The organism is Streptomyces fragilis (assembly GCF_003112515.1).
Taxonomy (GTDB): domain Bacteria; phylum Actinomycetota; class Actinomycetes; order Streptomycetales; family Streptomycetaceae; genus Streptomyces; species Streptomyces fragilis.
In genome coordinates this window covers 57672-111498 of the sequence record NZ_BEVZ01000011.1, presented here as the reverse complement: position 1 = coordinate 111498, position 53827 = coordinate 57672, and the positions used below count along the sequence as shown (strand labels likewise).

General features: G+C 74.3%; 46 protein-coding genes and 1 riboswitch (1 of these 47 running past the window's edge). Of the genes, 15 read left to right on the top strand and 31 right to left on the bottom strand.

Annotated elements, in window-relative coordinates:
* Positions 1 to 314 precede the first annotated feature (314 nt).
* Positions 315 to 767, top strand: coding sequence for a PTS sugar transporter subunit IIA (locus Sfr03f_RS28750; protein ID WP_108957139.1), 453 nt, complete (start codon positions 315 to 317; stop codon positions 765 to 767).
* Between the two features lie 120 nt (positions 768 to 887).
* Positions 888 to 2564: a phosphoenolpyruvate--protein phosphotransferase gene (ptsP, locus tag Sfr03f_RS28745; protein ID WP_108957138.1), complete on the top strand. Its 1677-nt coding sequence runs from the start codon at positions 888 to 890 to the stop codon at positions 2562 to 2564.
* A 131-nt stretch (positions 2565 to 2695) separates the two neighbouring features.
* Here ptsP and Sfr03f_RS28740 read toward each other — a convergent pair whose 3' ends face one another.
* The 7 genes from Sfr03f_RS28740 to Sfr03f_RS28710 form a co-directional block, all read right to left on the bottom strand.
* Positions 2696 to 3640, bottom strand: coding sequence for a DUF8829 domain-containing protein (locus Sfr03f_RS28740; protein ID WP_245967817.1), 945 nt, complete (start codon positions 3638 to 3640; stop codon positions 2696 to 2698).
* A 125-nt stretch (positions 3641 to 3765) separates the two neighbouring features.
* Complete coding sequence (locus Sfr03f_RS28735; RefSeq protein WP_108957137.1) at positions 3766 to 5733, bottom strand: acetoacetate--CoA ligase; 1968 nt, start codon at positions 5731 to 5733, stop codon at positions 3766 to 3768.
* Positions 5734 to 5869: 136 nt separating this feature from the next.
* Positions 5870 to 6406 carry an NUDIX domain-containing protein gene (locus Sfr03f_RS28730; protein WP_108957136.1) on the bottom strand — a complete coding sequence of 179 codons (537 nt, stop codon included), beginning with the start codon at positions 6404 to 6406 and terminating at the stop codon, positions 5870 to 5872.
* A 123-nt stretch (positions 6407 to 6529) separates the two neighbouring features.
* The gene (locus tag Sfr03f_RS28725; RefSeq protein ID WP_108957135.1) at positions 6530 to 7339 is read right to left on the bottom strand and encodes a M15 family metallopeptidase; all 810 of its coding nucleotides are present in this window, start codon (positions 7337 to 7339) and stop codon (positions 6530 to 6532) included.
* A gap of 205 nt (positions 7340 to 7544) precedes the next feature.
* Positions 7545 to 7958 (bottom strand): DUF742 domain-containing protein, encoded by a 414-nt coding sequence (locus Sfr03f_RS28720; RefSeq protein WP_108957134.1) that lies wholly within the window; start codon positions 7956 to 7958, stop codon positions 7545 to 7547.
* A 9-nt stretch (positions 7959 to 7967) separates the two neighbouring features.
* Positions 7968 to 8405, bottom strand: coding sequence for a roadblock/LC7 domain-containing protein (locus tag Sfr03f_RS28715; RefSeq protein ID WP_108957133.1), 438 nt, complete (start codon positions 8403 to 8405; stop codon positions 7968 to 7970).
* Positions 8402 to 10918 carry a nitrate- and nitrite sensing domain-containing protein gene (locus Sfr03f_RS28710; protein ID WP_108957132.1) on the bottom strand — a complete coding sequence of 839 codons (2517 nt, stop codon included), beginning with the start codon at positions 10916 to 10918 and terminating at the stop codon, positions 8402 to 8404. The genes Sfr03f_RS28715 and Sfr03f_RS28710 overlap by 4 nt, the downstream gene beginning before the upstream one ends.
* Before the next feature lie 268 nt (positions 10919 to 11186).
* On the opposite strand from Sfr03f_RS28710, the gene Sfr03f_RS28705 reads away from it, so the two are divergent.
* A complete protein-coding gene (locus tag Sfr03f_RS28705; protein WP_170145176.1) occupies positions 11187 to 11600 on the top strand; it encodes a hypothetical protein in 414 nt (137 codons plus the stop codon).
* A gap of 66 nt (positions 11601 to 11666) precedes the next feature.
* On the opposite strand, the gene Sfr03f_RS28700 is transcribed toward Sfr03f_RS28705, so the two are convergent.
* The 5 genes from Sfr03f_RS28700 to Sfr03f_RS28680 form a co-directional block, all read right to left on the bottom strand.
* The gene (locus tag Sfr03f_RS28700) at positions 11667 to 16409 is read right to left on the bottom strand and encodes a hypothetical protein (RefSeq protein ID WP_108957131.1); all 4743 of its coding nucleotides are present in this window, start codon (positions 16407 to 16409) and stop codon (positions 11667 to 11669) included.
* Between the two features lie 81 nt (positions 16410 to 16490).
* Positions 16491 to 17381, bottom strand: a complete 891-nt coding sequence (locus tag Sfr03f_RS28695; RefSeq protein WP_108957130.1) for a hypothetical protein — start codon at positions 17379 to 17381, stop codon at positions 16491 to 16493.
* 103 nt (positions 17382 to 17484) lie between these two features.
* Positions 17485 to 19002 carry a hypothetical protein gene (locus Sfr03f_RS28690; protein ID WP_108957145.1) on the bottom strand — a complete coding sequence of 506 codons (1518 nt, stop codon included), beginning with the start codon at positions 19000 to 19002 and terminating at the stop codon, positions 17485 to 17487.
* A gap of 174 nt (positions 19003 to 19176) precedes the next feature.
* On the bottom strand, positions 19177 to 20595 hold the full coding sequence (locus tag Sfr03f_RS28685; protein ID WP_108957129.1) for a hypothetical protein: 1419 nt from the start codon (positions 20593 to 20595) through the stop codon (positions 19177 to 19179).
* Positions 20596 to 20931: 336 nt separating this feature from the next.
* On the bottom strand, positions 20932 to 21324 hold the full coding sequence (locus Sfr03f_RS28680; RefSeq protein WP_108957128.1) for an ankyrin repeat domain-containing protein: 393 nt from the start codon (positions 21322 to 21324) through the stop codon (positions 20932 to 20934).
* A 452-nt stretch (positions 21325 to 21776) separates the two neighbouring features.
* Here Sfr03f_RS28680 and Sfr03f_RS28675 point away from each other — a divergent pair, with 452 nt between their 5' ends.
* Both Sfr03f_RS28675 and Sfr03f_RS28670 read left to right on the top strand, forming a co-directional pair.
* A complete protein-coding gene (locus Sfr03f_RS28675) occupies positions 21777 to 21971 on the top strand; it encodes a hypothetical protein (RefSeq protein ID WP_108957127.1) in 195 nt (64 codons plus the stop codon).
* Between the two features lie 82 nt (positions 21972 to 22053).
* Positions 22054 to 23748, top strand: coding sequence for a hypothetical protein (locus tag Sfr03f_RS28670; RefSeq protein ID WP_108957126.1), 1695 nt, complete (start codon positions 22054 to 22056; stop codon positions 23746 to 23748).
* A 64-nt stretch (positions 23749 to 23812) separates the two neighbouring features.
* Here the strand turns inward: Sfr03f_RS28670 and Sfr03f_RS28665 are convergent, their stop codons facing one another.
* Positions 23813 to 25312, bottom strand: coding sequence for an SCO1417 family PLP biosynthesis transcription factor (locus tag Sfr03f_RS28665; RefSeq protein WP_108957125.1), 1500 nt, complete (start codon positions 25310 to 25312; stop codon positions 23813 to 23815).
* A gap of 97 nt (positions 25313 to 25409) precedes the next feature.
* Between Sfr03f_RS28665 and yczE the strand changes: the two genes are divergently transcribed.
* The 4 genes from yczE to Sfr03f_RS28645 all read left to right on the top strand — a co-directional run bounded on the left by yczE (position 25410) and on the right by Sfr03f_RS28645 (position 28892).
* Positions 25410 to 26099 carry a membrane protein YczE gene (yczE, locus tag Sfr03f_RS28660; RefSeq protein WP_290429982.1) on the top strand — a complete coding sequence of 230 codons (690 nt, stop codon included), beginning with the start codon at positions 25410 to 25412 and terminating at the stop codon, positions 26097 to 26099.
* Positions 26096 to 26866 (top strand): glycerophosphodiester phosphodiesterase family protein, encoded by a 771-nt coding sequence (locus Sfr03f_RS28655; protein WP_108957124.1) that lies wholly within the window; start codon positions 26096 to 26098, stop codon positions 26864 to 26866. Before yczE ends, Sfr03f_RS28655 begins: the two co-directional genes overlap by 4 nt.
* Before the next feature lie 36 nt (positions 26867 to 26902).
* Entirely contained in the window at positions 26903 to 28249 is a 1347-nt protein-coding gene (locus Sfr03f_RS28650) for an MFS transporter (RefSeq protein WP_108957123.1), read from the top strand.
* 265 nt (positions 28250 to 28514) lie between these two features.
* Positions 28515 to 28892: an RNA polymerase-binding protein RbpA gene (locus Sfr03f_RS28645; RefSeq protein WP_108957122.1), complete on the top strand. Its 378-nt coding sequence runs from the start codon at positions 28515 to 28517 to the stop codon at positions 28890 to 28892.
* A 108-nt stretch (positions 28893 to 29000) separates the two neighbouring features.
* On the opposite strand, the gene fxsA is transcribed toward Sfr03f_RS28645, so the two are convergent.
* The 4 genes from fxsA to Sfr03f_RS28625 form a co-directional block, all read right to left on the bottom strand.
* Positions 29001 to 29636 (bottom strand): FxsA family membrane protein, encoded by a 636-nt coding sequence (fxsA, locus tag Sfr03f_RS28640; RefSeq protein WP_108957121.1) that lies wholly within the window; start codon positions 29634 to 29636, stop codon positions 29001 to 29003.
* A 26-nt stretch (positions 29637 to 29662) separates the two neighbouring features.
* Entirely contained in the window at positions 29663 to 30457 is a 795-nt protein-coding gene (locus Sfr03f_RS28635; RefSeq protein ID WP_108957120.1) for a polyprenol monophosphomannose synthase, read from the bottom strand.
* Positions 30458 to 31026: 569 nt separating this feature from the next.
* Positions 31027 to 32646: an amidohydrolase gene (locus Sfr03f_RS28630; protein ID WP_108957119.1), complete on the bottom strand. Its 1620-nt coding sequence runs from the start codon at positions 32644 to 32646 to the stop codon at positions 31027 to 31029.
* A gap of 62 nt (positions 32647 to 32708) precedes the next feature.
* A complete protein-coding gene (locus Sfr03f_RS28625) occupies positions 32709 to 33149 on the bottom strand; it encodes an Lrp/AsnC family transcriptional regulator (RefSeq protein WP_108957118.1) in 441 nt (146 codons plus the stop codon).
* 231 nt (positions 33150 to 33380) lie between these two features.
* Here Sfr03f_RS28625 and Sfr03f_RS28620 point away from each other — a divergent pair, with 231 nt between their 5' ends.
* On the top strand, positions 33381 to 33824 hold the full coding sequence (locus tag Sfr03f_RS28620) for a hypothetical protein (RefSeq protein WP_108957117.1): 444 nt from the start codon (positions 33381 to 33383) through the stop codon (positions 33822 to 33824).
* A gap of 424 nt (positions 33825 to 34248) precedes the next feature.
* Here the strand turns inward: Sfr03f_RS28620 and Sfr03f_RS28610 are convergent, their stop codons facing one another.
* The 3 genes from Sfr03f_RS28610 to Sfr03f_RS28600 form a co-directional block, all read right to left on the bottom strand.
* Positions 34249 to 35430, bottom strand: a complete 1182-nt coding sequence (locus tag Sfr03f_RS28610) for an acyl-CoA dehydrogenase family protein (RefSeq protein ID WP_108957116.1) — start codon at positions 35428 to 35430, stop codon at positions 34249 to 34251.
* Between the two features lie 354 nt (positions 35431 to 35784).
* Positions 35785 to 35928, bottom strand: a complete 144-nt coding sequence (locus tag Sfr03f_RS28605; RefSeq protein ID WP_108957115.1) for an SCO1431 family membrane protein — start codon at positions 35926 to 35928, stop codon at positions 35785 to 35787.
* 158 nt (positions 35929 to 36086) lie between these two features.
* Entirely contained in the window at positions 36087 to 37451 is a 1365-nt protein-coding gene (locus Sfr03f_RS28600) for a C39 family peptidase (protein WP_108957114.1), read from the bottom strand.
* Positions 37452 to 37699: 248 nt separating this feature from the next.
* On the opposite strand from Sfr03f_RS28600, the gene Sfr03f_RS28595 reads away from it, so the two are divergent.
* Both Sfr03f_RS28595 and Sfr03f_RS28590 read left to right on the top strand, forming a co-directional pair.
* The gene (locus tag Sfr03f_RS28595; RefSeq protein WP_245967814.1) at positions 37700 to 38347 is read left to right on the top strand and encodes a uridine kinase family protein; all 648 of its coding nucleotides are present in this window, start codon (positions 37700 to 37702) and stop codon (positions 38345 to 38347) included.
* A gap of 391 nt (positions 38348 to 38738) precedes the next feature.
* Entirely contained in the window at positions 38739 to 40610 is a 1872-nt protein-coding gene (locus tag Sfr03f_RS28590) for an AAA family ATPase (RefSeq protein WP_245967813.1), read from the top strand.
* Between the two features lie 106 nt (positions 40611 to 40716).
* Here Sfr03f_RS28590 and Sfr03f_RS28585 read toward each other — a convergent pair whose 3' ends face one another.
* The 9 genes from Sfr03f_RS28585 to Sfr03f_RS28545 all read right to left on the bottom strand — a co-directional run bounded on the left by Sfr03f_RS28585 (position 40717) and on the right by Sfr03f_RS28545 (position 48463).
* A complete protein-coding gene (locus Sfr03f_RS28585; RefSeq protein WP_108957112.1) occupies positions 40717 to 41745 on the bottom strand; it encodes a hemolysin family protein in 1029 nt (342 codons plus the stop codon).
* Complete coding sequence (locus Sfr03f_RS28580) at positions 41742 to 43175, bottom strand: hemolysin family protein (RefSeq protein WP_108957111.1); 1434 nt, start codon at positions 43173 to 43175, stop codon at positions 41742 to 41744. The genes Sfr03f_RS28585 and Sfr03f_RS28580 overlap by 4 nt, the downstream gene beginning before the upstream one ends.
* A gap of 408 nt (positions 43176 to 43583) precedes the next feature.
* Positions 43584 to 44033, bottom strand: coding sequence for a PH domain-containing protein (locus Sfr03f_RS28575; RefSeq protein WP_108957110.1), 450 nt, complete (start codon positions 44031 to 44033; stop codon positions 43584 to 43586).
* 69 nt (positions 44034 to 44102) lie between these two features.
* Positions 44103 to 44951, bottom strand: a complete 849-nt coding sequence (gene hisG / locus Sfr03f_RS28570; protein ID WP_108957109.1) for an ATP phosphoribosyltransferase — start codon at positions 44949 to 44951, stop codon at positions 44103 to 44105.
* Between the two features lie 108 nt (positions 44952 to 45059).
* Positions 45060 to 45332, bottom strand: a complete 273-nt coding sequence (locus tag Sfr03f_RS28565) for a phosphoribosyl-ATP diphosphatase (RefSeq protein WP_108957108.1) — start codon at positions 45330 to 45332, stop codon at positions 45060 to 45062.
* 33 nt (positions 45333 to 45365) lie between these two features.
* Positions 45366 to 45851, bottom strand: a complete 486-nt coding sequence (ribH, locus tag Sfr03f_RS28560; RefSeq protein WP_108957107.1) for a 6,7-dimethyl-8-ribityllumazine synthase — start codon at positions 45849 to 45851, stop codon at positions 45366 to 45368.
* Between the two features lie 52 nt (positions 45852 to 45903).
* A complete protein-coding gene (locus Sfr03f_RS28555) occupies positions 45904 to 47217 on the bottom strand; it encodes a bifunctional 3,4-dihydroxy-2-butanone-4-phosphate synthase/GTP cyclohydrolase II (protein WP_108957106.1) in 1314 nt (437 codons plus the stop codon).
* On the bottom strand, positions 47214 to 47858 hold the full coding sequence (locus Sfr03f_RS28550) for a nicotinamide mononucleotide transporter family protein (protein WP_108957105.1): 645 nt from the start codon (positions 47856 to 47858) through the stop codon (positions 47214 to 47216). The genes Sfr03f_RS28555 and Sfr03f_RS28550 overlap by 4 nt, the downstream gene beginning before the upstream one ends.
* A complete protein-coding gene (locus Sfr03f_RS28545) occupies positions 47855 to 48463 on the bottom strand; it encodes a riboflavin synthase (protein ID WP_108957104.1) in 609 nt (202 codons plus the stop codon). Before Sfr03f_RS28545 ends, Sfr03f_RS28550 begins: the two co-directional genes overlap by 4 nt.
* A gap of 230 nt (positions 48464 to 48693) precedes the next feature.
* A riboswitch (FMN riboswitch) is annotated at positions 48694 to 48824 on the bottom strand.
* A 147-nt stretch (positions 48825 to 48971) separates the two neighbouring features.
* On the opposite strand from Sfr03f_RS28545, the gene Sfr03f_RS28540 reads away from it, so the two are divergent.
* Positions 48972 to 50225: an MFS transporter gene (locus Sfr03f_RS28540; RefSeq protein ID WP_108957103.1), complete on the top strand. Its 1254-nt coding sequence runs from the start codon at positions 48972 to 48974 to the stop codon at positions 50223 to 50225.
* Positions 50226 to 50326: 101 nt separating this feature from the next.
* Entirely contained in the window at positions 50327 to 51748 is a 1422-nt protein-coding gene (locus Sfr03f_RS28535) for a uracil-xanthine permease family protein (RefSeq protein ID WP_108957102.1), read from the top strand.
* On the opposite strand, the gene Sfr03f_RS28530 is transcribed toward Sfr03f_RS28535, so the two are convergent.
* Positions 51730 to 52818, bottom strand: coding sequence for a glycoside hydrolase family 6 protein (locus Sfr03f_RS28530; protein ID WP_108957143.1), 1089 nt, complete (start codon positions 52816 to 52818; stop codon positions 51730 to 51732). The two genes, Sfr03f_RS28535 and Sfr03f_RS28530, sit on opposite strands and share 19 nt — an antisense overlap.
* 206 nt (positions 52819 to 53024) lie before the next feature.
* Between Sfr03f_RS28530 and Sfr03f_RS28525 the strand changes: the two genes are divergently transcribed.
* Positions 53025 to 53726 carry a DUF5995 family protein gene (locus tag Sfr03f_RS28525; RefSeq protein ID WP_108957101.1) on the top strand — a complete coding sequence of 234 codons (702 nt, stop codon included), beginning with the start codon at positions 53025 to 53027 and terminating at the stop codon, positions 53724 to 53726.
* A 59-nt stretch (positions 53727 to 53785) separates the two neighbouring features.
* Here Sfr03f_RS28525 and Sfr03f_RS28520 read toward each other — a convergent pair whose 3' ends face one another.
* Positions 53786 to 53827 carry the 3' portion of a flavin monoamine oxidase family protein gene (locus tag Sfr03f_RS28520; protein WP_108957100.1) on the bottom strand. The gene runs 1656 nt beyond the window's last position, so only the last 42 of its 1698 coding nucleotides appear in the window; its start codon lies off the right edge, out of view — the gene reads right to left on this strand; its stop codon occupies positions 53786 to 53788.

Sequence of the window (53827 nt, the reverse complement as noted above, 5' to 3'; positions counted from 1 at the left end):
AACTCTATCAGTCTTTTTCTCTTCTTCGATCGCCGTCCCCGGCACATGCCGGAGGGCCGATCTTGGAGGAAGATCTGAAGGAGTTGGGGTGCTGTCCGGGATGCGTTGGTGCGATCTCTCGCAGTCGCTCGTTCCGAACAGGTGTAATACTCTACACACCTCCCGCGCCCTGAGGCAAATCGCTCAGTGGGACCCTCTTCAGGCACCGGACGGGGTCAAGGTGCGTATCCCGGGCATCCCGCGGCATACCCTGCCATCCTGCGCGGCGCCCGACCACGGGCTGTGACTGTCGTCGGCTCTGGAGGCCTCTTCTGATGCTCACCGTGACATCGCCCCTCGCGGGCCGGGTCGTCTCTCTGGAGAACGTGTCCGATCCTGTCTTCGCCGAGGCCATGGTGGGCCCCGGCCTGGCGGTGATGCCCACGGCGGAGACGGCGGTCGCGGTCGCACCCCTCGACGGGACGCTCGTGTCCTTGCACCCGCACGCGTTCGTCGTCGTCTCGGACGACGGGCGGGGGGTGCTCGTGCACCTCGGTGTCGACACCGTGCAGCTGAACGGTCAGGGCTTCGAGCTCCTCCTGCGGAAGGGGGACGCCGTGCGGCGCGGGGACGGCGTCGTGCGCTGGGATCCGAAGGCCGTGGAGGCGTCCGGGAGGTCGACGGTGTGCCCGGTTGTGGCCCTGGAGGCCATGGTCGACGCGCTGACCGGCTTCCCCGACGAGGACGGCACCGTGGCCTCGGGTGATCGGCTCTTCCACTGGGAGTGACGCCGGGCCTCCGCCCGGCCCCGCCCCTCGTGACCCCGTGGGCCGCGGGCAGCCACACTGGCATGCAGAGATCAACCGGGCGTCACCAGCGGGTGCGCTCTCGCACGAGTGGACGGTGAGATGGAGACGACGCTGCGAGGCGTAGGGGTCAGCCACGGGGTGGCGATCGGGGAGATCCGGCACATGGGGACGGCGGTACTGGAGCCGCCCGCCCGGCAGATTCCCGGCTCGGAGGCCCCGCGGGAGCAGCGGCGGGCGCGCCAGGCCCTGCAGGCGGTGGCTGCCGATCTCACCGCCCGGGGATTCCTGGCCGGCGGCGACGCGCAGGCGGTGCTGGAGGCCCAGGCCCTGATGGTTCGGGATCCCGAGCTGCTGGCGGACGTGGAGCGGCGGGTGGCCGTCGGGAGCACCGCGGAGCGCGCCGTGTACGACGCCTGTGCGGCCTACCGTGACCTGTTGCTGGGCGCGGGTGAGTACCTGGCGGGCCGGGTCGCCGACCTGGAGGACGTGCGCAACCGGATCGTGGCGCGTCTGCTCGGGGTGCCGATGCCCGGCGTCCCCGACAGCGACGAGCCGTACGTCCTGGTCGCGCGGGACCTGGCTCCGGCGGACACCGCCCTCCTGGACACCGCTCTGGTCCTCGGCATCGTCACGGAGGAAGGCGGGCCGACCAGCCACAGCGCGATCCTGGCCCGTGCCCTCGGGGTGCCGGCGGTGGTCGGGGTGCCCGGTGCCGCGGAGCTGCCGGAGAGCACGGTCCTGGCGGTGGACGGGAGCACCGGTGAGGTGATCGTCGACCCGTCCGCCGCCCGGCAGGACGGGCTGCGCGCCCTGGCCGAGCAGCGGAAGGCGGAGCTGGCCGCCGCGAAGGACCCGGGCCGCACCTCCGACGGACACCTGGTGCCACTGCTGGCCAACATCGGCGGCCCCGCGGACGTCGAGGCCGCGCTGGAGGCCGGGGCGGAGGGCGTGGGACTGCTGAGGACCGAGTTCTTCGCCCTGAGCACCACCGGCAGCGAGGAGGCTCCCTCCGAGAGCAGCCAGGTGGAGGCCTACCGCGAGGTGCTCTCCGCCTTTCCCGGTCGGCGTGTGGTGGTGCGCGTCCTCGACGCCGGCGCCGACAAGCCCCTCGGTTTCCTCTCCCCCGCCGACGAGCCCAACCCGGCGCTCGGCATGCGGGGCGTCCGGACGCTGCTGCAGCACCCGGAGGTGCTGCGGACGCAGCTGCTGGCGTTGACGAAGGCGGCGGAGGGCCTGCCGGTGCACCTCGAGGTGATGGCGCCGATGGTGGCCGACCGGGACGACGCACGCGCCTTCGCCGAGGCGTGCCGGGCGGCGGGGGTCCGGGCCTCGGTCGGCGTCATGGTGGAGACGCCGTCGGCCGCGCTGAGGGCGCGTGCGTTGCTGCGTGAGGTCGAGTTCCTTTCCGTGGGCACGAACGATCTGGCGCAGTACGCCTTCGCCGCGGACCGCCAGGCGGCGACGCTGTCCCGGCTGCAGGACCCGTGGCACCCGGCGCTGCTCGACCTGGTGGCGATGACGGCCGAGGCCGCCCGTGCCGAGGGGAAGAGCTGCGGCGTGTGCGGCGAGGCGGCGGCGGATCCGCTGCTCGCCTGTGTGCTGACCGGCCTCGGGGTCACCTCCCTGTCCATGGCTCCGTCCGCGCTGTCGCGGGTCCGGGCGGCGCTGGCCACCTGCACCCTGGCCCAGTGCCGGCGGGCGGCTGCCGCGGCACGCTCGGCGGACAGCCCCGAGGAGGCCAGGCTCGCGGCGCGGGCGGTGCTGTCCGGGGAGTGAGTGCGGCGCGGCCCCGCCGCTGGAGTGCCGGCGGGGCCGGGTGCCCCGCTGCTCGCTGCGGGGCACCCGGCGCCGGCGCCCCGGGACCGGGTCGCTGCGGGCCGTGGGGCACCCGGCCCTTCGAGACCGGGTCAGTGCGGATGGTGCGGTGCCACCGCCCCGAGATCGGGTGGTGCGCAGTAGTCGACGTCGGACTCGGGCGCGATCGGTTCACCGGTGGTGACGTCGGTGCAGTAGGCGTCGAAGACCTCGCCGGCGGTGAGCGGTTCCAGCCCTTCGGGCCGCAGGCGCCAGCCGTGGACCTGGTCGGACCGGCCGGCGGCGATGGTCCGCAGCACCAGGCCGCCGGGGCTGCGGGTGGCGATGCCGAGGGCCAGGACGGCGGTGAACTCCAGGGCCTCGCCCTCGTCGATCTCCACCTCGCCGTCCTCTCCTCGCTGCGCGTCGAGGACGCTGAACAGCGCCTGGGGAAGGGCGCTCACGCTGCAGACCAGGTGGAGGGAGCCGGCGGGCGCCGTGTCGAGGGCCGCGGCCAGCAGTTCGGCGGCGTGGGCGAGGGCGAGCCGGCCGAGGTCCTCCCCGCACTCGGGGCACGGACCGAGACCGGCCAGCACCTCCGTCGTGTACTCCCAGGTGGCCTGGCGGACGGCCTCTTCCACCAGGTCCGGCACCAGGTCCGCGAGGGGACGCCCGTCGTAGGGCACGGTCGGCCCGGTGGCGGCGAGCTCGGCGGTGAAGCGGGCGCGGCTGGCGACCGCGTCGGGGTCGAGTCCGGCCTCGCCGCACCAGACCTCGTACTCCGTCGGATCGAAGAGGGCCACGCTGGTGTGGCTGCCCTCGGCGGCCCGCGACCTCAGGAGGGCTTCCATCTGGTCGAGATAGGTCCGGTGGTCGTCGAAGGCGAAGCTCCGGTAGCCGAGCATGGCCGCGAAGTCGTGCTCGTCGGTCAGCAGACCGATGGTGCCGGCCACCTCGCGGCGCAGGGCACGGCGCTGATTGCGGCGACATCCGCGGCCGGAGCGGGACCCGCGGCCGGTGCGGGAGCCGCCGTCGGTGTCGGCGTGGGTACGGGACATGCTTCCCCCAAGTGTGCGAGCGGTCGAACATTGCTCACTCACCGTAACCGTCGCCACTGACAGTGACGACGGCGGAGAGCCGGGCCCTTGCCCCGACGGGCGGCGGACCCGGCGGGACGGGAGCCTCAGGCGCGCTTGCGGGCGAGCTCCTCGTAGAAGGCCAGCAGTGCGATGTCGTCGATGGACCCCGGGTTGACCGCCTTCTCGATGGGGACACCCTGCAGCAGTCGCTTCACCGGGACCTCGATGCGCTTGCCGGTGAGGGTGTGCGGGATGCCCGGGACCTCGATGATCTCGTCGGGGACGTGCCGGGGTGACAGCTGCTCACGGATGGTCCGCCGCACCTTGTCCATCAGCGCTTCGTCGAGGGCCGCGCCCGGCGTGAGATGGACGAACAGCGGCATCCAGTAGCCCCCGTCCGGCAGTTCGACGCCGATGACCAGTGATTCCTTGATCTCCGGGAGTCGCTCGACGGCCTCGTAGATGTCCGCGGAGCCCATCCGGACGCCCTGCCGGTTCAGCGTGGAGTCGGAGCGGCCGTGGATGACCACCGACCCGCGGGAGGTGATCGTGATCCAGTCGCCGTGGCGCCACACGCCGGGGTAGGTCGAGAAGTAGCTGTCGTGGTACCGGCTGCCGTCCGGGTCGTTCCAGAAGTGGACCGGCATCGACGGCATGGGGTTGGTGACCACGAGCTCGCCGACCTCGTCGACCAGCGGGTCGCCACTCGGGTCCCAGGACTGCAGGTCGGTGCCGAGTCCGGCCGCCTGGAGCTCGCCGATGTGGACCGGGAGGGTGGGCACGGCGCCGGCGAAGCAGGAGCAGACGTCGGTGCCGCCGCTGACGGAGGCGATCCACAGGTCCTCACGGACCTCGTCGTGCAGCCAGCGGAAGCCGTCCGGCGGCAGCGGGGAGCCGGTGGTGGCGACGCAGCCGACCCGGGAGAGGTCGTGGTCGCGCGAGGGGTGCACCCCGGCCTTGCGGCAGGCCATGACGTACGCGGCCGAGGTGCCGAAGAAGGTGGCGCCGGTGCGCTCGGCGATCCGCCACTGGGCGCCGGTGTCGGGGAAGCCGGGGCTGCCGTCGTAGAGCACCACGGTGGTGCCCGTGAGGAGGCCGGAGACGAGGAAGTTCCACATCATCCAGCCGGTGGAGGTGTACCAGAAGAACCGGTCCCCCGGTCCCAGGTCGCAGTGCAGGCCGAGCTGCTTGAGGTGCTCGACGAGGATGCCGCCCTGGGACTGCACGATGGCCTTGGGCAGTCCCGTGGTGCCGGACGAGTACAGCACCCACAGGGGATGGTCGAACGGCACCTGCTCGAAGACCGGGGCGGTGTCCGCGGAGGTCAGCGCCGACCACTCCAGGGCGCCCTCGGGGGCGTCGGTGCCGAGCAGCGGGATGTGCACGACGGCGCGCACGGTGGGCAGTTCCCGGCGCAGCTCGGCGACGGTCTCCCGGCGGTCGTGCTCCTTGCCCCCGTAGCGGTAGCCGTCGACGGCGAAGAGGACGACGGGTTCGACCTGCTGGAAGCGGTCCAGGACGCTGCGCGCGCCGAAGTCGGGGGCGCAGGAGGTCCACACGCCGCCCACCGCCGCGGTGGCGAGCAGGGCGACGACGGCCTGCGGGACGTTCGGCAGGTAGCCACTGATCCGGTCCCCGGGCCGGACGCCGAGGGCGCGCAGTTCGGCGGCCAGCGACCCGACCTGCCGTTGAAGTTCGGCCCAGGTGACGGGGCGCGGCTCCTGGCTCTCGTCGACGTGGAGCAGGGCCGGTTCGTCGGGCCGCTCGGCGGCGGCCCGGAGCGCGTGTTCCGCGTAGTTCAGGGTGGCGCCGGGGAACCAGGTGGCGCCGGGCATCGAGCGGTCGCCGAGGACGCGGGTGTACGGCGTGGAGAAGCGGACGTCGAACCATTCGGTGACGGCCTTCCAGAAGGTCTCCAGCTCCTCCACGGACCAGCGGTGCAGGGCGGGGTATCCGCCGTCCGCCGGGGCTCCGTGGTGTTCGGCGGCCCAGGCCTGGAACCGGGTGATCCGGGCCTCGGCGGCCCGCTGCGGCGTGGGCTGCCAGAGCGGGGCGGGGTTCTGGGTGGACATGGTGCGACTCCCGGGATCCAGCGCCTGTGGGCGCATGACGCGGCAGAGAGGACGATGCCATGTGATCGTCTTCGGTACCAGGGTGCCCGCCACATAGTCCCCAGCCAACGTGTGGGGCTCCGCACCACGCGTTGGTTCAGGAGTAGCGGCCCTCGAACCAGTTGCGGACGGCCACCGTGTGCAGCGGGAAGGCCAGGTCGGCGGGCTCGCGGAGCAGTGCGCGGTCGGTGGTCTCGGCGGTGGGGACGAACGGCGGGAGCGAGGCCGCGCGCAGTTCGGGGAGGAGGCCGAAGACCAGCAGGTGGCCGTGGGGAGAGCTCAGCACGTCGGCCGGCCGGACGTCGTCGGCGTCGGCCACCAGGCCGGTCTCCTCGTGGAGTTCGCGGACCACGGCCCGCCGCCAGTCCTCCTGGTGGTCGACGAAGCCGCCGGGCAGGGCGGTGCCGCCGAGCGCGGGCTCGATGGCGCGGACGATGACCAGCAGGCCGGTGCCCTCGGCGTCGCGGACCGGCTGCAGGGCGACGGCGACCGGGAGCGGGTTGCGGTAGGCGACCGTTCCGCAGGCGCGGCAGGTGCGGGGCCAGCCGGATACGGCCTCGCCGTAGCGGGTTCCGCAGGCGGAGCAGTGGGAGCCCGGCGGGTGGACGGCGACGGGGTGCGGGGAGGCGGACACGGCCGGAATCTATCCGATCCGCGCCGCCCCCGCCGCCGGATCGGGTCGATGGCGGCGAGGGCGGCCGAGCCGGTCGCCGGCGCTGCGGACCGGGGTTCGGCGAGCCGTGGACGGCGGTCCGGCTCAGTGGGCGGGTGTCAGGGAGGACCTGGACACCGGGAAGTCGAAGTAGGTGTCCGGGTAGAGCTCCGGCTTGTAGGTGTAGTGCCACCACTCGTCGGCGTAGTTGACGAAACCGAGGTCCTCGAGGGTGTTCTTGAGGAGCATGCGGTTGGCGCGCTGCTCGCCCTGGACACGCGGGTCGAGGGTGTGGGAGAGGGTGTCGAAGCAGTCGTAACCGGTGCCCATGTCCAGGGAGTTGTCGGGGAAGCGCTCGTCCTGCGGCGCGAAGCAGGGCTCCAGGCCGTCGCCGGGGACCCACGGCCGGTCGGGGGTGGCCGGCAGTTCGACCACCGTCAGGTCCACCGTGGAGCCGCGGCTGTGGCCGGACCGTTCGGCGATGTAACCGTCGGGGAAGAGGCGGGATTTGTCGAGGTTCGGGTAGAACTCCTCCTTCATCGCGGTGTCCTCCACGTCCTTGGCCCACCGGACGAAGTGGTCGACGGCGCGCTGCGGGCGGTAGCAGTCGTACACCTTGAGGCTGTAGCCCTGCGCGCGCAGTCGGCTCTGGGCCCGGCCGAGGGCCTCGGCCGCCGGGCGGGTGAGGATGCACAGCGGCTGACGGTAGCCGTCGATGCGTTCGCCGACGAAGTTGTGCCGGGTGAAGTAGCGGATCTCCTGGATGATCGTCGGGTCGACCTCGCCGAGCGCGACGAAGTCGTCCGGCGCGTGCGGTTCGGGAGCTGCCTGCGCGGTGCTCGCTCCGGCGGTCATGGTGACCAGGGCCGCGGCCGACACGGCCAGGGCACGGGGGCTGACGGGAAGTCTGTTCATGGCCTCCCGTCTACCAGGGCCGGGACGCCCGGGGGAAGAGATCGTCCGGGCCGGCCGGGGGTCGACGGGAAATCTTGCCGATTTTTGACGCATGACTCGGCGCGGAACGGGAACAAGTGCGCCACGCCCGGCACTCGCCGGGCACGGCACGGCCCGTACCCCAGTCGGCGGGGGTACGGGCCGTGTTCCGTTGCGCCGGCTCCGTTCACAGGGCGCGGAGGCCGGCGATGACGTCGCGCAGCACCGTCTCGTCGACCGCCTCGACCAGCCGGACGGGCGGCTGAACGCGGATCAGCCCGTGGTCGAGCAGGTCCGAGAGGAGCACCCGCAGGACCCCGACCGGCAGGTCGAGGTCGGAGGCCAGGTCGACGACGGAGCAGGCCGCGTCACGGCACAGGCCGAGCACCGTCAGGTGCTCGGGGACCAGCGCGGCGAGGACTTCGGGGTCGGCGTCCGCGTCGTTCACCGGCTGGGTGGTGACCATGGCGGTCAGCGGAAGCCGTTCACAGGCGGCCGCAGCCGTGCGGCCCCGGGTCATGGCGTACGGGCGGACGACCGGACCGGCCTCGTCGTCGAACCACTGGGTGGGGTCCCCGTCGGCGGGGCCGTCAGCGTTCATGCCCGGTCCCTACCCGCCGGTGATGATTTCGTCACGGGGAGCGGTGCTCAGGTGCGAGCCGACCTTCCGCACCAGGAGGGTCATCTCGTACGCGACCTGGCCGATGTCGGCGTCGGCGTCGGCGAGTACGGCCAGGCAGCTGCCGTCCCCGGCCGCGGTGACGAAGAGGAAGGCGTCCTCGAGTTCCACCACGGTCTGCCGGACGGCGCCCGCCTCGAAGTGGCGTCCGACGCCCTTGGCCAGGCTGTGGAACCCGGAGGCCACGGCGGCCAGGTGCTCCCCGTCCTCACGGGTGAGCTCCTTGGACGCCCCGGTGGCCAGGCCGTCCCCCGAGAGCACCACGGCCTTGCGGATACTGGTGACTCTCTCCACCAGGTCGTCCAGCAGCCAGTTCAGTCCCCCCGAGGCTGCCCTTCCCGCTTCGTCGAACGGGTGCGCGGCTGTCATCGATCATCCACCTTCGTCGTTGCGTGTACGGTTCCGGTCCGCGCTCCCCCTGGCGCTTCCCCGGGCACGGTTCCCGTGCCGGCGTCCCGGCCGGCGTCGGGCTCCGCGACGTCGTTCTCCTCACGCCCTCGCTGCCAGCCGTGCTGGAGCGAGGCCATCCTGGTGCGGACCTCGTCGGCGTCACGGGAGCCGGGGTCCGTCGCCTCCGTCCCGGAACTCCGCCGCGCGGCGGATCCGTCGGCGGGCGAGTTCTTGAGCTGGTGGGCGAGGTTGGCCTGACGGACCCGGCGCGGCAGGCCGCCGGCCGTGCGGGGCGCCTCGGCCGCCGGACGCACCGGACCGGCGTCGTCCCCGTCGCTGTCCGGAACGGCCGCGTGTTCGGCCGCCGGCTCTCCCGCCGGCTCTCCCGCGGGTTCCACGGCGTGCTCCGGCGCGGGCCGCGCGGCGGGCGCGTCGCGCGGGACCCGCAGTCCCCCTCGGGAGGAGGGTTCCCCACCGAGCGGCTCGTCCAGCGACTCCTGCAGCGGGATGACCTCGACCAGTTCGAGCTCGCCGGTGCGCTCCGCCTCGGAGAGCCTCTTGCGCGCGGCGGCGTGGGCGCGGTCCAGCCGCATGCCCGAGCCGTTGGTGTCCGGCTCCTCGTCGGTGAGCACGCTCTCCGGCAACAGCACGACGGCCGTCGTCCCGCCGTACGGGGACGGCTGGAGGGACACCCGGACGTTCTGCCGGCGGGCGAGCCGGCTGACCACGAAGAGGCCGAGACGGTCGGTGTCCGAGAGTTCGAAGTCCGGTGTCTCGGCGAGGCGTTGGTTGGCGTCGGCGAGGGCGTCGCCGGCCATGCCGAGGCCGCGGTCGTGGATCTGCAGGACGAAGCCGGCCGGGACGCGCTCGCCGAGGACCTGGACGGCGGTGTGCGGTGGCGAGAACACCGTGGCGTTCTCGAGGAGTTCGGCCAGCAGGTGGGTGAGGTCGGCGACGGCCGGGCCCTTGACGAAGAGCCGGGGCAGGCGGCGCACCTCCACCCGCTCGTAGTCCTCCACCTCGGCGGCGGCCGCGCGCACCACGTCCACCAGGCGGACCGGCTTGCGCCACTGGCGGGCGGGGGCGGCGCCGGAGAGGATCACCAGGCCCTCGGCGTGGCGGCGCATGCGGGTGGTGAGGTGGTCGAGCCGGAACAGGTCGGCGAGCTCGTCGTTGTCCTCGGTCCGGCGCTCCATGGTGTCGAGCAAGGTGAGCTGGCGGTGCAGCAGGACCTGGCTGCGGCGCGCGAGGTTGACGAAGACCTCGGAGACGCCGGCGCGCAGTTCCGCCTGCTTGGCGGCGGCCGTGACGGCGGCGCGCTGGAGGGAGTGCAGCGCCCGGCCGACCTCGCCCATCTCGTTGCCGGGGTACTCCCGGGGCGGCATCTCGGCATCGACGTCGATCTTCTCGCCGCCGGACAGGCGCCGCATGACGGCGGGCAGCCGGACGTCGGACGCGTCGTGCGCCTCCTGGCTCAGACGGCGCAGGTCGCGGACGAGGCCGCGGCCGATCCGGACGGAGACCACGACGCTGGCGAGGACGGCGAGCAGACCGAGGACGCCGCCGGCTATGACCTTGAGGATGATGTTGCGGGCGACCGGGCCGACGCGTTCCTGGTAGCGGTCGGCGGTCTCGTCGTTGAGGTGCTGGAGGCCGTCGAGGGCCTCGCCGGCCGTGGTGTCCCAGTTGCGCGCGGTCATCCGGTGTCCGGCGTCCGCCCGGGACTCGGCCTTGCGCAGTGCCGCGGAGGCCTTGCCCTCCCAGAAGCTCTCGTGCCGGGCGCGGTCCGCCTCGGGGAGCATCGGGGCGCTGACCGCGATGAGCAGGCTCCGCTGGGCGACCAGGTCGATGAACTGCCGGGTCTCCTTGACGGTGAGGCCTCCGTTGGCGACCAGACCGGAGCCGAGCAGGGCGTCCTCGCGCGCGAGCAGCTCGCGGACCCGGAACAGGTTGACCACGGCCCGTGCCTGCTGGTCGAGTTCGACGGTGTCGGCCGCGGGGAGGGCGGTGAGCAGCTCGAAGCACTGGTCGATCAGCTCGTTGTAGGCGGCGTAGGCCTCGGTGCGGTCGTCCGAACCGTGCTCGACGGCGCTGCGCACGGTCTCCACGCGCCAGAAGGTGTCGAGCACCGCCTCGAGCTGGTCGCCGGAGGTGGGGCCGAGGGCGTCGACGACGTCCTCCTTGAGCGCGTTGGCGCGGACCACGTTCACCACGCGGTCGGTGGCGCCCCAGTAGCGCCTCAGCAGCGCGATGTCGGCGTGGGCGGGATCCGCGAGGTGGAGCAGGGTCTGGCGGCGCTCCTCCTGCAGCTTCTCCACGACCTCCTCGACCGGGTAGCCGATCTCGTCGACCGCGGTGGCCACCGTGAACATGCGGTTGGCCTCACCCGTGGTGAGCACGGTGGTGAAGGCCCAGATTCCGGTCAGGGACATCAGCGGCACGATCAGCAGCGCCACGATCTTCCTGCGGATGGACGTCCCGCGAAAGCCCATGGCCACCCCCGATTCAGGCTCCCGCCGAAGCCGGCGGGTACACCAGTGCGTCAATCAAACGGCGTGAGCCTACTACTGCGCGGGACCGATCGAAGAAGGGTACGGAGGCTCAAAATCGCTGTCACCTGCCGGGCATGGGTAGCAGTCAGGTGATTGGCGGAGATTTGTCGCGTGCTTCGGGAATCCTGTGCGGATGCCGATCGTCTCCACGATGTGGGGGTATCAGCGTGCGGACGAAGGGGGTGTCGTGTTGCCGGACACTGCGGAGATGTTCGAGGAGACCGAGCCGGAGGGGGCGCCGGAGCGCCCGCTGTGGACGGAGGTGCCCGCGCGGCACACCAGGCTGCCGGACCCGGTCCGGACGGCGGCGGTGCGCGCCGGCCTGGTCGTGGCGGTCACGGTACTGCTGGCGGTGGTCGCGTTCCTGCTGACCATGGCCAAGGCGTTGTTCGCCTTCCCGGCGGTGATCGCGGCGGTGGCGGGCATCGTCGCCGCGACCTGGGCGGTCCTGGACGTGTGGGTGACCCGCCAGGTGTGGAACCAGCGGCACGGGGTCGTGTCCGAGCCGAGCAGCACCGCGCGCCGGCTGCGCCGTGAGCGGCGGCAGGCCCGCCGTCAGGAGCGTGCCGCGGAGCGGGAGTTCCGGCGCATACGCCGGCGCGGCGGCCAGCCCGCGATGTGACGCGGCGGCCCGCGCGGGCCGCCGTCGCCCGAGGGAACGGCGGCCCGTGCGGGGGTGCGCGAACCGTCAGGTGGTCGCCGAGCGGCGGAACATGCGGGTGGCGGTGATCTCGCTGTGCACCGTCTCCCCCTCCGTGGCCGGCTGGGGCAGACCGGGGCGCAGGTGCTCCTCGACGCTGATGTACTTCAGCCCGGCCCGCAGGTCCGCGTCGTTGCGCATCCGGATGACCAGCGGGAACTCCGCCAGCGCGGTGGTGTCGAACAGGCCGGTCGTGTACAGCAACTGGACCCCGAGCGCGTCGGCCACGGCCCGCTGGAGTTCCAGCAGGTAGGTGGCGTTGGCCCGCCCGATCGGGTTGTCGAGGAAGAGCGTGCCGGCGTGCCGGTGCTTGTCGCGGCCGCGGTCGTTGGAGCGCAGGGCGGCCATGGTGCAGTACAGCGCGATGGCCGCGGTGAGCAGCTGACCGCCGGAGAACACGTCGCCCATCTGCCCGACGGGGACCCGCTCGGCGCGGAGCACCGCGTCCGGCTTGAGGATCTCCACGGCGACGCCCTTCGGGTGGAGGGCCGCCGCCACGCCCCGCAGCAGCAGCGACACGCCGTCGCGGCGCAGGTCGGAGTTCTTCTTCAGCGCGGACCGGGTGGCCTCGTCGACGACGTCGCCGAGCCGCGTGGTGAGGGTGGCCTGGTCGGGTTCCTCGAAGCGGATGCGCAGGAACTCCTGGCCGGACCACTCGCCGAGCCCTTCGGGCAGCCGGGAGAGGCGCTGGGCCGAGCGGAGGGTGGCGAGCGAGGTCTCCACGAGGCCGCGCAGCCGGTCCACGATCGAGTCGCGGTTGCGCTCGAGCTGCTCGAGTTCGTCGGTGAGGACGCGCAGCCGCGGCGCGAACGCCTCCGCCCAGGCGCGGGCGTGGTCCGGCAGCGCGGCGGCGGGCAGTTCGCGGATCTGCTGCCGGGCGGGCGTGCGGACCTGCTCGTAGCGGACGGAGTTGGCGTGCCGCACCAGGATGTCGCTCGCCTCGCGGACGGCGGCCTCTGCGGCGGACAGGTCGGCCGCGCAGCCGCGCAGCGAGCGCCGTGCCTCGGAGGCCGCCCGGCGGGCCTCGGCGAGGTCGCCCGGGTAGGGATCCGGTTCCCCGGCGTCCTCCTCGGCGGACTGCTCGCGCAGCAGGTCGCGCAGGAGGGCGGCGGTCTCGTCGAAGCCGGAGGCCGCGTCCTCGGCGGCGCGGTGGTCGTCGAGGAGCGAGGCGTGGGTCTCCCGCGCCTCGCGCAACGCCTCGGTGAGGGCGGACAGTTCGGTGGTCGCGGTGCGCAGCAGCGTCTGCGCGTGCTCGGCGTCGCGGGGCAGCAGGTCCTCGGGCAGGTCGGTGTGGTGCTCGCCCTCCTCCGGTGCGAGCCGCTCGGCGTCGCCGCGCAGCCGGCCGAGTTGTTCGCTGGCCTGCGACATCCGGGTCTCCAGGACCTGGACGAGTTCCTCGGCGCGAGCGGCGGCGGCCTGCCGGGACGGGCCGTCGGCGCCGTCCGGGGAGGACAGCAGCTGCTCGGCGCGGGTGCGGACCTTGTTGCTGAGGCGGTCGAGTTCGGCGCGGGCGGCGCTCTCGTCGCTCTCCGCGCGGGCCTGTTCGGCCCGCAGGTCGGCGCCGACGCCGACCTTCTCGTACACCTGGGAGGCCGCCCGGTACGCCTCGCGGAGGGCGGGCAGGGAGGCGGTCGTCGCGTCGTTCGCGGCCTCGGGCGCCGGGCCGAGGTCCTCGGGGGCGCCGGCGATCTCGGCGCGTTCGGCGCGCAGGGCGCGGGCGGTGCGGCGGGCGTCGTCGGCGGCGCGCTGCGCGGCACGGCGGTCCTCGTCGGCGGCGCGGGCGCGGTCCAGGCACGCCTGGGCGCGGGCTTCCGACTCGGCCGCCTCCTCGGCGAGTTCGCGCAGCCGGACCTGCCAGCCGGCGCGTTCGCGCAGTCGGGAGGCGAGGCCGGCCAGGGCGTCGGCGGCGCGGCGGGCGCGCTGGGCGGCGTCCTGGCGTTCGTCGCGGACGCGGGCGGTCTCGGCCGCGCTCTCCTCGGTCTCGGCGCGGACGGTCCGGGCCTCGGTCAGCTCGGCCTCGGACTCGTCGGCGAAGGCGGCGGCCGCCTCGGCGGCGGCGGCGAGTTCGGCGAGCCGGCCGGCCGGGCAGCTCCGGCGCCAGGAGGCGAGGCGGGAGGCGAGCTCGCGGTCCTTGGTGAGGCGGGCGGCCAGCGCCCGGATGTCCTCGTCCCGGCGGGCCGCGCGGGTGCGCAGCGCCTGGCGTTCCTCGTCCGCCGCGTGTTCGTCGTGCATGGCGGGGTTCGGGGGGACCAGGAAGACGGCCTGGTCGTCCGACGCCTGGTCGGGCGCGGGCGCGAGGAGCGCCGCGGCGGTGCCGACGGCCACGGTGGAGCGGGGCAGCAGGGCGGCCTCGGCGAGCGCCTCACGGGCGCGGACGTGCGAGGCGGGGTCGGTGATGATCACGCCGTCGACGAGTTCGGGGCGCGCCGCCAGGACGCGGGCGTGGTCGGCGGGGTCGACGGCCTGGGCGAGGTAGCGCCAGCCGGGCAGCGCGGGGATGCCCTGCTCGCCGAGGTACTCGACGGTGGCCAGCACGTCGGGGCCGGGCGGCAGCAGGCCGCCGTCGCCGAGCGCGCCGAGGATGCGGGCGTCGTCGGCCGCGGCGGTCCGCAGGTCGAAGAGCTGGCGTTCGGCCGAGGACACGGCGTCCTCGAGCATGCCGCGCAGGTCGTCGGCGAAGTGGTCGAGCTGTTCGGCGGTGAGACGGCCGTCGCCGAGCGCGGCGGCGGTACCGGCCGGCGCGGTGACGGTGCTGCCGGTCGTCCGCCCGGTGGCAGCCGCCGGGGCGCCGCCCGGCCGGGAGGGGGCGGTCTGCGCCGTCTCCCCCTGGTCCGCGGCTTCGCCCTGGCGTGGGCCGGGCACGGCGGCGGTCCCGTGGGGGCGCGCGGCGGGGAGTCCGAGGAGCTCGGCCAGCCGTTCCTCGGCGGCCAGCGCCTCGGCGGTGCGCCGCTCGGACTCGTGGGCCCGGCGGGCGGCCGTGGCCGCGTCCGCGGCGCGGGCGGCGGTCAGTTCGGCGCGGGACTCGGCGGTGGCGGCCTCGCGGGCCCGCTCGGCTGCCCGACGGGCGCCCTCCCGGGCCTCCTCGAAGGCGGCGACGGTGCTCTTCGCCGCCTCGCCGGCGGCCAGGGCCGCCTTCGCGGGGTCGGCGTCGGGTGCGCTGCCGTCGATCCATCCGGCGCCGACCGCCTCGGCGGTCTCCTGCTCGACCTCGGCGAGCCGCTGGCGCAGGTGCCCGGCCTCGCTGCGGGCGCGCTGGGCCTCGGTGGCGGCGGCGGTGCCGTCGCGGTAGGCGGTGTCGCCGGCCTCCTGGAGGGCGGCGGAGCGCTCCTCCTGCTCGTTGGCGAGGCTCTCGGCGCGCTCGGCCTCGGAGTGCAGCGCGCGCACCAGGTCCGCGGCGGCGCGGGCGCGGGCCGCGAGCGCGGGGGCGGCGTCCCGTTCGGCCTCGCGGATCGCGGCGGCCACCCGGGCCGAGCGGTCCGCGGCGGCCCGGTGCCGCAGCACGGACTCGGCCGCCTGCCAGGCGGCGTGCAGGGTGCGGGCGTCGGCCAGTTCGCGCTTCTGCGCGGCGGCCGACTTCTCCGCCCCGGCGAGCGCCAGGGAGGCGTGGCGGTAGGCGAGTTCGGCGGCGACCAGCGCGGTGCGGGAGCGGGTGCGTTCGGCCTCGGTGACGGCGTGGGCGGCCGTGGTGACCCGAACGGCCAGGTCCGCGGCGCGGGCCCGCTCGCGGCCGCCGCGGGCGGACAGGCGCCGGGCGAGGGCACGGGTGCGCCGCTCGGCGCCGGTGTGGATCTCGCGGGCGCGGGCCCGGGCGTCGGTGGCGTCGACGATCCGCTGGAGCAGGTCGAGCGAACCGGCCGTGAAGTCGCGTTCGGCGATGAGTTCGGCGCGGCGGCCCAGCTTGTTGCCGAAGCCGGCGACCAGGTCGGCGAGCCCGTCGGTGTCGCGGGTGTCGGTGACCGCGCGCAGCAGCAGGTCGGTGAAGTCGGAGTCCTTCTTGACCGCGAAGAGGCCGGCCGCCTCACCCTCGTCGGCGTTCATCTCCCGCTGGTAGCGGAACAGTTCGGGGTCGAGGCCGAGTTCGCCGAGGTGCTCGGTCCAGCGCTCGTGGATCTCCTCCCAGTGCGCCTCGAGGTGCGGGTAGAACTTGCCCGCCTCGGTCAGCGCGTCGCGGAAGCCCTTCATGGTGCGGCGACGGCCGCGTGCGCCGGAGGCGCCCTCGGCGGCGGGCCGCATCGCGGTGGACTCGGCCACCGGGAGGCTGTCCAGGCTGAGGCCGGGGCCGGGCCGGAAGGAGTACCAGGCCTCGGCGAACTTCCGCGGGTCGCTGGAGACCTGGCGGCCCCGCCATTCGCTGACCTTGCCGACGACGACGAGTTCCCCGGTGCGGGTGTGCTGCCATTCCAGGGCGACGTGGCCGCAGTCCTCCGCGAGCAGGAACTTGCGCAGCACGCCGGAGCTGGCGCCGCCGAGCGTGTTGCGGTGGCCCGGCAGCATCACCGAGAAGATCAGCTTGAGCAGGACGGACTTGCCGCCGCCGTTCTCCAGGAAGAGCACGCCGGCGGGGGCCGGGCGGCGCGGCGGGCCGGCCGGCTCGTCCTGGAAGAACTCCGCCTGGGCGGGTGCGGGGTCGGGTACGGGCTCGCCCACGCCGCGCAGGTCCAGCACGGTGTCGGCGTAGCGCGCGCCGGCCGGCCCGATGGAGTAGAGGCGGATCCGGGACAGCTCGTACATGGGGGCTCTCGTCAGTCTTCCGTGCGCCGGTGGGCGGTGGGGGGTCAGGCGGTGGGGGCGGGGGCGGCCGGTCGGCGGGGCTCAGGAGTGGAACGGCAGTCCGGCGTCGGCGACCAGGTCGAGGTCGTCGGCGTCGTCCGGCGGCAGCAGGGTGGCGGAGCCGTCGGTGACCGGGACCACTCCGAGCTCCAGGAGCTCGCCCATGGCCGCGCTGCTCGCCATGTCGCGCACCTGGAGCTGGTAGCGGGCGGTGGTGCGGTAGGTGCCGCCGCCCTCGTCGCCGGTGCGCTGCAGGAAGCCGGAGTCGGCGAGGAAGGCGACCGCCTTGGCGACGATTCCGGTGGTGGAGCCGGCCAGGCGACGGGAGTCCTTGGTGGCCCCGGTGGCGCTGCGGCGTGCCCAGACCCGCCACGCGGCCTCCAGGCCGGGGGCGTCGCTGGCCGGGTCGGTGTTCTCGCCCTGTTCCTCGGCCCGCTGCTCGAGGCGGCGGCAGGCCTGGCGGACGAAGGCGTCCACGCCGTTGACGGTGACCCGGCCGATGTAGCCGTCGTCGGCGAGGTCCTCCGGCCGGGGGAAGGCCAGGGCGGCGACGGCGAGGTGGGCCAGGCCGTGCAGGAAGCGGTCGGCGGTGTCGGAGGCGGCGCGGCGGGCGTAGTCGCCCATCCGGACGGCGAAGACGGAGCCCTCCGCGGCGGTCACCGCCATCCCTGCGCGCGGCGAGACCTCCAGCACGACGAGGCCGAGTCCGGTGGCGACGGCGTCGGCGAGCCGGGCGAACGGCGGGTCCTCCCGGTAGCGGCGCAGCAGGTCGGCGTACTCCTGGTCGCGGGCGGGCTGCAGCTTGGGCTGGAGCCCGAAGGCGACCAGGCGGGCCGCGTCGGACGTGTCCGCGGGCGACACGGCGGGCGTGCCGGCGGCGGCGCCCTGCGGGGCGGTCGCCGTGGGGTCGCTCCACTCGGCGGACTCGGTCACTGCTGGTGCTCCTCGGTGCGGTCGTACACGTGCGGGAAGTGCGGGCGGCGGGCGACGGGCGCCCGCCCTGTCGGCGGTTGCGGCGGCCCGGCCGGCAGGGCGGTCAGGCGGAGTCGCGCCGGTCGGCCGCCATGCCGGCCGCGTCCAGCAGGGCGGTGCCCACTATCAGGTCGGCGCCGCCGAACTCCGGGTCGTCGAGTTCGGCGCCGTCGTCCACCGCGAACAGCAGACGGGGCTCCCCCTGCCGGTAGGCGGTGCCCACCGGAGGGCTGGCGGCGTGGATCGCGAGCAGCGCGACCAGGTAGGGCAGGTCGGGGTCCTGGCGGCGGGCCTCGGCGAGCAGTCCGGACAGGCGCCGGGGCGCGTCGGGCGGCAGGTCGAGCAGCTCCTTGGCGGCGGCCAGCTGCCCCTCGCTGAACCGGCTGTCGTCCGGGGTGGCGATCAGATCGGGCTCGGGCATCTCGGCGCCCAGGTGCTCACGCTCGGCGGGCGGGGTCAGGAGCAGGTCGACCAGGTCGCCGACGCGCACCGATCCGGGCGTGCGCAGGCCCGTGCCGTGGGCGAAGAAGGCGTCGGTGACCTGGATCGACTGCTCGAGGGGCAGCGGCAGGACGGGGGCGAGGAGCTGTCCGTACAGGTCGGTGCCGGCGGTGCGGGCGGGGGCGGCGAAGGCCTGGCGGTCCTGCTCGGCGCGGAACAGCGGGCCGGCTTCCAGCAGCCTCGACTGGAGCTGCGTGTGGCGGCGGATGCAGTCCTTGACGATGTCCACCAGCTCGGCGGCGCGGCGCTTCTGGCCGGGGTCCTCGGACTCGTCCCTGGCCTTGCGGATGTTGGTGAGGATGGCGTTCTCGTGCCGGTACCGGTCGGCGACGTGCTCCAGCGCCTCGGCGATCATGTCGGGCACGGTCCTCAGCCAGTCGACGGCGCGGACGTTGCGCCGGGTGGCCTCCAGGGCGCGGCGCAGCGTCTCCGAGTACTGGACCGTGCGGTAGCGGGCCTGTTCGGCGGCCAGCTGGGCGTCGGCGAGGCGGCCGCGGTTGATCAGCACCTCGAGCTTGACCTCGGCGGCGATCTGGGCGCTGGTGACGTCCGTGTCGAGCGCCCCGACCAGGACGTTGACCGCCTCGTCGGTGGTGCGCAGGTACACGCCGCCGCCGGGGCCGGGGACCTCCTCGATCAGCTTGAAGTCGTAGTCGCGGCGGACGTAGACGCCGTCGGCGGTGAAGGTGCCGTAGACGGCGCGGAAGCCGCGGTCGACGCTGCCGACGTTGATCAGGCTCTCCAGCACCCAGCGCGCGACCCGCTCGTGCTCGGCGACCGGGCGGCGGGGCGCCTGGGCCGCGACGCGGGGGGTGAGCCGGGTGACGATCTGCTCGTGGTCGGCGCCGGTGTCGAAGTCCATCGTGAGGGTGACCAGGTCGATGGCGGCGAGGGCCACCTCGGCCATGCCGTACACCGAGAACTCGCCCGAGAGGTTCGCCTTGCGCGCGTCCAGGTCGTGGAGCGGGGCGGTGCAGGCGAGGGCGCGCAGCCGCCGGGCCAGGCCCTCGTCGGCCGCCGGGCCGACGGCCAGGCGCGGCAGCGCGGAGCCGGGGCGGGGCAGTTCGACGGGGTGCGTCACGGGCGAGGTCACGGTGCACAGACTAGGTCCTCGGGGTGACACGGGTCGAAACGGCGCTTATGTGACGACGGTCGTCACGGCGGCGTCACGGCACCTCCGCCGACCTGCGGGCGACGACGCCGCCCGCCGTGGCCCCCGGGACGGGGCGGCGGCGGACGGCGGGCGGCGGCGGGATCAGGCGGCGGACTTGTCGGTGGCGATGCGGGAGCGGACGGCGAGCTGGACGTCGTCCTCCTCGGCGGGGTCGGCCGCGAGCCGGCGCAGGCGCTCGGCGACACGGGCGTCACCCGTCTCGGCGTGCCGCGCGGCCAGTTCCCGCGTGGTCTCCTCGCAGTCCCACAGGCACTCGACCGCGAACCCGGCCGCGAAGGACGGGTCGGTGGCGGCCAGCGCCCGCGCGGCCCGGCCGCGCAGGGACGAGGAGGCCGTCTCGCGGTAGACGTGCCGCAGCACCGGCGCGGCGCAGCCGATGCCGAGCCGGCCGGCGCCGTCCACCAGGGTCCACAGGGTCGGCGCGTCCGGTCCCTCGGTCCGCACCGCGGTGCGCAGCGCGGCGAGCACCAGCGCGCCGTCCCGGGCGTCGCCGCGCAGGGCGAGCACGCGGCCGGCCGCCGCGCCGAGCGGGTCGGGGCGGTGGGACCAGGCGCGGGCCGCGTCGACGGCCGCGGCGGACCGCGTCCGCTCGAAGGCGTCGACGGCGGCCTCCTGGACGACCGAGGAGCCGTCCGCCACGGCGGCGTCGACGAGGTCGAGGGCCAGCGGGTCGCCGGTGTCGGCGAGGTGGCGCAGGGCGGCGGCGCGGGCTCCGTCGGGGCCGGACCTGGCGGCCTCCAGGAGTTCGGGGCGGTCCTCGGGACCGGCTACCGCGAGCAGGCAGCGGGCGGCGGGCGCCTGGAGCTGCACGCCCCGCTCGGCCCCCTGCTGGGCCCAGTCGAGGATGGCGCGCACGCCCCACGAGGGCCGCGGGCCGGTGGAGTCGAGCTGGCGTTGCCAGCGGTCGAAGCTGGCGGCGTCGCGGGCCGCGCGGACCCGGTCGCGGACGGCGGGGCGCAGGTCGTCGGCCCACAGGCGCCAGGGCCGGGGCTCGAAGGCGTCGCGCACCACGCGGGCCAGTTCGGCGTCCCCCGCCGCGTCGGCGGGGAACCGGGCCAGCACGGGCTCGGCCAGGGCGCGCAGGCCGGCGTCGTCGTCGCGCAGGGCGAGCTCGTCGAGGGCCCAGGCCCAGTTGGACCCCTGGGCCGCGTAACGGCGCAGCAGGGCCAGGGCGTCACCGCGGCCGTAGGAGGCGAGGTGTCCGAGGACGGACAGGGCCAGTCCGGTGCGGTTCTCCTCGGTGTCGAGTACGTCGTCGGGCCCGAAGAGGTGGGCCTCGACCGCCGCCAGGCCTCCGTCGAGGTCGAGACAGAGCCTGGCGTAATAGAGGGAGCGGTTCTCCAGCTGCCAGTCGTGGCGCGGATCGTGGAGCACGCACTCGTCGAGGGCCGCGAGCGCCTCGGCGCGGGGAGCGGTGAGCGCGTGCAGCGTCCCGTCGCCTCGGCCCCGCTGGAGCAGGCCGAGCAGGGTGCCGCTGGGCGCTATGACCGGATCGAACATGGGAAACAGCCTCACATCAAGCGTCGACGCAACCGGGAGATCACTGCACCTGGCCGCGACAGCACGTCCTGGCTCCCGCCGTTTTCTGCTCGTGGTAGACCATTTTCCTCTGCCTCTCGTCTGTGGTCCTCACGGACCGGTCACGGTCCACGCGGTTCGGCAACTCCTGCCCAACCGTCGCGTCCGTGAATCACCAGGCCATCATGACTCCCCGGTTCGCCGCGTGGCGACCGGATTTCGGTGGGGGCGTCCGGAGCGTCCCCTTCGGCCGCTCCCGCCCTCGGCCGCCGGAGGTTCCGGCTTCGCCCGAGGTCACGGCGGTGCGGCGGTCAAAGGTCAGGCGGCGCCGAAGAGTTCGAGCACCTCGGCCCGTCCGAACATGCGGGCCGTGTCGACGGCCGAGGGGGTACCGGCGGCCGGGTTCGCGCCGCCGGCCAGCAAGGCCCGGACGACTTCGGTGTCCCCCTTGAAGACGGCGCCGGCCAGCGGCGTCTGCCCGCGGTCGTTGACCCGGTCGGCCTGGGCGCCGCGGTCGAGCAGGGCCCGGACCGTCCTGGCGTGGCCGTGGTAGGCGGCGAGCATGACCAGGCAGTCGCCCCGGTCGTTGGTGAGGTCCGCCGGGACACCCGCGTCGAGGTACCGGACGAGTGCCTCGGTCTCGCCCTTGCGCGCCATCTCGAAGACCCTGGTCGCGAGTTCCACGACCTCCGGGTCGGGGGCTTCGCTCATCGCCCGGTCCGCCTCTCTCCTCGTGTCGGTGCGGGGTGGTGTCCACGTGCCCGTCGGCCCGTACCGCCGTCCGGCGCAACGGGCCGACGGGGCGCGTCCGGATGGACGGGACCCCGCAGAGCCTACGGCGTGCGGGCGGAAGGCCGGTCGAGGGCTCACATCCGGGCGTGCGCACCGCAACACACGCTCCACCGTACGAGTGAATCGACGACATGCCGCGGGCCGCTGCCCGGGTTCCGGGAGCACCGCGGTCAAGATCGTCGGCGTCCGCACGCGGCCGCGTGCGGACGGCGGTGTACGCCACCGGGTCCACGAAACCCCGCACGACACCTCCACCAACCGGGGGAAAACGTCACGTAATCACTCAGTTGCACCTTTTGTCGTATCGATACATGCTGTGATCCTGGAACAACTCGTGGTGACTGTCCCCACCCGAACACCAGGAGATCCCCATGATCCTGTCCATCTCCGGCGTCGTGCTCTTCGGCGTCATCGTCGTCCTCTTCTTCCGGAAGGACGGCCTCAAGGGCTCGCACGCCGTCGTCTCGGTCCTGTTCGGCTTCTACCTGTCCAGCACGGCCATCGCGCCGAGCATCAAGGCGGGCGGCGAGAGCCTGGCGAGCCTGTTGGGCGGACTGAAGTTCTGACCCCGGGCGGCCCCGCCCCCAGCCTTCCCTCCCCCGCACACCCCGCGACCCACCGCGGTCGGCACGGAACCAGGAGACCTCAGTGGCCCGGCGCCCCCTCCCCCGCATCCTGACCAACAGCGGCGCACACGTCGCCCGCGGCCGGGAGCTGGCCCGGACGGCGGGCGCCGGCGCCACCGACGTGCTCCACCCGCTGATCACGGTGGCCCGCGGGCTGGGCCGGCTGGCCGTGGCGGCCCGCAGGCGGTGGGCGGCAGCGCCCAAGGACCGGCGCGGGCCCCTGCTGTTCCTGGTGGCGTCGCTGCTGCTGGTGGTCGTGCTGACGCCCTACGGACCGGTGCTGGCCGCCGCCGCGACCATGGCGGCGGCCGCGTGGAAGGGCCGCGACGGCGCGGCCCGGCGGCCCCGGGGCGCCCCGGACGAGGACCAGGCCCGGCGTCTGACGTCGCTGTACGAGGCACTGGTCCCCTACTTCTCCACCGCCGACGATCCCGCGCCCCTCTACGCGCACGGCGGCGAGTGGCAGGGCCCCTTCGAGACCCACGAGTTCGACGGCACCGGCCGGGTCTCCCGGCTGGTGCTGCGCTATCCCCCCTACTTCCCCGACGGCGAGCCCGAGGCACGCGCCCGCATCGAGCAGTTGCTGCACGCCAAGGCCGGGCGCGGGCGCGAGTACCGGTTCGTCTGGGACGAGGAGGCGAACCGGCTCACGCTGGAGGTGCTGCCCCCGCTGCCCGCCGACCTCACGGCGCAGGCGTTCGTCACCGCGCCGGGCGAGACGGTCCTCGGCTTCACCGACCCGACGGAGATCTCCCGCACGCTCCCGCTGGGCGAGGGCGAGGGCGGGGAGCGCCGGGACGTGCCGCCGGTGGTGTGGCGCACCGGGGCCCGCTCGACCGAGCCGCACCTGCTGGCGCTGGGCTCACCCGGCAGCGGCACGTCGACGCTGTTGCGGTGCGTCGCCCTGCAGGCGCTGCGCCACGGCGACGTGCTGATCGTGGACGGCGGGGCCGCCGGGGAGTACGCCTGCCTCACCGGGCGCGACGGCGTCGTCGCGGTGGAGTGCTCCCCCGCGGGCGCCCGGGCCTCGCTGGAGTGGGCCGCGCGGGAGACGGAGCGCCGGCTGATCGCCGCCAACCGGGCGCGGCAGTCCGGACTCGCCGTGCCGGAGGACACCCGGCGGCCGCTGTGGATCGTGGTCGACCGCCCCGCCGCGCTGGGTCACCTGGCGGCGGCGGAGGGCGGCGCGGACCCGCAGGCACTGCTCCAGGTACCGCTCCGGCACGGGCGGGCGGCCAACGTCACGGTGGTCGTCGCCGAGCACATGGAGAGCGCGGAGGCGCTGAGCGAGGCGGTCCGCCAGCACACCCGGGCGCGGGTCGTGCTGGGTCCCGCGTCCGTGGCCCAGCTGGCCGCCGTGCTGGGGGCGGCGCCGCGCACCACTCCGCCGGCGCTGGTACCGCCCGGGCGGGGCTACGCCCGCCTCGGCGCCGGACCGGTGCTGCGGGTGCAGGTCCCGACGACGCCGGACCCCTACGACGAGACGGCCGGGGAGGCACACCGCGCGGCCGTGCTGGAGCTGCTCCCGCCGCGGGCCGCCGGCACGGCCGGGAGCACCGCCCCGGCGGCCGCCGCCGAACCGGTCAACGAGGCGGTCGAGCCGCCCGAGGTGGCCGGAGTGCCCGCGGTGGACATCGTGAAGGACCCGAAGTCCCTGGACGAGCCCCACCTCGCCCCCGACCCCGAACCGGCGGAACCCGCCCGGGCGGAACTGTAGGAGGACGCCCTCCGCGGGACGGCCCCCCACGCGCCCCCTGCCGCCGGAACCCTGCTCGCGCGGCTCAGGCGACGAAGGTGCGGGTCGGTTCCGGGCCGAGGTGGGCGCCGGAGGCGACGAGGCGGGCCGCCGCGGCCAGCCGCGCGGCCGCCTCGTCGGCGAGCGGGCCGCCCACGGTGAACGGCAGCCGCACGTACCCCTCGAAGGCCCCGTCGACCCCGAAGCGGGGCCCCGAGGGCACCCGGACGCCCACCCGCTCCCCCGCGACCGCGATCCGCGAGCCGGAGAGCCCTCCCGCCCGGACCCACAGGGTGAGCCCGCCGGACGGCACCGCGAACTCCCAGTCGGGCAGCTCCCGCCGGACCGCGGCCACCAGCGCGTCCCGGTTGTCGCGGGCCTGGGCGCGCCGCCAGGCGACCGCGTCCGCCCACTCCCCGGTGTCCATCAGCCAGGCCACCGCCAGCTGCTCCAGCACCGGCGTGCCCAGGTCCGCGTACGCGCGCGCGGCGACGAGCGACCTGACGATCTCGGGCGCGGCCCGCACCCAGCCGATCCGCATGCCCGCCCAGAATGCCTTGCTGGCGGACCCGACCGTGATCACGGAGGAACCCGCGGGGTCGAAGGCGCACATCGGCCGCGGCAGCTCGACGTCCGCGTCCAGCGGCAGCTCCCGCATGGTCTCGTCGGCGACCACCACCGTGCCGGCCGCCCGGGCGGCGTCGACCAGCGTCCGCCGGCGTTCCTCGTCGGCCAGCGCGCCCGTGGGGTTGTGGAAGTCGGCGACCACGTAGGCCAGCCGCGGCGCGGACTCCCGCAGCACCTGTCGCCAGCGGTCCATCTCCCACCCGGAGAGCCCCTCCCCCATGGCCACCGGCACCAGCCGGGCCCCGGCCTCCCGGATCAGCTGGAGGATGTTGGCGTAGCTGGGGGACTCGACGGCGACCCGCTCGCCGCGGCCGGCGAAGAGGTGGCAGATGGCGTCGATGGCCCCCATGGCGCCCGTGGTGACCATGATCTGTTCCGGCATGGTGGGCACGCCGAGCTCGGTGTACCGCCGGGCGATGGTGGCCCGCAGGGCGGGCAGCCCGGCCGGGTAGTCGCCGTGGGTGGTGGCGTACGGCGGCAGCTCCCCCAGGGCGCCCTGGACGGCCCGGGTCAGCCAGGGTTCCGGGGCGTTGAGCGCGGCGGTGCCGAGGTCGATGAGCGTGCCGAGGGACTCCGGAGGCAGCGGCTCGAGGCCGCGGGCGGGCAGCGGGTTGCCCGGCGGCACGGCGGTCCAGCTGCCGGCGCCGCGCCGGGACTCGAGGAAGCCGTCGGCGCGCAGCGCCTCGTAGGCGGCGGCGACGGTGGTCCGGCTGACCGAGAGCGCGAGGGCGAGCTCCCGTTCGGCGGGCAGCCGCGCGGCGACCGGCACCCGTCCCTCCAGCACCAGCAGCCGGATGCCGTCGGCGAGGGCCCGGTAGGCGGGGGGTCGCCGCCCGCCCGGCGCGGAGGGCCGCTCCTGCTGCGAGGCGAGCTGCCGCGCCAGCTGGGCGGCTCCCACCACGGAGGTCCACCGTTGCATCCGTCCAGTCCACCTTCCCCGAATTGGCCCTGTCGAGCCGCAGGACCCGAGCCACAGAGTGGCATGCGCCGGTCCAACATCACCACAGGGGGTCGCCTTGCTCGCCCGACGTCTCGTCCAGCTGTACCTCGGCCTCACGCTCTACGGGGTCAGCACCGCGCTCCTGCTGCGGGCCGAACTGGGCCTGGAGCCGTGGGGAGTCCTCAACCAGGGGGTGTCCGAGCTGACCGGCCTGACGGTGGGCGTGGTCTCGATCCTGGTCGGCGCGCTGGTCCTGCTGCTCTGGATACCCCTGCGGCAGCGTCCCGGCCTCGGCACCGTCTCCAACGTGTTCGTCGTCGGCCTCACCATGGACGCCACCCTCTTCCTGGTCCCCGACGCCGACGCGCTCACGGTGCGCTGGCCGCTGCTGCTCGCCGGTCTGGTGCTCAACGGCGCGGCCTCCGGGCTCTACATCGCCGCGGGATTCGGGGCCGGCCCGCGCGACGGCCTGATGACCGGCCTGCACCGTCGCACCGGCCGCTCGATCCGCAGCATGCGCACCGCGATCGAGGTCGTGGTGGTGCTGACCGGATTCCTGCTGGGCGGAACCGTCGGCGCCGGCACCCTCCTGTACGCGCTGGCCATCGGACCGCTGGTGCAGTTCTTCCTGCGCCTGTTCACACCCGCGCCCACCGCGGAGCCGGACCCCGCGTCCAGCGCTGAGCCGACCCCCGCGCCCGCCGGGGAGCAGGCCCCCGCCCCGCGCTGCTCCGCCGAGCCGCAGGGCGCGATACTGCGACCGTGACGACGACCCGGACCCCGCACCCGTACCTGGACCACCCAGGACCGATCCCCTTCGCCCACCGCGGCGGGGACGCCGACGGGCTGGAGAACACCGCCGCCCAGTTCCGCCGCGCCGCCGACGCCGGGTACCGGTACATGGAGACGGACGTCCACGTCACCGCGGACGGCGTCCTGGTCGCCTTCCACGACGACACCCTGGACCGGGTGACCGACGGCGCCGGCCGGATCGCCGAGCTGCCCTGGAGCGAGGTCCGGCAGGCGCGGGTCGCCGGGCGGGAGCCGGTGCCGCTCCTGTCCGAACTGCTGGAGACCTTCCCCGAGGTCCGCTGGAACGTGGACGTCAAGGAGGAGGGCGCCCTGCTGCCGCTGCTGGAACTGGTGGAACGCACGAACGCCTGGGACCGGGTGTGCCTCGGGTCGTTCTCCGAGTCCCGGGTCGCGCGGGCCCAACGGCTGGCCGGGCCGCGGCTGGCCACCTCCTACGGCACGGCCGGCGTCCTCGCCCTCCGGCTGCGCTCCTGGGGTGTCCCGGTCGGGCTGCGCGCCTCCGCGCTGGCCGCGCAGGTCCCGGTCGCCCAGGCCGGTGTCCCCGTGGTGGATCGCCGCTTCGTCGGGGCCGCCCACGCCCGCGGCCTGCAGGTCCACGTCTGGACGGTCAACGATTCCGTAGAAATGCACAGGCTCCTGGACCTGGGGGTCGATGGCATCATGACCGATCACATCGACACGCTGCGCGCGGTCATGGAGGACCGGGGCACCTGGGTCTGAGCGTGCGCGGCCCCCACGGCGCGAAGCGAGGATCGGGTGGGCAGCATCACAGTGCGGACGGGGGCGGCCGGCACGGCCGACGGACGTCGGCGCGAGCAGCGCGGCTGGTACTTCTACGACTGGGCCTGCTCGGTCTACTCCACCAGCGTGCTCACCGTCTTCCTCGGCCCCTACCTGACCTCGGTCACCAAGGCCGCCGCCGACGACGAGGGCTTCGTCCACCCCTTCGGCATCCCGGTGAGCGCGGGGTCCTTCTTCGCCTACACGGTGTCCCTGTCGGTGATCGTCGCCGTGGTGCTGATGCCGCTGGTGAGCGCCGCCGCGGACCGCACCGGCCGGAAGAAGCCGCTGCTGGGGGCCTTCGCCTACCTCGGCGCCCTCGCCACGGCCTGCATGTTCCTCCTGGACGGCGACCGCTACCTGCTGGGCGGCGTGCTGCTGGTCGTCGCCAACGCCTCGCAGTCGGTGGCCGCGATGCTCTCCAACGCGTTCCTCCCGCAGATATCTACGCCCGAGGAGCGCGACGCGGTCTCCTCCAAGGGCTGGGCCTTCGGGTATGCGGCGGGCGCGCTGATGCTCGTCCTCAACCTGGTGCTGTACACGATGCACGACTCCTTCGGCCTGACCGAGTCGGAGGCGGTCCGCATCTGCCTGGCCTCCGCGGGCGTGTGGTGGGGCGTCTTCGCGCTGATCCCGCTGCGCCGCCTGCGCGACCGCCGGGTCGAGGTGACCGAAACCTCCGCCTCCGCCCCGCGCCGCCTGCTGGAGACGCTGCGCGACATGCGCCGTCATCCGCTGACGCTCGGATTCCTGCTCGCCTACCTGGTCTACAACGACGGCATCCAGACGGTGATCTCGCAGGCGGCGGTCTTCGGCTCCGAGGAGCTGGGCCTGGAGCAGTCCACACTGATCACGGCGGTGCTGCTGGTGCAGGTGCTGGCGGTGGCCGGTGCGCTGGCGCTCGGCCGGATCGCGAGGCGGCACGGCGCGAAGCGCACCGTCCTCGGTTCGCTCGCCGCGTGGACGCTGGTCGTCGCCACCGCCTACTTCATGCCGTCCGGCGACGCCGTCTGGTTCTTCGCGCTGGCGGCCGGCATCGGCCTGGTGATGGGCGGCAGCCAGGCGCTCTCACGGTCCCTCTTCTCGCACCTGATCCCGCCGGGCAAGGAGGCCGAGTACTTCGCGGCCTACGAGATCAGCGACCGGGGCACCAGCTGGCTCGGCCCCCTGGTCTTCGGGCTGACGTACCAGCTGACCGGCAGCTACCGGGACGCCATCATCTCGCTGGTGGTCTTCTTCGCGCTCGGATTCCTGCTCCTCGCCCGCATACCCGTGCGGCGTGCCGTCGCCGAGGCGGGGAACACGGTTCCGGAGAAGCTCTGATGGTTTTGGCAGCGGAGATGGCGGGGCGGTAGTGTACGCGTTTGGCCTGCCAAGCGTACCGTTACTGCGCGACAAAGACGCCGCGACGTCGAGTGACATCTCCTGCCAGATGTGACAAACCGGGCAATGGTGGGTACAACAAGGGGCGGCTACGACGGCGACGCATTGGCTGGAACGGGAATCTTTACCGCCGACCGGACGTTGAGCCGGATGACGACGACAGCGACACCTGTCCTGTGGGCGACAAGCCCGGGAGGCACGATTCATGAGTGAGCGAGCTCTTCGCGGCACGCGCCTCGTGGTGACCAGCTACGAGACCGACCGCGGCATCGACCTGGCCCCGCGCCAGGCGGTGGAGTACGCATGCGAGAAGGGGCACCGCTTCGAGATGCCCTTCTCGGTCGAGGCGGAGATCCCGCCGGAGTGGGAGTGCAAGGTCTGCGGGGCCCAGGCACTCCTGGTGGACGGCGACGGACCGGAGGAGAAGAAGGCCAAGCCGGCCCGTACGCACTGGGACATGCTCATGGAGCGTCGTACCCGTGAGGAGCTCGAGGAAGTCCTCGAGGAGCGACTCGCGGTGCTGCGTTCCGGGGCGATGAACATCGCTGTTCATCCCCGAGACACGCGCCGCAAGTCGGCGTAGGCCTCGCCGCGGCCCGGCGCCGCGAACAGCACACGGCCGCGGGCGCCGTACGTGGGAACACGTACGGCGCCCGCGGCCGTTGTCGTGGCCTGCGGCCCGGGCCCGGGGTCAGGGCACCAGCGGAGGCCGCGGGCCCTGGTCCTCGGAGCCGGGGCCGCCGTGGTCGCGGGCGGGCTCCTCGCGGATGACCTCGCCCTGCACGACCTTGCCGTCCGGCCGGTGGATGCGCGCCTGCTGGAGGAGGCCCTCCATGCCCGCGGTCGCCCGCGTCAGCCGGCGCTCCAGGGTCCGCTCGAGCGCCGCCCGCACCGCGCGCTGCACCGGCGGCACGAGCAGCAGCAGCCCCGCCACGTCGGTGATCAGGCCGGGCACGATCAGCAGGATGCCGCCCAGCATGGTGAGCCCGTTGCCCTCGCTCCGCGAGGGGTCGCGCCGCCCGGCGTCCGACGGCACGCCGTCGCCCCGCGCGCCGCGCAGCGTCGCGTCCAGCGAGCGGAAGGCGCGTCGCCCGGCCCGCTTCACGACCGCGCCGCCCAGCACCACACCGGCCGCGAGCAGGGCGAACACCGTGATGCCGCCGGCCGCGTCCGCCACCAGCGTCAGCAGCCAGATCTCGAGCACCAGCCACGCGGCCAACGCGAGCGGCACCGCGGCGCGCGCCCGGGAGCGGGGCCTGCGGGCGGGGCGCTGCGTGGAGGATCCGGGAGAGCTGGGAGGGAAGGAGCGCTGAGGACCGGTCGTCATGTCTCCAGTGTGCCTGGCGGCTCCTCTCAGCCGCGCCGGGGCCGTCCGAGAACGCGGCCGGCCCGCTCGGTGACGCCCCAGGCGGTGACCCGCCAGAGCGCCTCGACCAGGATGTCGCGGCTCATCTTGGAGTCGCCGTGCTCGCGCTCGACGAAGGTGATCGGCACCTCGACCACGTGGTAGCCGGCCTTCACGGCCCGCCGGGCCAGGTCGACCTGGAAGCAGTACCCCTGGGAGGCCACGTCGGCCAGCCCCAGCCCCTCCAGGGTCGCCCGGCGGAAGGCGCGGAAGCCGCCGGTGACGTCGCGGATCGGGACGTCGAGCAGGACCCGGGAGTAGAGGCTGCCGCCGCGGGAGATGAACTCACGCGAGCGCGGCCAGTTGACGACCCGCCCGCCGGGCACCCAGCGGGAGCCGAGGACCAGGTCCGCGCCCTTGAGCGCGGTGAGCAGCCTGGGCAGTTCCTCCGGCTGGTGGGAGCCGTCGGCGTCCATCTCGACCAGGACGTCGAAGCCGTGCTCGATGCCCCAGCGGAAGCCGGCCAGGTAGGCGGCGCCGAGGCCTTCCTTGCCCTTGCGGTGCAGCACCCGCACCTGGTCGTCCTCGGCCGCCAGCTCGTCGGCGATCTTGCCGGTCCCGTCCGGGCTGTTGTCGTCGGCCACCAGAACGTGCGCCTCGGGAACGGCTGCCCGGACACGGCGGACGATCGGCGCGACGTTGTCGGCCTCGTTGTAGGTGGGGATGATCACCAAGGCCTTGCCGAGCGGGCCGAACCGTCTCTCCTGGCCCCCCGCAGCGGGGGCGCCCACGCCGTCGTTCACTGCTGACCTTCCGTTTCCGCGCCGTCGTCCCCGCGGAAGCGGGCGCCGTGCACAGCCAAGTCCCTACGCAGGGGACCACCTTAGTGCGCGGCTCGCGGCGGGACACGGCAACGCGACGGGGTGCCCGCCCCGCGGCGGGGGCATCGGCGGCAAAACGCCGGAAAGCGCCCGCCAGGCGGGGGCCGGAGCCCTTCGGGCCGGCCCGGGACCCGCCGGCTGCGGATCCTCCCGGGCCGTTGTCTGTTGAGCTCCGGCACCCCGCCCTGGTCTCACCTGCCGACCGGCGACGGCCTCCCTCAGGGCGTCACGGCCGCTGGGCCTGGCACAGCGGGCCGGTGCGCCGCCCCGGCGCACCGGCCCGACCCAGCGGCGGCGCCACGAGTGCGCGGAGGCTCCCGGTCGGGCGTCCGGTGGTGGACCCGGCCGAACCTACCCGCCGCCCGCCGCGCCCTGTCAAACCCGGGCCACGGGCGGACGCGGGGCGTTCGGGGAACGTTCCTTCTCCTAGGGGCGCGGGAGCGGGGCGGTGGATCCGCGGGGCGTGGGGGCGCCCGCTCCCGCGCCGGAGATCACTCGCCCGGCCGTACGAAGACCGTCTCGCCGCCCACCACCGTGCGCAGGCAGACCGGCAGGTCGCTCCCGGGGGTGAGGTCGGGCAGGCCGGGGGTGCCCGAGCGCGGGTCGGTGGACCAGCGGGCGACCCGGTCGTCGGGGGCCTGCACGATCAGCTCCCCGGTGCGCCAGAGGGCGTAGTCGGCGGGTGCTCCCGGCACCAGCACGCCGGCGTCGTCCCGGCCGATCGCCCGCCAGCCGCCGCGGGTGTGGGCGGTGAAGGCGGCGCGGACGGAGACCCGGTGTTCCGGGGTCCGGTGGAAGGCCGCGGCGCGTACGGTCCCCCACGGGTCGAGCGGGGTGACCGGGCTGTCCGAGCCGAAGGCCAGGGGCACGCCCGCGCGGAGCATGGCGGCGAACGGGTTGAGGGTGCGGGCCCGCTCGACGCCGAGCCGCTGGGCGTACATGCCGTCCTCGCCGCCCCAGTGGGCGTCGAAGGCGGGCTGCACGGAGGCGGTGAGCCCCAGCTCGGCGAAGGCGGCGATCGTCTCCGGCGTCATCATCTCGGCGTGCTCGACGCGGTGCCGGGCGGCGCGGACGCGGGCCAGGCCGACCTTCTCGGCGGCGACGCGGACGCCCTCGACCACGGCGGTGACGGCGGCGTCGCCGATGGCGTGGAAACCGGCCTGCAGGCCGGCCTCGGTGCAGGCGGCCACGTGGGCGGCGACCGCGGCGGCGTCCAGGTAGGGGGTGCCGGCGTGTCCTGCGTCGGCGTAGGAGTCGTGCAGGCAGGCGGTGTGCGAGCCGAGGGAGCCGTCGGCGAACAGGTCGCCGGCCGCGCCGAGGGCGCCGAGGGCGCGGGCCTTGTCGACGTCCTGCTCGGCCCAGTAGCCGACGACCCGCGGGCCGGGCTCCTCGGCGGCGATCCGCAGCAGGGCGGTGAAGTCGTCCTCGGAGGAGATGTTCGGGCCGCCGCACTCGTGGACGGTGCCGATGCCGACGGAGGCGGCGTGGGCCAGGGCGGCGCGCTGGGCCTCGGCGCGCTGGGCGGGGGTGACGGCGCCGAAGGCGGCGGCGCGGACGGCGTGATGGGCGTCGCCGGTGAGCGGGCGGTCGGCCTCGAAGCCGGTCAGGGCGGTGACGCCGGGGACCAGGTCGAGCAGCGCGGTGGTGACCACGGCCGAGTGCACGTCCACCCGGGAGAGGTACAGCGGGCGGCCGCCGGTGGCCTCGTCGAGCTCGGCGCGGGCCGGCGGGCGGCCGCCGGGCCAGCGCGCGGCGTCCCAGCCGTGGCCGAGCAGCACCCGGTCGGCGGGGCGGGCGGCGGCGAACTCGCGGATCCGGCCGAGGGCCGCCTCCAGGGAGGGGGCGCCCGACAGGTCGAGGCCGGTGAGGGCGAAGCCGGTGCTGGTGGCGTGCACGTGGGCGTCGGTGAACGCCGGGGTGACCAGGGCGCCCTCCAGGTCGACGACCTCGTCGACCCCCTCGGCGAAGGCGTCGGCGGCGCCCTCGGACCCGACCCAGGCGATGTGGCCGTGTTCGACGACCATGGCGGTGGCGAAGGGGTCGGCGGGGCTGTGGACCTCGCCGCCGCGCAGGAGCACGGTGCGGGAGGTCGGGGCGGTGCCAGTACTCATGGGGACAGTCTCCCGCCCCGCCCCGCCGTCCGGCGCGCGGGGGTCGGGCGGGTCCCGGCGGGTCAGAGGCGCGGCGGGCGGGCCTCGTAGGGCGTGGAGAGCACCACGGTGGTGCGGGAGGAGACCCCGGCCAGGGCGCGCACCCTGGCCAGCAGCTCCTCGAGCTCGTGGGGCGTGGCGACGCGCACCTTGAGGATGTAGTTCTCGTCGCCGGCGACGCTGTGGCACGCCTCGATCTCCGGCACCCCGGCCAGCCGTTCGGCGATGTCGTCGGGGGCGCTGGGGTCGAAGGGCTTCACCGAGATGAACGCCGTCAGCGGCAGTCCCACCGCCTCGGCGTCGACGACCGCCGCGTAGCCGCGGATGACGCCGCGCTGTTCCAGCCGGCGCACCCGCTGGTGCACGGCGGACGTGGACAGGCCCGTGGCCTTGCCCAGGTCGGTGTAGCTCATCCGCCCGTCCTCGACGAGCAGCCGCACGATCTGTCGGTCCAGCTCCTCCATGCGCAAAAGCTACAGGCAGCGCATGGTGCAGGCCCAGGCGCGTCCACGGGTCGGTCGGCGTGGAGGGCGAGGGTGGGCGGTGTGTGGCGTTTGCGCATGACTATGTGATGAAGGACACACTTCTTGACCGGGCTCCGCGATGTTCACGTGATTACCTGCCCGGGGTGCAGGGAAATGCTTGCTGTGGTCGAGGCCGCAGAGCCGTTCGGCCCAGCCCGAGGGGGAGTACCCATGCACAGTCTTCAGCGCCCTGGCCGTTCCGCGTCCAGGAAGTTCCAGCAGGTCGTCCAGCCCGAGCCGGAGGGCGTCGAACCGGACGCCGCGGACGACGAGTTCGACGCCTACGACACCTTCGAGATGTACCGGGTCGTCTGCCCGGACTGCGCGCAGCCCATCGCCCTCCTGGCGGACGAGGAGGTCCTGCCGGAGCACGCGCTGTGCGCCTCGCCGTGGAACCCGTTCGGCCTCACCGTGTGCGGTGGCACCGGCCGGGCCGCCGCGGACGCCGAGGCGGCGGACGCGGAGGCGGACCCGCAGGAGCAGGAGACCGGACTGCTGCTCACGCTGCCCGCCGGACTGGACTGGCGGACCCAGCCCTTCTCGCACGTCGGCGGCCCGGGATCGCGCCCCATGCGCGCGCCGATCACCCGCCGCCAGATGGGCCGCGCCGCCTGACGCCGCCGCGCGACCGCTGCCCGGCACCGCCGTCCGCGCCGCCCCGTCCGGCACCGCCGCCCGGCGCTGCCCCGTCCGGCACCGTCGCAGGGGCCGCGCCGCCCGGCGGCGTCCCGTGGGCCGCGCGTCGCCGGCGCCGCGCATCCGCCGGCCCGAACTGATGCGCTGACGCCCGGTGGGGTGACGTGACGCCGCCCCGGGCGTTCTCCCGGTATGACCGCACCCTCTTCGGCCGTCGCCCGGCGCCGACGTGTGTTCGTGCCGGGCCCGGTGGAGGCCCCGGCGGTGCCGGAGTCCTCGCCCGAGGATCCGCCCATCTACCGCGAGCTGCTGCGGAGCTGGGCGGACGGAGGGCGGACCCTTCCGGGCCGTCACGACCCGGAGTGGACCCGCCTGGCGACGCCGCCGGGCCGGCGCCCGCCGGTCAGCGCGACTCGGGACCCAGCAGGTGACGGCCGATGACCATCCGCTGGATCTGGTTGGTGCCCTCGACGATCTGCAGCACCTTGGCCTCGCGCATGTACCGCTCCACCGGGAAGTCCGCGGTGTAGCCGTAGCCGCCGAGGACCTGGACGGCGTCGGTGGTGACCTTCATGGCGGCGTCGGTGCAGAACAGCTTGGCCATCGCCGCCTGCCGGGAGAACGGACGGCCGGCGTCCCGCAGCCGCGCGGCGGCGAGGTAGAGCGCGCGGCCCGCCTCGACCTGGGTGGCCATGTCGGCGAGCAGGAAGCGCAGGCCCTGGAAGTCGCCGATGGGGCGGCCGAACTGACGGCGCTCGCCGGCGTACGCGGCGGCGGCGTCCAGCGCGGCCTGGGCCACGCCGATCGCGCAGGCGGCGATGCCGAGCCGGCCGGAGTCCAGTGCGGCGAGGGCGATGGTGAAGCCCTGGCCCTCGTCGCCGATCCGGCGGTCGTCGCCGAGCCGGACGCCGTCGAAGTGGACCTGGGCGGTGGGCGAGCCCTTCATGCCCATCTTCTTCTCGGGCGCGGCCGCGGAGAGGCCAGGGGCGTCGCCCGGGACCAGGAAGGCGCTGATGCCGCGGGGGCCCTCGCCGCCGGTGCGGGCCATCAGGGTGTAGAAGTCGGCGATGCCGCCGTGGGTGATCCACGCCTTGGTGCCCTCGACGACCCAGTCGCCGTCGGCGCCGTCGCGGACCGCGCGGGTGCGCAGCGAGCCGGCGTCGGAACCGGAGGCCGGCTCGGACAGGCAGTAGGCGCCCAGCAGGCCGCCGCCGAGCATCCGGGGCAGGTGCTCCAGTCGCTGCTGCTTGGTGCCGAAGTGGGCCAGGGCATGGCAGGAGAGGGTGTGGACGCTCACCCCGAGGCCGACGGTGAGGCGGGCCGCGGCCAGTTCCTCCAGGACCTGGAGGTAGACCTCGTAGGGCTGGTCGCCGCCGCCGTACTCGACCGAGTAGGGCAGCCCGAGGAGTCCGGCCTCGGAGAGGAGGGCGAAGAGCTCGCGCGGGAAGACGCCGGCGTCCTCCTCGTCGGCCGCCGTGGGGGCGATCTCGCGCTGGGCGATGTCGCGGGCCAGGGCGAGCAGGTCCCGGGCCTCGTCGGTGGGCAGCGTACGGTCTACCGGCTGCGGGGCACCATGATCGGTCATGGCGGTGTTCTCCTCCCTGTACAGGCGCAGGGCGGGTGACCGCGTGGATGATGCGGGACCCGCCGGCTCACGGGCAGATCCGACGCCCTTCCGGATCGCGGAAGAAAACGGCAGGTCGGCGGCTGCGCGCTGTGAGTATGCCCGGTAGTCGTCGCTGCGTCACCGGTTAACGGTCGCTTACTTGTAACGGATGGAGAACATGTCCTGCGGGCGCGTCCGCGGGCGGCGGAAAAGCAGTGGAGCCCGGCCGTGGGGCCGGGCTCCTTCTGCTGTGCGGACGGGACGGGCCGTGGGGCCGGGCTCCGTCCGTGCCGTGCGGGCGGTCCTGCTGCCGCCGTCGTCGCGCCCGGCGGGTCAGACCAGGCCGAGGCGGGTGACCAGCATGGCCACCACCACGACCAGGACCCAGCCGGCGATGTTCTCGACGAGGCCGTTGTCGTCGTCGTCCTTCGGGCCGCCGGTGAGGGTGCGGGTCAGGGTGGCGGTCGCTGCGCTCATGATGTCTCGCTCGGGTCGCGTGCGGTGGAGGATCCCCCCGGCGTCCGGCCGCGGCCGGATTCCGTTCCTCCACCATGCCATCGCCCGAGGGCCTCCGGGCGGAGACCTTGGTCACAAGACCGCAGGTCAGCGCTCCGCGAGGCCCTCGACCGACGCCCTCAGCGGATGCCGACGGCCTCCAGGGCGCGCCGCTGGGCGGGCGTGGGGTGCGCCGGGAAGTACAGGTAGCAGACGCCGCCGGTGCCGGAGGAGACCTTGCCGCTCGCGTTGTAGCGCTTGGTGCGGAGCCAGATGTTCTCCCACTCGGACCGCTTGTAGACGCGGCGGACCGCCTCGTTGCTCGGGGAGGCCGGGTCGTTGGCGATGACGTCGCCCTCGGCGGTGAAGCCGATCACCGTCATCAGGTGGCCCGAGGTGCCGTAACCCGCGCCGGTGAGCTCGGTGGCGAGGAAGGACTGCGACGTTATGGCCGGGATGCCGGCGGCGATCAGCTTCTCCAGGTCGGTGAGCGACTCCAGCCGGGTCACCACGCCCTGGAGGCCCGGATAAGTGGCGGCGTAGGCGGCGTTGAACGGCCAGTTGCCGCAGCCTTCGTACTGGTAGTCGAAGGTGTGGCGCGCCGCGTGGCAGACCTGCGGGTCGGCGAACTCCGGGTTGACCCAGGCGAGCTGCTCGGCGGTGGGCTTCCGGCCCCAGTACTCGATGATCATCTGCGAGGAGGTGGGGCTGCACCAGGCCTCACCGCCGTTGTCGTACTCGGGGTACTGGCCGACGTGGGTGTTCTGCGAGTAGCGCGGCACCGTGAGCTCGCGGGCGACCCGCGGGGTGGAGGCGGGCACGGTGAAGCGGTCCGGGACGTCGGAGCCCATCGCACCGAGCCGCCAGACCGTGGGGGTGGCCTTGGTGCCCGGGCGGCGGTGGAGGGTGAGGCGCAGCCGGTAGGAGACCAGGCGCAGGCCGGTGGAGGCGTCGTCGACGGAGAAGGTGTCGGTCCAGACCGTGCTCTTGCCGTCGGTCTGGTCGTCCACCGAGGTGCGGCGGATGTCCTGGTCGCCGGCGGCCCACCGGCCCATCACGTACCAGGGGGTGTCGGTGCCGTCGTTGTAGGTGCCCTGCAGCTCGACCTGGATCCAGGTGCCGTCCGGGGTGTCGGCGTTCCAGCTGGGGATCACTTCGGTGGCGGGGACCGTGAGCCGGTGGGGCTGCGAGGTCCAGGTGGCGTACTCCCAGGAGGCGGTGGTCCCGGTGTGCGGGTCGGTGTAGTCGGTGACGCCGGCCGGGGTGGCGATGACGATGCCCGGGCGGGCGCCGGCCACGGGCCGCACGCCGCGGGCGCGGCCCTCGGACCAGTCGGCGTAGGTGACCCAGGCCCGGTTGTCCACCAGCCCCTTGGCCGCGGCCCCGCCGGCGGCGGCGTCCGCGGGGGCCGCGGTCGCGGGAACCGCGGCGGCCCCGGTGACCGCCACGGCGACCGCCGCGGCAAGAACGTTTCTGCGGGACGGCTGCTGTGCTCTGCTGCTCATGGCTGATCGGCCCCCTGGGGTGTGTGTCAGGTGACGGTGTCCGCGGCACCGGCCCCCACTATGACCATGCGGTCCGCCGTCGATCCAGTACCTCGGCCGTTCCTGCTGCGGCAATATTGGTGTGGACCTCTGACGGAGGCACCGGCGGGGAAGACGGCCGGGAGGCGGCCGGCGAGTCACCCGGGCGACAGACGGCCAGGAGACGGCCGACGAGTCACCCGGGCGACGGACGGACCTAGGGTGGAGCCGTGTCAGAAGCCCTCGCCGCCTCGCTGCTGCGGCTGTCCCCTTCCTGCGGCCCGGTCCGGCTGATCGGGATCGACGGGCACGCGGGTTCCGGCAAGAGCACCTTCGCGGCCCGGCTGGCCCGGGCGCTCGGCGGCGCTCCGGTGCTCCATCTCGACGACATCGCCACCCACGAGGAGTTGTTCTCCTGGACCGCGCGGTTCGTCTCCGAGGTGCTGGAGCCGCTGAGGGAGGGCCGGGCGGCCCGTTACGCGCCCTACGACTGGTCCGCCCGCCGCTTCGGCGCGCCCCGCGTCCTGCCGCCCGCGCCCGTGGTGCTGATCGAGGGCGTCGGCGCGGGGCGCCGGGAGCTGCGTCCGCACCTGGCCCGGCTGATCTGGATGGACCTGCCGGCCGAGGAGTCCTGGCGGCGCGGCCGCCGCCGGGACGGCGAGGGGCAGCAGGAGTTCTGGGACGGCTGGGAGGCGGCCGAGCGCGCGCACTTCGCGCGCGACCCCTCGCGTCCCCACGCGCATCTGCTGGTCCGTCAACTGGGGTGCGGTTACCGGTTGTCGGAGGGTGCGACCACCACTTTCCTCACGTTCGGTGACGAGCCGTCGGCGCCCCGCGAACGCCCCTTCGACGACCCGGGGCACGACGCCCGACCGTGACGTCGGGACGGCTTGACCCCGGGGCCGTGCAGGTCTTACGTTCTCACTGCGCGGCCGGTGCACGGCCGCCCATGGACACGAAGCCCCCGGTTGTTCCCCCGTGACCGGGGGCTTCGTTCTGCCCCGGACCGCTTCCGCGGACGCCCCGCGCCCCGTTTCTCTCACCCTCCGTGACCGCGCGGTGTCGCAGCGGTGCGCCGGTGGTGCTCCGCGCGCCCTCGTTTGGCCCTTCGGGCCCCGCCGACCCCATGGGTACGATGCCCTCGGTGCGTCCGTCGGTCCGCCGCCGCGTGGCCAACCGGGGCCGGTGGCCGGTCGGTTCGGCCGAGGCGGTCACCGGGGCCGGCCCGGTGGCGAGGGGACGGGGGCACGGTTCGTGGGGGACGGCGACGTGAGGGAATTCGGCACCCGGGGCCCCGGCGCCCCCGCCGATCTGGCCTGGCTGCGAGGGGTGGACGCCTACACCATGGGCGCCTACCCGCAGGCGGAGGAGGAGTTCCGCACCGCGGTACGGCTCGACCCCGGCATGGCGGACGCGTGGCTGGGCCTGCACGCCCTGCGGGTGGACACGACGACGGCGCTGCTGCGGATGCACCAGCACGGCGACCGCTTCGGCGAGCAGCGCACCCGGCACGGCAGGCCGCTCAACTCCTGGTACTGGCTGGGCTGGTGGGTCCAGCCGGTGCTGGAGAGCGGCCGGGACCTGCTGCTGGCGTACGCCTCGCACTGGCTGGACGGCCGCCACGTTCCCGAACTCGACCGCGCGCTCGGCTCGTTACCGCCCGCCGCCTCCGACGCCCAGGTCCGGTTCCTGCACGCCTGCCGCGCCTACCTGGTGAAGGACTGGGACCAACTGGTGCGGCACACCGAGCCGTTGCTGGACGACCCGGCGCTGGGCATCGAGGCCCGGCTGTTCGGCGGGATGGCCCGGGTGCGGCTGGAGATGTACGGGCAGGCCGAACCGCTGCTGTCGGCCGCGCTGATGCGGTGCCGCAGCGAGCAGCCGCAGCGCAAGGAGCTGCGGTACTGGCTGGCCCGCGCCCACGAGGGCACCGGCCGGACCGCCGCCGCGCTGCCCCTGTACCGCGCGGTGCACCACGTCGATCCGTCGTTCATGGACACCTCCGCGCGGCTGGCGGCCATCTCCGAGGGGGACGGCTGGGACGAGGACGCGGAGCTCGGCATCGACGGCTACGCGGGCTTCCCCCTCTCCCCCGCCGGCGAGGGCGCGGAGGGCCTGGACCCGATGGCCGGGACGGCGGGGCGGGACGTCGGGGTGAAGGTCTCCGACCCGGATCCCGAGACCTCGCCGTTGTCCTCGCCGGACACGGTGCGCGAGAAGTCCTTCGCCCCGCTCAGGCACGTCCCCCCGGGGCCCGCCGATCCGGCGCTGCTGGAGGAGGCGCTGGCCGAGCTGGAGCGCATGGTCGGTCTGGAGCCGGTGAAGCGGCAGGTCAAGGCGCTGTCCGCGCAGCTGAACATGGCGCGGCTGCGGGCCGAGCAGGGGTTGCCGGTGCGGCCGCCGAAGCGGCACTTCGTCTTCTCCGGTCCCTCGGGCACCGGCAAGACCACGGTGGCCCGGATACTCGGGCGGGTCTTCTACGCGCTGGGACTGCTCGGCGGGGACCACCTGGTCGAGGCGCAACGGGCCGATCTGGTGGGCGAGTTCCTCGGCCAGACCGCCGTGAAGGCCAACGAGCTGATCGACTCCGCGCTGGGCGGGGTGCTGTTCGTCGACGAGGCGTACTCACTGGTCAACACCGGGTACGGCAAGGGTGACGCCTACGGCGACGAGGCCCTGCAGGTGCTGCTGAAGCGGGCCGAGGACAACCGGGACCAGCTGGTGGTGATACTCGCCGGCTACCCCGAGGGCATGGACCGGCTGCTGGCCGCCAACCCCGGCCTGTCCTCCCGCTTCACCACGCGGGTGGACTTCCCCTCCTACCGGCCCGACGAGCTGTGCGCGATCGGCGAGGTGCTGGCCGAGGAGAACAAGGACGTCTGGGACGCGGAGGCGCGGGAGGAACTGCTGTCCATCAGCGTCTACGTGGTCGAGCGGGGGTGGATCGACGAGCTGGGCAACGGGCGGTTCCTGCGCACCCTGTACGAGAAGAGCTGTGCCTACCGCGACCTGCGGCTGTCGGCGGTCCCGCCGGACACGGAGCTGTCCCGGGAGGACCTGTCGACCTTGCGGCTGCCGGACCTGATGCAGGCCTACGGGGAGGTCCTCGCGGGACGGGAACCGGCGTCGGGCGACGACTGACGGGACGGGGCCGCTCCCGGGGAGGGCAGGGGAGACCGCTTCCGCGGGAAGGCGGGCGGGACCGCTCCCGCGGGAGGGCAGGCGCGCCCTCCCGCGGAAGGTGACCCTAGGACGCCACCCGGTGGGCCGGGTCGCGGACCTCGCCGACCAGGAGTTCCAGGACGTCCTCCAGGGCGACCAGTCCGAGCGCGCGGCCCGAGCCGTCGGTGACCGCCGCCAGGTGGGCGGCGGCCCGGCGCATCACGGTGAGCGCGTCGTCCAGCGGCAGACCGGCGGGCAGCTCGGTCATCCGGCGGCGGACCCTCGGGGGGACCGGCCCGTCGGCGTCGTCCAGGTCGAGGACGTCCTTGACGTGCAGGTAGCCCAGGAAGACGTCGCCCTCCCCCACCACCGGGAACCGCGAGAACCCGGTGCGCGCCGTGAGACCGACCACCTCCCCGGGGGTGACCGAGGGGCCGACGGTGACCAGGGACTCGCGCGGCAGCAGGACGTCCGTGACCGGGCGCGAGCCCAGTTCGAGGGCGTCCTCGAGCCGTTCGGCGTCCTCCGGGTCGAGCAGCCCGGCCTGGCCCGCGTCCTCCACCAGCCGGTTGAGCTGCTCGCTGGTGAACACCGCCTCGACCTCGTCCTTGGGCTCGACCCGGAACAGTCTCAGCACCGCCCCGGCGCAGGCCCCCAGGGCCGCGGTGACGGGGCCGCACAGCCGCGCGAAGGCGACCAGTCCGGGCCCCAGCCACACCGCCGCCTTCTCGGGCGCCGCCATCGCCAGGTTCTTGGGCACCATCTCGCCGATCACCAGGTGGAAGAAGACCACCACGGCGAGGGCGAGGACGTAGCCCAGCGGATGGACCATGGCCTCCGGCAGGCGGAGCGCCGTGAACACCGGCTCCAGCAGGTGCGCCACGGTGGGCTCGGCGACCGCGCCCAGGGTGAGCGAGCAGACGGTGATGCCGAACTGGGCGGCGGCCATCATCCGGGGCAGGTGCTCCAGGCCGTACAGGACCTGCCGGGCCCGGGCGGTGCCGAGCGGTTCGATCTGGCTGCGGCGCACCGACACCAGCGCGAACTCGGCCCCGACGAAGAAGCCGTTGCCGAGCACCAGCAGGGCCGCGAAGAGCAGTTGCAGCGCGCTCACCGGGCGGCCTCCGCGAGGTGCTGCGCGGCCGGCCGGTCCTCGGCGCCGGACGTGGCCCCGAAGGCCGTGGCCCGGACCGCCACGGTGTCGGGCGGGGCGGCCGGCACGGTGGCGACCGCTCCCGCCCTGACCAGCCGCACCCGCTCGGCACGGTTGTGCCCGACCCGCAGGACCCGCAGCCGCCAGCCGGGCAGCTCGGCGGTGTCCCCCACGGCCGGGATGCGCCCGAGGAGGTCGGCGACCAGTCCGGCCACCGTCTCGTAGGGCCCCTCCGGCGGCCGTAGTCCGGTCCGGCCCAGGAGGTCGATCCGGCAGCCGCCGTCGGCGTCCCAGGCGGGCGCGCCGTCCTCGGTGAGGGCGGGGGCCAGCTCGGGCACGTCCAGCCCGTCGTGCTCGTCGCGGACCTCGCCGACCAGTTCCTCGACGATGTCCTCCAGGGTGACCACGCCGGCCGTGCCGCCGTACTCGTCGACGACCACCGCGATCGGCTGCTCGGTGCGCAGCCGGGTCAGCAGCGGCCGCACCGGGAGGGTCTCGGGCACCAGCAGCGCGGGCCGGCACAGGCGGGTCACCGGGGTGCGCAGGCGTTCCGCGGCGGGTACGGCCAGCGCGTCCTTGAGGTGGGCCATGCCGACGATCTCGTCGATCCGCTCCCGGTAGACGGGGAAGCGGGAGAGGCCGGTGGCCCGGGTCAGGTTGACGACGTCCTCGGCGGTGGCCGAGGCCTGCAGCGCGGCGACCCGCACCCGGGGGGTCATCACGTGCTGGGCGGTCAGCTCGCCCAGGGAAAGGGTGGACAGGGTGCGCACGAACAGGTCGGCGGTGTCCTGTTCGAGGGCGCCGGCCCGGGCGGAGTGCCGGGCCAGCGAGACCAGCTCGCCCGGGGTGCGGGCGGAGGCGAGTTCCTCCGCCGGCTCGAAGCCCAGGGCGCGCACCAGCCGGTTGGCGACCGCGTTGAGCCCGGCGATCACCGGGCGGAACAGGCGGGCGAACCGGTGCTGGGGGCCGGCCACGAAGCGGGCCACCTGGAGCGGCCGGGAGACGGCCCAGTTCTTGGGCACCAGCTCGCCGATCACCATCTGCACCGCGGAGGCGAGCAGCATCCCGACCGCGACGCAGACGCCGGGGACGACGCCCTCGGGCAGCCCGAGCGCGGTGAAGGGGGCGTGCAGCAGTCCGGCGAGCGCGGGCTCGGCGAGCATGCCGACGACCAGGGAGGTGATGGTGATGCCGAGCTGGGTCCCGGAGAGCTGGAAGGAGAGTTCCCTGAGGGAGTCGACCACGCGGCGGGCGCGCCGGTCGCCCTGGGCGGCCGCGCGCTCCGCCTCGGGGCGGTCGACGGTCACCAGGCCGAACTCGGCGGCCACGAAGAATCCGTTGGCCAGGATCAGCAGGAAGGCGGCTGCCAGGAGCAGCAGGGGGATGGTCATGTGGCCGCCGCCTCCGCGATGCCGCGGAACGGGTCCGCGTCAGGTCGGGCAGGGGCGGCGCAGGTACTGCAGGACGGTCCGTCCATCGCCGGAGTCAGTCACTCCTCGGATCGCAGGAGCCCCCGGGGCGCCGGCCGGCGGGCCGGGCCCGCCTCGGGGGCGGAGGCGTCACCGTGACGCCCCGGCTGACAGGTTAATCAAGACCAGGCCGTCCGCGGCAGGGGTGACTGCGCCGGGCGGGGGGTGCGGTGCCTCCGCGCGCCCCCCACAGCGCGTTGCTCCGGCGCGCCACCACGGTGCGGCGCTCCCGCGCCACCACGGTGCGGCGCTTCCGCGCCACCGCGGTGCGGCGCTTCCGCGCGCCACCACGGGCGGTCGCACCTCAAGCACACCACGGGCGGTCGCGCCTCAGGCGGGGCCGACCGCGGTCCTGGCCTCCACCAGGGCCCGCAGGGCGCGGGCGTCGCGCAGGGCCTGCTCGCGGGCCGCGCCCGGCTGGATGCCCAGGACGGGCAGGCTGGTGCCGTCGGAGAGGTCCAGGAAGACCCACGGGTCGCCCGGCCGCAGCCGGACCTGGACGATCTCCGCCCACTCCAGCCGCCTGCGGGAGGCGATGTTGACCACCGTGACGCCCGCCTCCTCGGCGTGCACCCGGGGCCGGGCGAGCACCCACAGGACACCGAACACGAGGGCGCCGGTGCACACGAAGCTGAGCCGCTCCCCCGCTCCGAGGCGGGGCAGCAGCAGGGCCACGACGGTCAGGACCACGAACAGCGCGGCGCCCAGCGCCAGCAGCACCGCGCGGGTGCGGCCGGGCCGGAAGGTGACGGGGAGCGCGGGCAGGTCCGTCGTGGTCATGCTGATCCCTCGGTGTGCTCGGTCTCCTCGGAGCGGGCGCGTCCCCCGGTCACCGGGGGACGCGGCGGCTCAGAGGCGGCAGGCGTGGATGGCGGTGGTCAGGATGGCGCGGGCGCCCAGGTCGTAGAGGTCGTCCATGATCTTCTGCGCGTCCGCGGAGGGCACCATGGCGCGGACGGCGACCCAGCCCTCGTTGTGCAGCGGGGAGACGGTCGGGGACTCCAGTCCGGGGGTGAGCGCGACGGCCTTCTCCAGCTGCTCGACGCGGCAGTCGTAGTCCATCATCACGTACGTCCGGGCGACCAGGACGCCCTGCAGGCGGCGCAGGAACTGCTGCACCTTGGGCTCGTCGGCGGGGGCGCCGGTGCGGCGGACCACCACCGCCTCGGACTTCATGATCGGGTCCCCGAAGACCTCCAGACCCGCGTTGCGCAGCGAGGTGCCGGTCTCCACCACGTCGGCGATGACCTCGGCGACGCCCAGCTCGATCGCCGTCTCGACCGCGCCGTCCAGGTGGACGACGGAGGCGTCGACGCCCTGCTCGGCCAGGTACTTGTCGACGATGCCCTCGTAGGAGGTGGCGACGGTCGTGCCGGAGAGGTCGGCCAGGCTCTTGACCGCGCCGGGCCTGGCGGCGAAGCGGAAGGTGGAACGGGCGAAGCCGAGCGGGAGGATCTCCTCGGCGTCCGCCCCGGAGTCGATCAGCAGGTCGCGGCCGGTGACGCCGATGTCGAGGCGGCCGGAGGAGACGTAGATCGCGATGTCGCGGGGGCGCAGGTAGAAGAACTCCACCTCGTTGACCGGGTCGACGACCCGCAGTTCCTTGGACTCGCGGCGCTGCTGGTAGCCGGCCTCATGCAGCATCGCCGCCGCAGGGCCGGAGAGGGAACCCTTGTTGGGGACGGCGATGCGCAGCATGGAACGGCTTCCTTCGTTCGACTCGGATGGGTGTCGCGCGGTGGCGGACGGACAGGCGGGAGCGGCCCCGCCCGGGCGGCGCGTGGGGTCACGCGGGGGCGGGGCTGCCTACAGGTGTGCGTACACGTCGTCCAGGGAGATGCCGCGGGCGACCATCATCACCTGCACGTGGTACAGCAGCTGCGAGATCTCCTCGGCGGCGGCTTCCTTGCTCTCGTGCTCGGCCGCCATCCAGACCTCGGCCGCCTCCTCGACCACCTTCTTGCCGATGGCATGGACGCCCTTGTCCACCAGTTCGGCGGTGCGGGAGGTGGCGGGGTCGCCGTGTGCGGCCTTGTGCTGGAGCTCGGTGAAGAGCTCCTCGAAAGTCTTCTTGGACATGGTGGGCCCAACCCTACGCGGTGCCGGGAGGTGTCACCGCCAGGGTTCAGATACTGAACGCAGGACGGTCGCGGTGGCGACGGCGGCGGTCACCGCCTCGTGCCCCTTGTCCTCGTTCGAGCCGGGCAGTCCGGCGCGGTCCAGCGCCTGATCCTCGGTGTCGCAGGTGAGCACGCCGAAGCCGACGGGGACGCCGGTCTCCACGGAGACCTGGACGAGCCCCCGGGTGACGCCCTCGCACACGTAGTCGAAGTGCGGGGTGCCGCCGCGGATGACGACGCCGAGGGCGACCACCGCGTCGTAGCCGCGCTGCGCCAGCACCTTGGCGACCACGGGGAGTTCGAAGCTGCCCGGCACGCGCAGCACGGTGGGCTCGGTGATGCCGAGCTCGGTCAGGGCGCGCAGGGCGCCGTCGACCAGTCCGTCCATGACCTTCTCGTGCCACTGCGCCGCCACCACGGCGACCCGCAGGTCTCCGCAGTTCTCGACGGTCAGTTCGGGTGCGCCCTTGCCGCTCACGTGCTCTCCTGGGGTGCTTCGGGGTGGGTGGGACGGGGGGTGGATCGGTGGGTCACTGGTCGCCGCAGCCGGCCACCGCGCCGTCCTGGTCGAGCCAGGGCAGGTCGTGGCCCATCCGGTCGCGCTTGGTGCGCAGGTACCGGACGTTGTGCTCGCCGGCCTGCACGGGCATCGGGATCCGGGAGAGGATCTCCATGCCGTGGCGGGCGAGGGCGTCGGTCTTGTCGGGGTTGTTGGTCATCACGCGCACGGTCCGGGCGCCGAGGTCGGCGAGGATCTGTGCGCCGGCCCCGTAGTCCCGGGCGTCGGCGGGCAGGCCGAGCTCGAGGTTGGCGTCGAGGGTGTCGTGGCCGCGTTCCTGCAGTTCGTAGGCGCGCAGCTTGGACATCAGGCCGATGCCGCGGCCCTCGTGCCCGCGCAGGTAGACCAGCACCCCGCGGCCCGCCTCGTGGATGCGCTCCAGCGAGGCCTCCAGCTGGGGGCCGCAGTCGCAGCGCAGCGAGTGGAAGACGTCGCCGGTGAGGCACTCGGAGTGCAGCCGCACCAGCAGGTCGCGGCCGTCGCCGATGTCTCCGCGGACCAGGGCGACGTGCTCGACGCCGTCGACGGTGGAGCGGTAGCCGTAGGCGGTGAAGTCGCCGAAGCGGGTGGGCAGGCGCACCTCGGCCTCGCGGCGCACGGTGGGCTCGGCGGAGCGCCGGTAGGCGATCAGGTCCTCGATGGAGACGATGGTCAGCCCGTGCTTGCGCGCGAAGGGCACCAGGTCGGGCAGCCGCAGCATCCGGCCGTCCTCCCCGGCGATCTCCACGATGACGCCGGCGGGCCGCATCCCGGCGAGCCGGGCCAGGTCGACGGCGGCCTCGGTGTGGCCGGGGCGCTCCAGCACGCCGCCGGGGCGGGCGCGCAGCGGGAAGACGTGGCCGGGGCGGACGAAGTCGTCCGGTCCGGCCGTGCCGCCGGCCAGCAGGCGCAGGGTGGCGGCGCGGTCCTCGGCGGAGATGCCGGTGGTGACGCCGTGGGCGGCGGTGGCGTCGACGGAGACGGTGAACGCGGTCTTCATGGACTCGGTGTTCGCCTCGTCCTGCACCATCTGCGGCAGGCGCAGGCGGTCGAGCTCGTCGGCCTCCATGGGGGCGCAGATCAGCCCGCGGCACTCGCTCATCATGAAGGCCACGACCTCGGGGGTGGCCGCCTCGGCGGCGATCACCAGGTCGCCCTCGTTCTCGCGGTTCTCGTCGTCGACGACGATCACGGGGCGGCCGGCCGCGATGTCCGCGATCGCCTGCTCGACGGGGTCGAGGGCGAGGATCAGGGCGTCGGGGTCCTCGGGGTGGCGGGGGTTCGGGGTCCAGGCGGGAGCCGTCATGCCGGCGTTCCTTCCAGGGCGGGTCGCTGGGCTGCGCGGGAGCGGATCCACCAGTCGCGCATGCCCCACAGGACGAGTGCCCCGTAGACGAGGTAGATGAGACCTGAGAAGGCGAGTCCGCCCGCGAAGTTGAGCGGGACGCCGACCAGGTCGACCAGGAGCCAGGCGAACCAGAACTCGACCATGCCCTTGGCCTGCGCGTACATGGCGACCAGGGTCCCGACGAAGATGTAGGCGTCGGCCCAGGGGCTCCAGGACAGGGTGGGGAAGAGCGTGAACAGCCCGCCGACGGCGAGGGTTCCGGCCAGGGCGCCGGCGGCGAGCAGGCCGCGCTCGGTCCAGGTGGCGAAGCGGACCTGGACGGCGCCGTCCGCGGAGGTCCGGCGGCCCAGCTGCCAGGCGCGCCAGCCCCAGACGGCCACCGCGACGACCACCAGCTGCTTGCCGACGCCGCCGGCCTGCTGCACGGATATGTTCGCCGCGATCAGCACCAGGCCGGAGACCAGCTGCAGCGGCCAGGTCCAGACGTTGCGCAGCCAGCCGAGGGCGAGCGCGAAGAGGCCCAGGGTGTTGCCGATCAGGTCGGACCAGATGATGTCCTGCCCGAGGACGGTGAACGCCTCCGCGTTGAGCCAGTTCACCGGTCACCCTCCGTCCGGCCCGCGAGGGTGAGCCGCTCCACGTACTTGGCGACGACGTCCACCTCGAGGTTGACCGGGTCGCCCGCCTTCTTGGTGCCGAGCGTGGTCAGCGCGAGGGTGGTGGGGATGAGGCTGACCGTGAAGAAGTCCTGGCCGGCCTCGACGACGGTGAGGCTGATGCCGTCGACGGTGATGGACCCCTTGTCGACCACGTAGCGGGACAGCTCCGCGGGCAGCGAGATCCGGACGACCTCCCAGTGCTCGGAGGCCTGGCGGTCCAGGATCGCGCCCGTGCCGTCGACGTGGCCCTGCACGATGTGCCCGCCCAGGCGGCCCCCGACGGGGGTGGGGCGCTCGAGGTTGACGCGCGAGCCGACGGTGAGCGCGCCGAGGCTGGACCGCTTGAGGGTCTCGGCCATGACGTCCGCGGTGAACTCGTCGCCCTGGTGCTCGACGACCGTGAGGCAGACTCCGTTGACCGCGATCGAGTCGCCGTGTCGGGCGCCCTCGGTGACGACGGGGCCTCGCAGCCGGAACCGTGCGGCGTCGTCGAGCTGCTCGACGGCCGTCACCTCACCCAGCTCTTCGACGATGCCGGTGAACACTTCCCGGGTCCTCCTGCCGTGACGGGCACGGACTCCGGGGCTGCCGACGACGAACGGCAGGGACACACGGGCCGACGGCTCGACACCGGTCGTTCGGCCCGGCCGCGTACGACCCGCCGGACGGGAAAGGCCACGCGGACGCGCCTGCCGGCCGCGCCTGGGGCACGGCCAGGACGACGACCCGCGGGCGATCACCCGCTCCGACGGCCCGGCACGGTCGTGCCTGCCCGTCGCGCACTGCCTCCCATCCGGACTTTAACCGTCGGTCCAGGAATTTCACCTGGTCAACCGACCGCTGGAGGCGATCGGGTCGCGGACTGTAACCGCCGGTTCGGATTTTCACCGACCCCGGAGTGCGCTGTTGGTCATTGATCTGACACGCCCAGTGTGCCATGTCACCCGGTGCCCGCAGAAGGCCGCCCCTGTGGACTGACTCACATCGGGTGGTCGCTCACGTGTACGGTCAGATCGGTGCACGGTGCACCGGATCGCCTCGGGGAGGGACCGCGTGTCCGACACGTCGACCGGCCGGCCGGCCTACGCAGCAGGTCAGGTACGGAAGGCACGCTACGCCGTGGCCACGGTGTTCGCGGTGCACGGCGCCGTGGCGGGATCGTTCGCCTCCCGGGTGCCCTGGGTCGCGGACCACGCCTCGGTGAGCGCCGGACAGCTGGGTCTGGCCCTGGCGATGCCCGCCCTGGGCGCCTCGCTGGCGATGCCGCTGGCCGGCCGGATCGCCCACGTGCTCGGCGTGCGGGCGGCGCAGCGGCTGCTGCTCGCGGCGTGGACGCTGTCCCTGGTGCTGCCCGGCCTCGCCCCGAACCTCCTCACCCTCTGCCTGGCGCTGTTCGTCTACGGCGCGACCTCGGGGATGGCGGACGTGGTGATGAACGCGATCGGCGTCGAGGTGGAGAACCGCCTGGACCGGTCGATCATGTCGGGCCTGCACGGCATGTGGAGCGCGGGCGCGCTGCTGGGCTCGGCGGGCGGCACCCTGGCCGCGCACCTGGAGGCGGACGGTCGCCTGCACTTCGCGGTCGCCGCGACGGTCCTGACCGTGGTGGGCCTGGTCGCCTGTTCCTGGCTGCTGGACATCCGGGCCGCGGTGGACGAGGAGCCGCCGCCCCGCTTCGCGCTGCCGCCGCGGTCCGCGCTGCTGATCGGCGCGATCGGCTTCTGCGCGGTCTTCGCCGAGGGCGCCAGCCTCGACTGGTCGGCGGTCTACCTGCGCGACGTCCTCGGGTCGTCGGCGACCCTGGCCGCCGCCTGCACCACCGGTTTCACCCTGACCATGGCGCTGGCCCGGTTCGCCGGCGACCCGGTGGTCGACCGCTTCGGGGCGGTCCGCTCGGTGCGGGTGAGCGGCGCGCTGGCCGCGCTCGGCGGGGTGCTGGTGGTCGTCGCCCCGCACCCGGCGGTCGCGATGACCGGGTTCGCGATGCTGGGCCTGGGCATCGCCGTGGTGGTGCCGCTGTGCTTCGCCGCCGCCGGGCGCAGCGGTCCCAACCCGAGCCAGGCCATCGCCGGCGTCGCCACCATCACCTACACCTCCGGGCTGGTCGCCCCCGGAGCGATCGGGGCGCTGGCCGAGGCCACCAGCCTGGTCGTCTCGTTCGCCCTGGTGACGCTGCTCGCCTGCGGGGTGGCCGGCCTGGCCGGGGTGCTGCGCGCGGGGGACCGGGGAGCGGGACCGGCGCCGGGGAAGGGCGAGCAGGCCGGGTCGTCCGGTGCGTCCCGGGCCTCGGAGCATCCCGCGGGGTGATCCCTGTCGCCATCCGCCACAATGATGCGGACAGCGATCCTCCGGTTGAACAGAAGCGATCAGGCCCGGAGATCTAGGGAACCCCAGAAAGCGGAACATCTATGGACCTCGGCGTGCGCTGGAAACTGCACGGAGACGGGCGCACGCCCGCGCCCGGAGCAGTGGTGCGCCCGGACGAACGGCTCTCCTGGCCGCGCACCGCCGGGCTCGGCGCGCAGCACGTGGTCGCCATGTTCGGCGCCTCGTTCGTGGCCCCCATCCTGATGGGCCTGGACCCGAACCTGGCGATCATGATGTCGGGCATCGCGACGATCATCTTCCTGCTGGTGACCCGCGGCCGGGTGCCCAGCTACCTCGGCTGCTCGCTCTCCTTCGTGGGCGTCGCCGCGGTGATCCGCGCCCAGGGCGGATCCAGCGCCACCGTCACCGGCGCGGTGTTCTGCGTCGGCGTGGCGCTGTTCCTGGTGGGCCTGGCGGTGCAGAAGTTCGGCGCCCGCATCATCCACGCGGCGATGCCCCCGGTGGTCACCGGTGCCGTCGTGATGCTGATCGGCTTCAACCTGGCCCCGGTCACCGCCACCACCTACTGGCCGCAGGACCAGTGGGTGGCGCTGCTGACCATGCTGTTCACCGGTTTCGCGGTGATCGCCCTGCGCGGTTTCTGGTCCCGCGTCGCGATCTTCCTGGGCCTGATCTTCGGCTACGGGATCTCCTGGCTGTTCGACGCGGTCCTCGGGCAGATCCACTCCGCCGACGCCACCGGCAAGGTCGTCGACCACTGGCGCCTGGACCTCTCCGGGGTCAAGGAGGCGGCCTGGTTCGGCCTGCCCGACGTGCACGGCCCGGCGTTCGACTGGTCCGCGATCCTGGTGGCGCTGCCCGTGGTGATCGCCCTGATCGCCGAGAACACCGGCCACATCAAGGCCGTCGGCGAGATGACCGGCGACCCGATGGACGACAAGCTGGGCAAGGCGATCTCCGCCGACGGCATCGGTTCCATGCTCTCCACCGCGGTGGGCGGCCCGCCGAACACCACCTACTCCGAGAACATCGGCGTGATGGCGGCGACCCGCGTCTACTCCACGGCCGCCTACTGGGCCGCCGCCTGCTTCGCCCTGCTGTTCGGCCTGTGCCCCAAGTTCGGCGCGATCGTCGCGGCCATCCCGGGCGGCGTCCTCGGCGGCATCACCGTGATCCTCTACGGCATGATCGGCCTGCTGGGCGCCCAGATCTGGCTCAACGGCGGGGTCGACCTGCGCAACCCGCTCAACCTGGTGCCGGCCGCGGCGGGCATCATCATCGGCGTCGGCAACGTCTCCATGAAGATCACCGACACCTTCACGCTGAGCGGCATCGCGCTGGGCACCCTGGTGGTCATCACCGGCTACCACGCGCTGCGGGTGTTCGCCCCGGCCCACATGAAGACGCAGGAGCCACTGCTCGACGAGGGCACCTCCCGCTACGACGCCGGCTCCGCCCCGAAGGGCGAGGACGGCGAGGGCGGTCAGCGCGCCAGTTCGTAGGCGTAGTCCGGGGTGAAGGCGCCGGCCCTGCCCCGGCAGCCGTCGGACTCGCCCGGCAGCTTCACCCACAGATAGGCGTCGACACGGGCCTCGCCCGGGGACAGCGCGGGCGCCCGGCCGACCTTCCGGCCGGGCGGGTCGCACCACACTCCCCCGGGCGGAGGCCCGTTGCCGTTGCGGCTGGTGTCGATCACCGCGCCGTGGCTCGCCGGCGCGTCCATGGCGTCCAGGACCGCGCGGACGTACCGCACCTCGTCGGCGGTGGTGCGGAAGTTGGAGACGTTGCTGAAGATCCCGTCCGAGGACTGGGGTGAGGCGGCGCCCGCCCGGCGCAGCAGCGCGGCCTGCTGGGCGGCCGGGTTCCAGCCGGAGTGCCCGGCGTCGTAGTAGACGCGGGCGCGTGGTGCGAGGCGCTTGACGACCCGCCCGGCCCGGGCCAGCGCGGCGAAGCGGTCCTTCCGGTCGCTCTCGGAGAGGCAGTGGGACTGGGCGATCGAGTCGGGCTCCAGGATCACGATCACCTCGCCGGAGCCGATGCCGGCGGCGAACCGGTCGATCCATGTGCCGTAGGCGTCGAGGTCCTGGGCGCCGCCGGCCGAGTACTGCCCGCAGTCCCGGCCCGGGACAGTGTACGCGACCAGCACCGGCACCCGGCCCTGCGCGGCGGCGCGCGAGGTGACGGCGCGGACGTGGCCGGTGACCGTGGTGACGTTCGGGTCGGCGAACCACACGGCGGCGGGGCGGGAGGCGATCCGCCGCGCGATGACGGCGCTGCGCCGGTCGCCCGGGTTCTGCCGCACCCAGTCCCCCACCTGCGAGTCCGGGTGCAGGTAGAGCCGCCCGTCGTCGGCGGCCTTCGGTGAGGGGCTCGGTTCCGGCCGGGGCGAGGAGGTCGACGCGATCTGCGGCGGGGCGGACGGGGACGCCCCGCGTTTCCCGGGCGAGGGCGCGGGCGCGGCCACCGCGTCCGCCCGTCCGTCGGCGGCCGGGGCCGGGGTGTCCGAGGCGGCCTGGGCCACCAGGCCGGCCGTCAGGGCGACGGCGGCCACCCCCGCCCACGCCGCGAGCAGGAGCCGTCTGCGGTGCCGGGCGCGCCGCTGCGGTGGCTGCCCCGCCTGGCCCGGTCGGTCCACGAGTGGTGCTCCCCCACGGTGCTGCGTTGCTCCGGCGTCATCGGTCCGTGGCCCGCGTCCCCCGCAGGGAGGAAGCAACCGGCACGGCGACCTCGCGGTCAGCCTAGGACTGCGACCCTGCTCCCATGGCCCGGATGACGAAAATGTCGCCCCCCTTTGACACGGTGGGCTGCGCACCGGTACGCGCGGTTGACGCCGTGCTCGAACGGCTGCGCGCGCTGGACGGCTCGCTGCACCCGCGGGACGGCGTCGCCGTCTTCAACCGGGTGTACCTGACGGTGACCGCGGAGTTCGCCGAACTGCTCGGCGACGGCCGCTTCCCCGACCGCCGGTCGGCCGCCGCGCTCGGCACGCTGTTCGCCGAGCGCTACCTGGCGGTCGCCGAAACCGACCGCAGCGGCGGCCGGCTGCCGGCCTGCTGGCGCCCGCTGTTCCGGCTGCGCGGTCATCCGGGCGTGCGGCCGGTCCAGTTCGCGCTGGCGGGCATCAACGCGCACATCGGGCACGACCTGGTGCTAGCCGTGGTGGACACCTGCCGGGCGGTGGGCTGCCGGCCGGCCGACCTGGAGGACGAGTTCGAGCGGGTCGGCGACCTCCTCGCCTCGCTGGAGGAGCGGGTGCGCGAGGAGTTGATGCCGGGGCCGGACCTGTTCCAGGTCGCCGACCCGCTGACGCACCTGGCGGGCGCGTGGAGCCTGGAGCGGGCCCGGGACACCACCTGGTCGATGGCCCGGGCCCTGTGGGCGCTGCGGCGGACGCCGGAGCTGGCCGGGGAGTTCACCGAGCGGCTGGACGCGGCCGTGGGGGTGGTGGGCCGGATGCTCCTCACCCCGCTCGACCGCTGACCGCTGACCGCTGACCGCTGACCGCTGACCGCGCCGCCGCCTGGCCCCTCGGCCGCCGCTCAGTCCTCCGGGAGCTCGACCGGGGCGATCTCGTCGAAGAC

Excerpts from the sequence above, each read along its gene's own strand:
- Sfr03f_RS28675 (WP_108957127.1), top strand. The coding sequence starts at position 21,777 with ATGATCCTGTCCATCTCCGGCGTCGTGCTCTTCGGCGTCATCGTCGTC.
- Sfr03f_RS28685 (WP_108957129.1), bottom strand. The coding sequence starts at position 20,595 with ATGTTCGATCCGGTCATAGCGCCCAGCGGCACCCTGCTCGGCCTGCTC.
- Sfr03f_RS28525 (WP_108957101.1), top strand. The coding sequence starts at position 53,025 with ATGTCGCCCCCCTTTGACACGGTGGGCTGCGCACCGGTACGCGCGGTT.
- Sfr03f_RS28605 (WP_108957115.1), bottom strand. The coding sequence starts at position 35,928 with ATGAGCGCAGCGACCGCCACCCTGACCCGCACCCTCACCGGCGGCCCG.
- Sfr03f_RS28630 (WP_108957119.1), bottom strand. The coding sequence starts at position 32,646 with ATGAGTACTGGCACCGCCCCGACCTCCCGCACCGTGCTCCTGCGCGGC.
- Sfr03f_RS28665 (WP_108957125.1), bottom strand. The coding sequence starts at position 25,312 with ATGCAACGGTGGACCTCCGTGGTGGGAGCCGCCCAGCTGGCGCGGCAG.
- Sfr03f_RS28705 (WP_170145176.1), top strand. The coding sequence starts at position 11,187 with ATGTTCGAGGAGACCGAGCCGGAGGGGGCGCCGGAGCGCCCGCTGTGG.
- Sfr03f_RS28750 (WP_108957139.1), top strand. The coding sequence starts at position 315 with ATGCTCACCGTGACATCGCCCCTCGCGGGCCGGGTCGTCTCTCTGGAG.
- Sfr03f_RS28700 (WP_108957131.1), bottom strand. The coding sequence starts at position 16,409 with ATGTACGAGCTGTCCCGGATCCGCCTCTACTCCATCGGGCCGGCCGGC.
- Sfr03f_RS28645 (WP_108957122.1), top strand. The coding sequence starts at position 28,515 with ATGAGTGAGCGAGCTCTTCGCGGCACGCGCCTCGTGGTGACCAGCTAC.
- fxsA (WP_108957121.1), bottom strand. The coding sequence starts at position 29,636 with ATGACGACCGGTCCTCAGCGCTCCTTCCCTCCCAGCTCTCCCGGATCC.
- Sfr03f_RS28600 (WP_108957114.1), bottom strand. The coding sequence starts at position 37,451 with ATGAGCAGCAGAGCACAGCAGCCGTCCCGCAGAAACGTTCTTGCCGCG.
- Sfr03f_RS28620 (WP_108957117.1), top strand. The coding sequence starts at position 33,381 with ATGCACAGTCTTCAGCGCCCTGGCCGTTCCGCGTCCAGGAAGTTCCAG.
- ptsP (WP_108957138.1), top strand. The coding sequence starts at position 888 with ATGGAGACGACGCTGCGAGGCGTAGGGGTCAGCCACGGGGTGGCGATC.
- Sfr03f_RS28680 (WP_108957128.1), bottom strand. The coding sequence starts at position 21,324 with ATGAGCGAAGCCCCCGACCCGGAGGTCGTGGAACTCGCGACCAGGGTC.
- Sfr03f_RS28735 (WP_108957137.1), bottom strand. The coding sequence starts at position 5,733 with ATGTCCACCCAGAACCCCGCCCCGCTCTGGCAGCCCACGCCGCAGCGG.
- Sfr03f_RS28710 (WP_108957132.1), bottom strand. The coding sequence starts at position 10,918 with ATGGGCTTTCGCGGGACGTCCATCCGCAGGAAGATCGTGGCGCTGCTG.
- Sfr03f_RS28580 (WP_108957111.1), bottom strand. The coding sequence starts at position 43,175 with ATGACCATCCCCCTGCTGCTCCTGGCAGCCGCCTTCCTGCTGATCCTG.
- Sfr03f_RS28625 (WP_108957118.1), bottom strand. The coding sequence starts at position 33,149 with ATGGAGGAGCTGGACCGACAGATCGTGCGGCTGCTCGTCGAGGACGGG.
- Sfr03f_RS28725 (WP_108957135.1), bottom strand. The coding sequence starts at position 7,339 with ATGAACAGACTTCCCGTCAGCCCCCGTGCCCTGGCCGTGTCGGCCGCG.
- Sfr03f_RS28575 (WP_108957110.1), bottom strand. The coding sequence starts at position 44,033 with ATGACCACGACGGACCTGCCCGCGCTCCCCGTCACCTTCCGGCCCGGC.
- Sfr03f_RS28535 (WP_108957102.1), top strand. The coding sequence starts at position 50,327 with ATGGACCTCGGCGTGCGCTGGAAACTGCACGGAGACGGGCGCACGCCC.
- Sfr03f_RS28555 (WP_108957106.1), bottom strand. The coding sequence starts at position 47,217 with ATGACGGCTCCCGCCTGGACCCCGAACCCCCGCCACCCCGAGGACCCC.
- Sfr03f_RS28565 (WP_108957108.1), bottom strand. The coding sequence starts at position 45,332 with ATGTCCAAGAAGACTTTCGAGGAGCTCTTCACCGAGCTCCAGCACAAG.
- Sfr03f_RS28715 (WP_108957133.1), bottom strand. The coding sequence starts at position 8,405 with ATGACAGCCGCGCACCCGTTCGACGAAGCGGGAAGGGCAGCCTCGGGG.
- Sfr03f_RS28740 (WP_245967817.1), bottom strand. The coding sequence starts at position 3,640 with ATGTCCCGTACCCACGCCGACACCGACGGCGGCTCCCGCACCGGCCGC.
- Sfr03f_RS28610 (WP_108957116.1), bottom strand. The coding sequence starts at position 35,430 with ATGACCGATCATGGTGCCCCGCAGCCGGTAGACCGTACGCTGCCCACC.
- Sfr03f_RS28720 (WP_108957134.1), bottom strand. The coding sequence starts at position 7,958 with ATGAACGCTGACGGCCCCGCCGACGGGGACCCCACCCAGTGGTTCGAC.
- hisG (WP_108957109.1), bottom strand. The coding sequence starts at position 44,951 with ATGCTGCGCATCGCCGTCCCCAACAAGGGTTCCCTCTCCGGCCCTGCG.